A 56,975-nucleotide genomic window follows, 5' to 3' on the forward strand; every position below is an offset into this window, starting at 1 on the left:
TTGACGCGGTCCGCGAGGGCGCCGCTTATCAGGGCCGGCGTGATGATCGCGAACATCAGCTGGAACACCATGAAGACGAAGATCGGGATGGTGTAGCCGTCCCACAGCTCCGTCAGCCCGATGTTGCTGAGGCCGAACCAGTCGGAGTTCCAGCCGATGAGGCTGTTGTGCGTGCCGAATGCGAGGGAGAAGCCGTAGAGCACCCACAGAATGGTGACGATGCCCATGCTGATGAAGCTCATCATCAGCATGTTGAGGGTGCTCTTGACCCGGACCATGCCTCCGTAGAAGAAGGCCAGGCCCGGGGTCATGAGCAGCACCAGGGCGGAACAGATGAGCATGAAGCCTGTGTTCGCGGAGGACAGCTTGGGTGCCTCCGCGGCAAGCGTGATGGCTGGTGCCATCGGCGTCTCCTCGTCGGTTGGTACGGCCCCGTGCGGGCGAAGCCTGAGAGCGGTCCGGTTCAGTGAGGGGTGGGCCGGTTATGCGCCATGAGATTGGCGCAGCGCGGTTTCGGTGGAAGCCCCTCGTTGTTTCGCCGGGGTGACGAAGGCGCATGGCGTGTTACGCGTTTATGAACTGCCGGATGTCCGGCGCGCTGATCGTTATCGTGACGCAACCATCTTGAATGGCACCGCAACCATGCATTGAGGGACCACGACGGCGAGCAACCACGTCCGCGAGAGCGGCGCCGGTTTAGGCGCAAAAAAGGGTCCGGCCGCGGCGGGCCTCTCGATGACCTGGCGTGGGGGAGCCGAGTCGGGCAGTTCGGGAGGACCGGCCGCGGCCGGGGCATGCGTGTCCTGCGGGGTCAGACGGCCTCGGCGGTCTCCGGGAGGTCGACGGCGAGCTGGTCGGTGAGGTCGACGACGGCGCTGAGATCGCCGAAATCGCGCACGGCCGTGTCGACCGTCTTTCGGATACGAGTGTTCACACGCTCGGAGCGGACCTTCTTGGCGATGTCCATGGCCTGCGAGGCGTACTCCGTGCTGCGCTCGGGCTCGCGCTGGAGCAGGTGCACGGTGGCCATGCCGATCAGGTTCAGCGCATACGACCGCTGGTGCTCGCTGTCCTTGGCGAACAGCTCCACGGCCTGCTCCATCAGCGGCTCGGCCAGCGAGGCGTAGGTGGGGCTGCGTCCGGCGACGTAGGCCAGGTCGCGGAAGGAGTGGGAGTTCTCCCCGTACAGCTCGGCCTCGGAGAAGAAGCGGATCCAGTCGGGGTCCGGCTCGTCCCACTCGTCGGCCTCGCCGAAGGTGTCCTCGGCCATCCGGACCGCCCGCTTGCACTTGCCGGGCTGGCCCATGTTGGCGTACGCGCGGGCCTCCATCGCATACAGCATGGACTGGGTACGCGGGCTCGCGCAGTCGCGGCTGCCGTACTGGGCGAGGTGGATCAGCTCCAGGGCGTCGTCGGGCCGGCCGAGATGGATCATCTGGCGGCTCATGCTGGAGAGGATGTAGGAGCCCAGCGGCCTGTCGCCGGCCTCCTTGGCGGCGTGCAGGGCGAGGACGAAGTACTTCTGCGCGGTGGGCTGGAGCCCGACGTCGTACGACATCCAGCCGGCCAGCTCGGCCAGCTCGGCGGCGACCTTGAAGAGCTTGCGGGCGGTGGCCTCGGGCTGGGGTTCCTGGAGGAGGTCGGTGACCTCGTGCAGCTGGCCGACGACCGCCTTGCGGCGCAGGCCGCCGCCGCACTGGGCGTCCCACTGGCGGAACATCCGGGTGGTGGACTCCAGCAGGTCCAGCTCGGGCTTGGACAGCCGGCCGGGCCTGCGGGACTCGAAGACGGGCTCGGGCTCGAACTCGGGCGGGACCGGCGAGGAGGGTGCCGGCACGAGCCAGCGCTGCATGGGCTCGATGAGGGACGGGCCCGCGGACAGGGCCAGCGAGGTCCCGAGGAAGCCGCGCCGCGCCAGCATCAGGTCGCTGCGCGAGAACTCGCTGAGCAGGGCCACCGTCTGCGGACCCGTCCAGGGCAGGTCGACGCCGGACGCGGAGGGTGACTGGCGGGCGGCGCGCAGACCGAGGTCCTCGATGGAGACGACACAGCCGAAGCGCTCCGAGAACAGCTCGGAGAGGATCCGCGGGATCGGCTCGCGCGGGTTCTCCCCGTCCAGCCAGCGGCGCACCCGTGAGGTGTCCGTGGAGATGTGGTTGGCACCCAACTGGCGTGCCCTTCGGTTCACCTGGCGGGCCAGTTCGCCCTTGGACCAGCCGCTGCGCACGAACCACGAACCGAGCAGCTCGTTGGGGCGCTTGTCAGCGTTCGTACCGCTACCGCCGTTGCCGCCCACTGGAACGCCCCCATCCCTGAGACCACTTGTCGCCGAATGCGCCAAGCCCTATCAGAATGCCGGTAAATACGGCCTCCGTCCGCCGGTTCTCACCCTTCGAACGAGCTGACGACTTGCCTCCGGCATACCCACGGGTGCATGTGCCCCCAGGCCTCGCACACTCACAGTAATCCTACGATCACCGACCCAGCCATGGCGATCCCTGAAACGCCACCATTCGCCACCCCTTCGAATGAACTCACGATCGCCTCCACGCGATTCACTTGACATAGGACGGCCGGAAGTGGGCGGAGTGATGCGCGCAGGGGCGCGCGAAGTCCGATGCACCACCCGTGGCGCTGCAAAGCGCCGCCTTGGCCTCGCGGGAGCGGGGGAAGGCGGAGCCGTAGGGTCACGTTCCGCTTCCGTCTCGCTCCGTGTCGTAACCACCGGCGCGCTGGACCCGTTGGAGGGGGCATGGGCTTCACGATCGGCGGCATTCGCGAGATCCGCTCCGGCACGCGTCGGCGCGGTCGCTCGTCGGAGTGCACCGCCGTCGCCGAGTTCACCGGGCTGTGGGGCTGGGACGTGGTGCCGGGCGCACGGGCCGCGGCGGGCGCCTGCTCCTGCGGGCACCCGGACTGTCCGGCGCCGGGCGCACACCCGCTCGACTTCGCGCCGCAGGTGTCGGCCGGGGCCACGCTCGACGAGGTGTCCAAGGCCTGGGCCGAGTTCCCGGGTGCGTCCGTGATGCTGCCCGTCGGCCGCGCGTTCGACGTCGTCGAGGTCGCCGAGCCCGCCGGTCGCCGCGCCCTGGTCCGCCTGGAGCGCATGGGCCTCCCGCTCGGCCCGGTCACCGCGACCCCGGACGGCCGCGCCCACTTCTTCGTCGCCCCCGGCGCCGCCGCCGAACTCGCCCAGCTGCTCTACCGCATGGGCTGGGACGACCCCTCCGCCCTGGACCTGCGCGGCCTCGGCCCGGGCACGTACGTCACCGCCCCGCCCTCCGACCGGGGCGGCCTGGGTCCGGTGCGCTGGCTGCGCCCGCCGGCCCTGGACTCGGCGACCCGGCCACCGGCGGCCCGGCTGCTGCTGGGCACGCTGGCGTATGTGGCGCACCGGTCGCGGGCGCGGGCGTGACGGCCGTATCCGCGGCGCACATGGCGAAGCGCCCGTCCCCAACTGCACCTTGGGAGCGGGCGCTTCTTTCGCGACTCAGAAGATTCGCTACCTGAGTCAGTCACCGATCAGGGCGTCCACGAACGCCTCCGGCTCGAACGGCGCCAGGTCGTCCGCGCCCTCGCCGAGGCCGACCAGCTTGACCGGCACGCCCAGCTCGCGCTGGACCGCGACCACGATGCCGCCCTTGGCGGTGCCGTCCAGCTTGGTCAGCACGATGCCGGTGATGTCCACCACCTCGGCGAACACCCGGGCCTGCACCAGACCGTTCTGGCCGGTGGTGGCGTCGAGGACGAGCAGCACCTCGTCCAGCGGCGCGTGCTTCTCGACCACACGCTTGACCTTGCCCAGCTCGTCCATGAGGCCGGTCTTGGTGTGCAGACGCCCGGCGGTGTCGATGAGGACGACGTCGACCCCCATCTCCTTGCCTTCCTTGACCGCGTCGAAAGCGACGGAGGCGGGGTCGCCGGCCTCGGGCCCGCGCACGGTGTAGGCGCCGACCCGCTCGCCCCAGGTCTGCAGCTGGTCGGCGGCGGCGGCACGGAAGGTGTCGGCGGCGCCGAGGACGACCGTACGGCCGTCGGCGACCAGGACGCGGGCGAGCTTGCCGGTGGTGGTGGTCTTGCCGGTGCCGTTGACGCCGACGACCATCACGATGCCGGGCTTGCGGTCCTCGGGCTCGGTCTTCACCGTGCGGTCGAATTCGGTGCCGACCAGCTTGAGCAGCTCGTCGCGCAGCAGGCCGCGCAGCTCCTGCGGGGTGCGGGTGCCGAGCACCTTCACACGCTCGCGCAGCCGCTCGACCAGCTCCTGCGTGGGCTGCACACCGACGTCGGCGGTGAGCAGCGTGTCCTCGATCTCCTCCCAGGTCTCGTCGTCGAGGTGCTCGCGGGACAGCAGCGTGAGCAGGCCCTTGCCGAGGGCGTTCTGCGAGCGGGACAGGCGGGCGCGCAGGCGGACCAGCCGCCCGGCGGTGGGCTCCGGGATCTCGATCTCGGGAGCCTCGATGACGGGAGGCTCCTCCACGGCGACCGGTGCCGAGCCGCCGGGGAGATCCACCTCCTCGATCGTCCGGCGCGGTTCGTCGCGCGGCGTCTCGGCCTCGTCGCCGACGTGCGGCTCGGCCGGGGGCGCGGTGATGTCGGGCGCGGCGGGTGGCGGCGGGGGCAGCGGCTTCCTGCGCCGGCTGCCGACGATGAGCCCGCCGATCGCGCCGAGCACGACCACGGCGATGACTACAGCAAGGATGACGGTTTCCATAACCCGTCCAGTATCAGCCATGGGTTGCGGCGGAGCCCTGCTTGTACCTTCCTCCGAGAGACAAACGACCCGTAAGGCGAGGAGTCGGACCAAAGTACGATGGCAGCGACTCTATCAACGCGCGTAGAGTCCCCACGTCCCCTGTCCCCCCACCCCTAGGGCATCGTCTTTCATGAGCAAGACAGCCGAGACCGAAGGCGCTCTCGAGACCCGTGGCATCGAGCAGGTACCCGACCACGAGCGCACCGCGAGAACCCGGGAGCTGTTCCCGACCTGGGTCGGCGCCAACATCAGCGTGCTGCTGCTCACCATGGGCGCGAGCCTGGTGGTGGCGTACCACCTGAACATCTGGCAGGCGCTCGTCGTCGCGGTCGCCGCGCCGATCGTGTCGTACGGCCTGGTCGGGCTGATCGGCATCGCGGGCAAGCGCGGCGGGGCGCCCGGCATGGCGCTGTCGCGCGCGGTGTTCGGGCAGCGCGGCAATCTGCTGCCCGGTTCGGTGATCTGGGTCGCCCGCTGGGGCTGGGAGACGATCAACGCGGTGACCGGCGCCTACGCGATGCTCACCATCCTGGACATCGTGTTCGGCATCAAGGCCAACAGCGTGCTGGACCTGGTGACACTGCTGGTGTTCGTGGTCGCGACCTTCGCGATCTCGGGGCTGGGCATCAACGCCGTCCAGAAGTGCAACAAGTACGCGACCTACTTCTTCGGCGTCTTCTCGGTCCTGGTCCTGGTGTACCTGGCCGTGAACACCGACTGGTCGAAGGTGACGGCTCACAGCGCCGGTTCCACGGCCGCGGTGATCACCGGCATCGGCATGATCGCGGCGGGTGGCGTCAGCTGGATCCCGTCGGCACCCGACTTCACCCGGTATCTGCCGCGCACGGCGTCGTCGAAGGCGATCGTGGGCACGGCGGTGGGCGGTGCCGGCATCGTCGTGCTGCCGATGGTGCTGATGGGCGCGGTGATGGCGGTCGCCACCCCCGACCTGGCCTCGGCCTCCGACCCGGTCTCCTTCCTCGGCGAGATCCTGCCGACCTGGATCGCGGTGCCGTACCTGCTGATCGCGCTGATCGGCATGCTGCTGATCAACTCCATGTCGATGTACTCGGCCGGCTTCACCGCGCAGACCCTCGGCTTCAAGGTGCCGCGGCACTGGGCGGTCTCGGTCAACGCCGTGATCTCGCTGGTCTTCGGCGGGGTGCTGATGCTCGTGGCGACCAGCTTCATGGGCTCCTTCATCGCCTTCCTCTCCCTGCTCGCGGTGGCCTTCTCCGCCTGGGTCGGCGTGTTCGGCGCGGACATGCTGCGCCGCACGGAGTACGACGGCCGGGCCATGACCGACACCACCCGCACCAGCGCCTACTGGTACCGGGGCGGCTTCTCCCCCGCCGCGGTGGCCGCCTGGGCGATCGGCCTGGTGGCGGGCCTGATGTTCACCACCTCGGACTGGTTCACCGGCCCGCTGGCGAAGAACAACGTCATCGGCGAGTACGGCCTGGGCTGGGTCGCCACGATCGTGATCTCCGGCCTGCTGTACCTGGCGCTTCCGAAGCCGGCGGTGGTCACACCGCAGGCGGCGGAGGAGGCCGAGGAGGCCGAGGAGGCCGAGCCTCTGGCCGTCTGACGCTCCGTCAGCTACCGTCCCCCTCCACCGAGCCGCACCGGAGGGGGACTTCCCATGCCCGTCACGGTCGTACGTTTCAACCTCGTCGCACCCGGCGCCACCCCCGCCGCTCTCGCCGCCCGCTACCGGGCCGCCCTGGAGATGGCCGCGTACGCGGACCAGCACGGGATCACCACCGTGCAGACCGAGGAGCACCACGGCGCGGACAACAACTGGCTGCCCTCGCCGTTCGCCTTCGCGGGCGCGGTGTTCGGGGCGACCCGGAACATCGCGGTGACGGTGTCGGCGGTGATCGGCCCACTGCACGATCCGCTGCGGCTGGCCGAGGAGATCGCGGTGCTGGATCTGCTCAGCGGCGGCCGGCTGGTGACGGTGGCCGGGATCGGTTACCGGCCCGAGGAGTACGCCCTGTTCGACGTGGACTGGAAGCGGCGCGGCCGGCTCCAGGACGAGCTGCTGGAGACCCTGCTGAAGGCATGGACCGGCGAGGAGTTCACCTACCGGGGCCGTACGGTACGGCTCACCCCGCGCCCGTACACCGATCCGCACCCCCTGCTGCTGGTCGGCGGCTCCTCGAAGGCCGCCGCCCGCCGGGCCGCCCGGCTCGGCCTGCCGTTCTTCCCCAGCGCGCATCTGCCGGAGCTGGAGGCGTACTACAAGGAGCAGCTCACGGAGTACGGCACCGAGGGCTGGACGATGATGCCCGCCGCCGAGACTCCGCTGCTGCACGTCGCCGAGGATCCGGACCGGGCGTGGTCCACGTACGGCGAGCACTTCCTGCACGAGGCCCGGACCTACGCCTCCTGGCAGTCCCGCGACATCCGCTCGGCCGTGAAGTCGGCGGCCACGACGGTCGAGGAACTGCGCGCGGAGGGCGTGTACCGGATCCTCACGCCGGAGGAGTGCGTGGCGCAGGGCCTGGACAGCCTCGTACTGCATCCGCTGGCGGGTGGGATGCCGGTGGCGGAGGGGTGGCGGAGCCTGCGGTTGTTCGCGGAGCGGGTGCTTCCGGCGCTGGCGGGCTGAGCTGCGGCGATAACCGGTGGTCCGGCCGGCAGCGGCGGTGCTGCACTGGGGTCATGAGTCTGAGCGTGGATGTGGTCGTCCGGGGACCGGACGGGGAGTTCGACGTGCTCGACGTGCCCGAGGGCTGCAACGACGCGGCCGGATTCGAGTCCTGGCGCTGGAAGGTATGGGGATCGGACGCGGTGCGCTCACTGGGGGCCCGCTGGTTTCCGCTGCTGGACGGCGAGTGGCTCGAGGTCGCGAACGGGGAGCTGCCGGAGTTCCTGGCGGAGATCGCCCTGCTGCGTGCCCACCTGGACCTGATCGGAGGGGCGACCGGGGTGGATCCGTGGGGGATCGGCCGCCGCCTGGACAACATCGAGGCGGCGGCGTTGCGCGCCCGGAGACTCGGGGCCGGCGTCCTCATCTGGTGAGACAGCAGAATCTGGTGAGACAGCACACCGCCGCCCCCGCTCGGGCAGTGACCGAGCGGGGGCGGCGGACGGTACGAGGAGGCGGGCAGCGGGGACTTGGCCCGTCTCCTCGGGACGGTGGGGCCTAGCCCATCTCCTCCAGCGCCTTGCCCTTCGTCTCCTTGACGAACTTCAGGACGAACGGGATGGAGAGCGCGGCGAAGACCGTGTAGATGATGTACGTGCCGGAGAGGCTCCAGTCGGCCAGCGACGGGAAGCTCGCGGTGATGGCCCAGTTGGCGATCCACTGCGCGGCGGCGGCCACGCCCAGGGCGGCGGCGCGGATCTTGTTCGGGAACATCTCGCCGAGCATGACCCAGACGACCACACCCCAGGACAGGGCGAAGAAGAGGACGAACACGTGGGCGGCGATCAGGGCGATCCAGCCCTGGGTCGCGGGCAGCTTGCCGTCGACCAGGTGGTACGAGAACGCCCAGGCCTCCAGGGCGAGACCGACGGCCATGCCGACCGAGCCGATCAGCGCGAGCGGCCTGCGGCCGACGCGGTCCACGAAGATCATCGCGATCACGGTGCCGACGATGTTGATGATCGACGTCGTGAAGGAGTAGAAGAACGAGTCCGTCGGGTCGACACCGACCGACTGCCACAGCGTCGAGGAGTAGTAGAACGCGACGTTGATGCCGACGAACTGCTGGAAGACCGAGAGGCCGATACCGATCCAGACGATCGGCTTGAAGAAGGAGCCGCCACCGAGCAGGTCCTTGAAGGTGGACTTGTGCTCGCTGTTCATCGCGTGCTCGATCTCGGCGACGCGGGCGTCCAGGTCACGGTCCTGGCCCTCGACCTCGGCGAGGATCTCCTTGGCGCGCTCACGCTTGCCGACGGAGATCAGGAAGCGCGGGGACTCGGGGATCGCGAAGGAGAGCAGGCCGTACAGCACGGCCGGGACGACCATCACGCCGAGCATGACCTGCCAGGCCTCCAGGCCCATCAGCTTGCCGCGCTGGTCACCGCCGGCGGCGTTGAGCAGACCCCAGTTGACCAGCTGCGAGATGGCGATGCCGATGACGATCGCGGCCTGCTGGAAGGAGCCGAGGCGGCCGCGGTACGCCGGCGGGGCGACCTCGGCGATGTAGGCGGGGCCGATGACCGAGGCCATGCCGATGGCGAAGCCGCCGACGACGCGCCAGAGGGCGAAGTCCCACAGCGCGAAGGGCAGCGCCGAACCGACGGCGCTGACCGTGAACAGCACGGCGGCGATCTGCATGACCCGGATGCGGCCGATGCGGTCGGCTATCCGTCCGGCGTAGGCGGCACCGATGGCACAGCCGATCAGGGCGATGGCGATGACCTGCGCAAGGGCCGCGGAGCCGATGTCGTAGCGGCCTCGGATGGCCTCGACCGCGCCGTTGATCACGGAGCTGTCGTAGCCGAAGAGGAAACCGCCCATGGCGGCCGCCGCCGCGATGAAGATGACGTGCCCCAGATGTTCGGGGTGAGCCGTCCTGGCTCCTTGCTGAGGTGCCTGCGCTGTGCTGGTCACGAAAAATCTCCTCGGGCCACGGCAACGCTGCCGGGGTGGGGGTGAGCCCTCTCAGGTGGTGACACCTGAAGGTAAAAGCAACGTTGCAGAGACTATGCCTTCAAGTTTCGAAGTCAATAGTTCAACTGCTGTGAGTTTTGAGATATGACCCGAGGGGTCTGTGTTCAAGAAGTGAACACAGAGTCAGTTGATCTTCAGGGTTGACTAGCGGAGGCGCTGAGAGATGACCTTCGACACGCCGTCACCCTGCATGGAGACGCCGTAGAGCGCGTCGGCGACCTCCATCGTGCGCTTCTGGTGCGTGATCACGATCAGCTGCGAGGCCTCCTGCAGCTCCTGCATGATCCGGATCAGCCGCTGGAGGTTGGTGTCGTCCAGGGCGGCCTCGACCTCGTCCATGACATAGAACGGGCTCGGCCGGGCCTTGAAGATCGACACCAGCAGCGCCACCGCGGTCAGCGACCGCTCGCCGCCCGACAGCAGGGAGAGCCGCTTGACCTTCTTGCCCGGCGGCCGGGCCTCGACGTCCACACCCGTGGTGAGCATGTTGTCGGGATCGGTCAGGATCAGACGTCCCTCGCCGCCCGGGAAGAGGCGGCTGAAGACGCCCTCGAACTCCCGGGCCGTGTCCCGGTAGGCCTCGGTGAAGACCTGCTCGACGCGCTCGTCCACCTCCTTCACCACCTGGAGAAGGTCGGCGCGGGTCTTCTTCAGGTCCTCCAGCTGCTCGCTGAGGAACTTGTGCCGCTCCTCCAGGGCCGCGAACTCCTCCAGCGCCAGCGGGTTGACCTTGCCCAGCTGCTGGTACGCCCGCTCGGCGGCCTTGAGCCGCTTCTCCTGCTCGGCGCGCACGAAGGGCCTGGGCTGGTTGCGCGGGTGCTCGGGGTCCTCCGGCAACTCCTCGCCCTCGGCGGGCGGGGACGGCGGTACGAGCTGATGGGGGCCGTACTCGGACACGAGCCCCGCCGGCTCCACGCCCAGCTCCTCCAGCGCCCTGGTCTCCAGCTGCTCGATCCGCAGCCGCTTCTCGGCGCCGAGCACCTCGCCGCGGTGGACGGAGTCGGTGAGCTTGTCCAGCTCTGCCTTGAGGTCGCGGCCGGCGGTGCGCGCGGCGGTCAGCTCCTGCTCCCGCGCGGCCTTGGCGGCCTCGGCCGCGGCCCGCTCCCGCGCGGCGCGGGCCAGGGACACCTCGACATGCGCGAGCAGCTGGCGCGCACCGGAGGCGACGGCTTCCGCCACGGCCGCCTCGTGCCGCAGCCGCGCCCGCCGCTGCTCGGCACGCGCGCGTGCCTCGCGTTCGGCGCGGGCGGCACGGTCCAGCGAATCGGCCCGCCCGGCGAGCCCCTTGACCCGCTCCTCGTGTGTACGGACCTGGAGCCGGGCCTCCATCTCGGTCTGCCGGGCGTTGGCGCCGTCGGCCGCGAGCCGGTCCCGTACCGAGGTGTCCGGCTCCTCCTCGACCGGCATCTCCTCGGCGACGGCCAGCCGTTCAGCCAGCTCCTCGGCATCCTGTACGGCCTTGTCGAGCGCTTCCTGCGCACGCGCCGCCGCTGCCGTGGACCGCTCGGCCTCCCCGGCGGCACCGCGAGCCTGCCCGGCGAGCCGCCCCAGCTGCTGGGCCACGGCCGACTTCTCCCGGTCGGCGGCCCGGCGCCGCTCCCCCAGCTCCTCCACGAACGCGGCGGCCTCGGTACGCCGCCCGGCCGCCGCCTGCTGCGCCTCGGTGAGTTGCTCGCACCGCACCGCCAGCTCTTCCAGCTCCGCCGCGGCCTCGTCCACGGAGGCCTGCACTTCCAGCAGACTGGGCGCCCCGGCCGACCCGCCGTGCGCGAAGTGCGCACCGAGCAGGTCGCCTTCGGCGGTGACGGCGGTCAGCTCGGGGTGGGCGTAGACAAGATCCTCGGCGTCCTCGAGCGTGCCCACGACGACGATCCCGCGCAGCAGGCGGCGCACGGCGGGCATGAGTTCCACGGGGCCACTGACCAGGTCGGCGGCGAAGGGGTGCCCATCGGGGCGGGGGCGGCGCGGGGCACCGGCAGCCGGGGCGTGCTGCCACGAACCGGCGGCCTCTGACACCGGGGCAGTGGCCGCTGCCGGCATGGGTGCGCCCGGCGCGTCATGGCCGGCGCCGGTACTGCCTGCCGGGCCGTGTCCGCCCGTGCCACCACTCGGACCGCCCGCACTCGCCCAGCGCTCGGCCGCCTGCCCGCTCGCGTCATCAGCAGGGGTGGCCGCCTCCGACGCGGCATGCCCGGTGCCGGCACCGCCTGCCGGGCCGTGTCCGCCCGCACTCGCCCAGCGCTCGGCCGTCTCCCCGCTCGCGTCATCAGCAGGGGTGGCCGCCTCCGACGCGCCATGCCCCGCACCGGCACCGCCTGCCAAGCCACGTCCACCTGCGCCACCACTCGCACTCACCCAGCGCGTGGCCGCCTGCCCGCTCGGGACTTCGGCCGGGGCGGCCTCCTCAGGTGCTGCCGCCAGCAGTAGTGCCGCGCGGCCCCCGTCCTGTTTGCGCAGCAGTCTGATCGCCTCGGCCGCCGATGCCGGTGTCGTCACGGCGATCGCGTCGGCCGCCGTGCCGAAGGCGGCGGCCAGTGCGACCTCGTGGCCCGGGGCCACGGTCAGCAGTTCCGCGGCCGGGCCCAGGAGTCCGGTGAGGCGGTCCCGGGCGCCCAGCAGTATGCCGGTGCCGTCCTTGCGCCTGAGGCCCAGCGCCAGCGCCTCGTGGCGGGCCTGGGTCGCGGCGCGCCTGCGTTCGGCCGCGGTGGCCGCCTCGCGGGCCGCGCTCAACGCGGACTCTGCCTCGGCGAGCTGCCGTTTCGCCGCCTCGTGCTGCTCGGCGAGGTCCGCGTCGCCGGCGTCGAGGCCGTCGACCTCGGCCTTGAGCGCCTCGTACTCCTCCTGGGCGGCGACGGCACGTTCCTGCGCCTCGTCGCGGGCGGCGGCCAACCGGTCGATCTCGGACTGGGCGGAGGCGGCGCGCGAACGGGCCGCGTTGACCTGGCCGTTGAGCCGGGCCAGACCCTCGCGGCGGTCGGCGATCGCGCGGGCCACGTCCTTCAGGCGCCGCTCCTCAAGGGCCAGTTCGCGCTCCAGCTCGGCGCGGTGCGCGACCGTGTCCTCCAGGGCCCGCTCGGCCGCCTCCAGGGCCGCCTCCAGCTCGGCCTCCTGCTCGCGGATACGAGCGGCCTCGCGCTCCATGTCCTCGGGGTCGCGGCCGCGCCGCTCCTCGGGAGGTGCGGAGGTGGCGCTCTTCACCCGTGCGTCGGCCAGCGAGATCGTGCCCCGCACCCGCTCGGCGAGCTGGGACAGCTCGTACCAGGTCTGCTGGGCACGCTGGAGGCGCGGGGTGAGCTGCCGTACCTCGTCCTCCAGCAGGGCCTCGCGCTGCAGCGCCTTCTTCAGTTCCTGCTCGGCGCCTTCCTTGCGCTCCTTCAGGGCCGCTTCGTCGGCGATCTCGGTCTTCAGGGCGTCGCGCAGGCGTACGAGGTCGTCGGCGAGCAGGCGCAGGCGCGCGTCGCGGAGGTCGGCCTGGATGACGGCGGCCCGGCGGGCGACCGCGGCCTGGCGGCCCAGCGGCTTCAGCTGGCGGCGCAGCTCGTCGGTGAGGTCCTGCACGCGCGCGAGGTTGGCCTGCATCGCGTCCAGTTTCCGCAGCGCCTTCTCCTTGCGCTTGCGGTGCTTCAGCACACCGGCGGCCTCTTCGATGAAGGCGCGGCGGCCCATCGGATCCGCGTGCAGGACGGAGTCGAGCTGTCCCTGGCCGACGATGACGTGCATCTCGCGGCCGATACCGGAGTCGGAGAGGAGTTCCTGGATGTCCAGGAGGCGGCAGGTGTCGCCGTTGATCTGGTACTCGCTGCCGCCGTTGCGGAACATGATCCGCGTGATGGTGACCTCGGCGTACTCGATGGGCAGCGCCCCGTCGGAGTTGTCGATGGTCAGGGACACCTCGGCGCGGCCCAGCGGCGGACGCCCCGTGGTGCCGGCGAAGATGACGTCCTCCATCTTGCCGCCGCGCAGCGACTTGGCACCCTGCTCACCCATGACCCAGCTGAGCGCGTCCACGACGTTGGACTTGCCCGAGCCGTTCGGGCCGACGACACACGTGATCCCCGGTTCGAACCGGAGCGTGGTCGCCGAGGCGAACGACTTGAACCCGCGGAGGGTCAGGGCCTTGAGGTGCACGCCGCTGGACTCTACCTTCCGCCGCTATCTCACTCCACGAACACTCGCAACAGGTGCTGAACACCCTGGTCACCCGCTTTCTCTCCGCATTCGGCGAAACGGATCATGTCCGCAATCCGGGAATGCAGGGGCGGGGTCCCTCACGCCCTTGAGCCCCCGACGGTGACGCCCAGCTCGGCCGCCATCGGCAAAGGTCACGCATTCGATGCAAGAACTCCCGTTCGCTTCCGGGAGTGCGTGTCCCACGGTTTCGCCGTTGAACATGCAGGGCACATCAGACGTTAAAGAAGGTGAAAGGATGCGCGGGGGAAAGAAAGAAGGGACGCCGAAGCGTCCCTTGCAAATCTGACGGCTGGGTTTCAGTCGTCTGGCAACTGTGCGGTTGATACGGGCAGCCCAACCGCTGCGACTGCTGTTGTGGAGCTGATGCAGCGATCAGGTGAGCGCAGGCTCCGCCTGGTGTGCGTCGATGCTCTCCATGATCCTGTCCTGAGAGGCGGCAGCCGTCAGCGCGTCGTTCTCCGCCTGGATCCGTCCGAGCTCGGACTCCAGGTCCTGGACACGCTGCTGCAGCCGTCGCATCTCGGCGAGGAGTCGAGGGTCGGAGCCGCCGACGTAACCGAGAAGCGCCTTTGCCATGATGGATGGTCCTCCACACTGAGTGACCGACCGATGCGGTGTGGGTCGTGAGGGATTCGCACCCGCGGTGCTTGACACACTCGAGTGTTGCTCTGCCGTTCTTACATGCCAAACAGCTAAGGTGCGCGGGGCTTTCAGCGTCTCACCAAAAAGTTTGACGGTCAACACGATCACGCCCTGTATTGGCGGGCAGACCCGGGGCGCGCGGCCTTCGAACGGCGGCGCTGCTGCTCCTGCGGGGCCCTCAGGGCGTGACGATCAGCTGTATCGCTGGAGCCTGCCATGCCGCGCTCTTCTTGGCAACCACCAGCCCATTTCTGCTTCGGGCATGTGCCCGGGGCAGATCGCCGCGGGCCGGCCTGCGGCTCTTTACAGAATCGGTTCAGCGGATGGCGAAGCCGTCGTAGCCGCCACGGGGTGTGTCCCAGATCTCGGTGACACCGTCCACGCGCCCGGGCGTGTCGCCGCCCCCCAGCCAGTCCAGCAGTCCCTCGCAACCCGGGCGCGGCCCCTCCGCGACCACTTGCACGCGGCCGTCGCCCAAATTGAGAGCAAAACCACTCAGACCGCCGATCTCCAGCGCCTTGGCCCGCGTGAACCAGCGAAAACCCACACCTTGGACGCGTCCTCGGACCCAGGCAACCAGTCGAACATCCTCGCTCATGGGTGCAACCTAACGGGCCAAAGTCGCTCGGAACACTTCCCCCCTCACCCGTATGGGGTACCGTCCCGACCCAATACATCTCATATGAAACTCACTCGATCGAGTGAGTCGGGTTGACCAGAGGTCAATCGCCACCGCGGCGCCGGGCGCCGGGTCGACCCCGCGAGACGAGGAAGAGGGCAAGGACATGGGACGCCACCGACGCTCCGCCGCCGGCCGCGCCGCCACGGGCCGCGCCACGGGGGTCACCCACACGAACCGCTCCGTCACGGGCGGCGAAGACCCACAGAACTCGTACGCGGGTGACCGCGCCCCCATGGGCATCGCGCCGTACCTGAACCCGGAGGCGTACGCCGAGACCACCGCCAGGAGCACGGCCTACCTGTACGCGACGGGCGGCGAGTCGTCGTCGGCCGCCTCCGGCGGGGACGGCTTCACTCCGGCCGGCGGTCCGTCCCGCGGCCACCGGCACAAGAAGAGGGTCGCGAAGCCGGTGCGCACGGGCCTGCTCGGGGTCTCGGCCGCCGTCGCCCTCGGCACGGTCGCGGTGGCCACGGGTGTGGTGCCCGGGCTGCAGAACTACCAGCTGGGCGGCAGTACGCACACCACCGGCGGCGACCGAATACCGGCCGCGGACTCCCCCAGCAACACGGCCACCGAGCAGGGCGGCACCTCGGGCAGCGCGGACAGCCCGACCGGCAGCTCGTCCCCCGAGACCCGGCCCGCGACATCGCCGACCCCGTCCGCCTCACCCTCCGCCTCCGCCTCCGCCGCCCCGACGAAGCAGCCGTCGAAGAAGCCGTCGCAGAAGCCGTCGCAGAAGCCATCACAGAAGCCGAAGCCGGCCGCCACGGCCACCAAGCCGAAGACCACCCCGTCGCGCAAGGCGACCAAGGCGCCGACGGCGTCCTCCGCGCCGGTGACGGTGTCGGCGCAGGCCGCCGCCGAGGCCGAGGTGCTGAAGCTCGTCAACGACGAGCGGGCGAAGGTCGGGTGCAGCGCACTCGCGGCGAACTCCTCGCTGACCAAGCTGGCCGAGGCGTTCAGCGACGACATGGCCGCCCGGAACTTCTTCGACCACACCGACCCGGACGGGGCCACCCCGTGGGACCGGGCGGCGAAGGCGGGCATCACCGACCTCGGCGGCGAGAACATAGCCCGCGGCCAGGCGGACGCGGCCGCCGTGATGGAGGCCTGGATGGCCAGCCCCGGCCACCGCGCCAACATCCTGAACTGCGACTTCAAGACCCTCGGAGTCGGCGTGCACTTCGGGCCGAGCGGCCCCTGGTGGACGCAGGACTTCGGTTACTGAGAGAGTCGCAGTTCAGAGCCCTAAGCATCTCCCTGGGCCGTCTCAGGGCCGTCATCCGAAGGGGCATCGCACCCGAAGACGCGTCAACGGCGGCCCGGGTACGGGTCTCACTCGAGCCAGTACTCGCCGAGTGCCTCGATGCCGTTGTCCCGTCCGGTCGGGACATCCACAGCCCGGAGATATTCAGACGGCTCGCACCCCATCGTGGTGTCGCCGACTCCGGAATCACTACGACGCCCTGCTACCGATCGACCGGATCGCCGCGCCCCGCATCGGATCCCCCGAACAGAGGCTCCCCGTCGTTACGGAAGCCATTGGGCCGTTCGAAGGAGTTGAGGCAGCGAGACATCCAAGCATGCCTTGCGCCTGAGCCCCTCTGCAGCATCGATGGCCCACACAAGGGAGAGTTACGGATATATCTGCACTTTGTAACGCGAATCCTTTCCTCGTTCTGGTGTCGCCGTGGAGGGCCACAGTGTGGGGCCTCGGCACCTAGCCGGGATTTCGGACAGCACGCCCGGCCCCTACCAGGGTCGGTGTGCACGAACGTGAGGTGACAGATTCATGTCTGTTTCTCGTACGACGGTCCGCCTGATCGCCACCTGTGTGGCTTCGGGCGCACTCGTCGGCGCGGCTGCCATGCCTGCCCTGGCCGCCGGGGCCGGCCATGACCGCGACAACGGGAGGGGCTACTCGCACAGCCACAGGAGCGACCACGACGGCCACTTCGGCGACCGGGACCGGAGCTGGCACCACGGCTGGGACAGCAATCGGGGCTGGCACCACGGCTGGGACAACGACCGGCGCTGGCACCACGGCTGGGACAACGACCGGGGCTGGCACCACGGCTGGGACCGGGACCGGGATTACGACCGCCCCTTCGGCCACCGCTAGCCCGCCCTGGAAGCTGTGCTGTGACGCGGGGGCCCAGACCCTCTGCCACCCGTCGTCATAGCCGGCACGGGCACTGAACCCAGCCGGAGGGCCGAAGACCGCTCCTTGCATCTTCGGCCCTCCGGCCACGTGTCGTACCGTGCGGTCGTCACCCTGATCACCCTCTGGTCGTCGGAGGGTGCTCAACGACGACCGACGCAGACCACCACCGACAGCTAAGTCGCAGGTAGCAGCGTTGGCGCGAAGCCGGTTACGCGGCGGCGCGGCCCAGTGCGAACACCTTCGCCGTTTCCGTCACCCGGCGGCCCAGGTGCTCGGCCGTGGCCACGTCGGCCTTGTGCACGGCGTCCGGGCCCTCGTCCACGTTGGTCTGGGCGGCCGCGCCGGCGAAGACGCCGAGGCGGTTGAGGTCGTGCTCGGAGCCCTCGCTGTTGTTCCAGCCGGGGTGCAGGCCGAGGTTGACCCAGTGCATGCCGTGCTGGGCGGCGAGGATCTGGAAGAACTGCAGGGTGTGCAGCTTGTCGCCGCTCTTGGAGCCGGAGTTGGTGAAGCCGGCCGCCAGCTTGTCCTTCCAGTCCTGCCCGAACCAGCGCTTGGAGGACGCCTCGGCGAAGACGTGGAAGGCGCCGGAGGCGGTGCCCATGTAGGTGGGCGAGCCGAAGACGATCGCGTCGGAGCGGTCCAGGGTCTCCCACTGCGCGTCGGTGATCTCGTCCACCTTGATCAGGTGCACCTCGGCACCGGCCTCGGCGGCACCGGCGCGGACAGCCTCAGCGAGCACGGCGGTGTGGCCGTAACCGGAGTGGTAGGCGATGGAAACGACAGGGGTGGTCATAGGTATCTCCTCGAAGGGCAGCCCAGAAGCAGTGACCTCAGGAAAGCACTAACTTGTGGTTAGTGCAACCTAGTGGTTAGCGCTGCCCTGGAGTACGCTTGTGATATGGACAGCACTCAGCAGCTCACCCCAGAGGACGACCTCGCGTACAACGTGTTCGCCAAGGCCTGCCCGTCTCGCGGCACGCTGGAGCACGTCACGGGCCGCTGGGGCGGACTGACGCTCGGCGCGCTGTACGAGGGCTCGCTGCGCTTCAACGAACTGCGCCGTCGCGTCGACGGCGTGAGCGAGAAGATGCTGTCCCAGACCCTGCACGCACTGGAGCGCGACGGCCTGGTGCACCGCGAGGCCCAGCCGACCAACCCGCCCCGCGTGGACTACGACCTGACTCCCCTGGGCCACCAGGTCGCCGAGCGGCTGCTCGCCCTCATCCACTGCGTGGAGGGCTCGATGGACGACGTCCTCGCGTCCCGTGCGCGTTACGACGAGACGCGCGGCGCCCTCTGACACTTCGGGCAGAAGTAGCTGGACCGGTTCATCCAGGGGCGGCGGCGCATGGGTGTGCCGCAGCGCTTGCAGGGCAGGCCCTCACGGCCGTACGCGTCCAGAGACCGGTCGAAGTAGCCCGACTCGCCGTTGACGTTGACGTACAGGCTGTCGAAGCTGGTGCCGCCCACGGCGAGGGCCGCGTTCATCACGTCCCGGACGTGGCCGAGGAGTTCGGCCGTGACCGGGCGGGTGAAGTTGGCCGTGGGGCGCTCGTAGTGGATGCGGGCGCGCCACAGGGCCTCGTCCGCGTAGATGTTGCCGACCCCGCTGATCAGCGACTGGTCCAGCAGGGCCCGCTTGATGGTGGTCCGCTTGCGGCGCAGGGCCAGATGGAAGGCCTCGTCGTCGAACAGCGGGTCGAGGGGGTCGCGGGCGATGTGCGCGATGACGTCGGGCAGGCCCTCGGGGGTGTTGTCGTGCAGCGACAGACCGCCGAAGGTGCGCTGGTCCACGAAGCGCAGTTCGGTGTCCAGGGAGTCGGCGAAGCGGACGCGGATGCGCAGATGCTTCTCGTCCGGCGCCTCGTGCGGCTGCACCAGCAGCTGGCCGCTCATCCCGAGGTGGGCGAGGACGGACTGGTTCGTCTCCTCCAGCGGCAGCCACAGGTACTTGCCGCGCCGGCTGGGCGTACCGATGTGGTGGCCCTTGAGCCGGTGCGCGAAGTCGTCGGCGCCCGCTATGTGCCGGCGCACGGCCCGCGGGTGCAGCACCTCGACATCGGCGACGGTGCGATGGGCGACCCACCGCGCAAGACCCCGCCGGACGACCTCGACCTCGGGCAACTCGGGCATCTGGACCCCCGTACGGACCGGTGGATGAACCGAGCGCCCGCCCGGAGACAGGCTTCGGACGGGCGCTCGGGTGGTGCTCTTGTGGTCAGGCGGTGGCGGACGACGTGTCGTCCTCGGCGGGCTCCTTGGCCGCCTTGGCTCGCTCGTCCGCCGCGGCCCGGATGGACCTCCAGGCGGACTCGGCGGCCTGCTGCTCCGCCTCCTTCTTGCTGCGGCCGGTGCCGGTGCCGTACGAGACGCCTCCGACGCGGGCGGCAGCAGTGAAGGTCTTCTCGTGGTCGGGGCCGGTCTCCGTGACCAGGTACTCGGGCACGCCGAGCCCCTCGATCGCGGTCAGCTCCTGGAGACTGGTCTTCCAGTCCAGGCCGGCTCCGAGGTTCGAGGACTTCTCGATGAGCGGGTCGAAGAGCCGGTGCACCAGCTCGGACGCCGCGTCGAGGCCCTGATCGAGATAGACCGCACCGATCACCGCTTCAAGGGTGTCGGCAAGGATGGACGCCTTGTCCCGGCCGCCCGTGCCCTCTTCACCCCGGCCGAGCCGGATGAAGGAGCCCAGGTCGAGGCCGCGACCCACTTCCGCCAGCGCACGCGAGTTGACCACCGCGGCCCGCAACTTGGCCAGCTGGCCTTCGGGCAGGTCGGGGTGGGTGCGGTACAGCGTGTCCGTGACGACGAGGCCGAGCACGGAGTCCCCGAGGAACTCCAGCCGCTCGTTCGTCGGCAGACCGCCGTTCTCGTACGCGTAGGAACGGTGGGTCAGCGCACGCACCAGAAGGGCGGACTCGAGCTGGTAGCCGAGCCGCCCTTCCAGAAGCGTGTGGGACGAGGCCGTGTTGTCCGCCTTCTTCTTGGCGGGTGCGTCCGCCTTGGCGTCTTCCGCCTTCTTGGGACTGGACACAGTGCCTCTCACCAGCCCGCTCAGACTTCGAGGACCTGGCGCTTGTTGTAGGTGCCGCAAGACGGGCACGCAATGTGCTGCAGCTTGGGCTCGTGGCAGCGCTCGCACGCAACCAGGGTGGGGACCGCAGCCTTCCACTGCGACCGGCGGTGGCGCGTGTTGCTGCGCGACATCTTCCGCTTCGGAACAGCCACGGCTACTTCTCCTGCTTCTCGTCGGCGGGCGCTGATCGAGGCACGCCGCCGCTCATCTCGTCCTTCTCGCCTGGTTCGAGCGAACCGGCGAGTCCCTGCAAAGCCGCCCAACGGATGTCGACGGCGTCGTGGTGGTGGTCCGGGTCGTCCAAGAGCCGCGCTCCGCACTCGGAGCACAGGCCGGGACAGTCGTCCTGGCACACCGGCTGCATCGGCAGTGCGAGCACCACCGCATCGCGCAGCAGAGGTTCGAGGTCGAAGAGTCCGTCCTCGAGGAAGAACCTGTCCTCGTCGTCCTCGGCGTCGTCGCCCGGTTCCGCGATCACACGGCCCCGGTCGTCGGCGTCAGGGTACGAGAACAGCTCCTGGAAGTCCGCTTCGAGCTCCAGCTCGACCGGCTCCAGACACCTTACGCACTCCCCCTCGGCCTGTGCACGGGCGGTGCCTGTGACGAGCACCCCTTCCATGACCGACTCGAGCCGGAGTTCGAGCTCGACCGGGGCGCCTTCCGGCACTCCGACGACTCCCTGGATACCGAGATCCACGGGGGCGTCGATCTCGCGGGTCAGGCGCTGCAGCGCGCCAGGACGCCGACCCAGCTCGTGCGTGTCGAACACGAGGGGGTTGCGGTGGTCGAGGCGGGCGTTGGGAGCCATTCCTGCTTTCGATCTTCAAACTCGGAGGGACGCCGCCCGTCGGTGTTCCCGGGCAGCGTTGATCGCGGACGTACGCGCGACCGAAGAGCCAGGATACTGGACCTTTCGCTCAGGGCCCAATCCGGTACCCGGCTACAGCCCCCGGCCCTGTTCGTACGCCCGCAGCTGCTCCGCGCTGATCATGCCCGTGTCGAAGAGGCTGGTCTCGTCGAGGGCGTAGCCCTGCTGGGGCTGGGGCTGCTGCTGGGGCTGCTGAGGCTCGTAGGCGGCCTGCTGGGCGTCGTAGCCCTGATAGGCGTAGGGATCGGCCTGCTGGTAGCCGTACGGGTCCTGCTGGGCGTAGTCGGGCTGCTGCGGGAAGCCCGCGTACGCGTCCGGCTGCTGCTGGTAGCCGTAGGCCGGCTGCGGCTCGTACGACGGCTGCGGCGGCTGCTGCTGGGGCTGTGCCGGGCGCTCGGCCGGGGTGTCGGCGATGGCCGCGAGGTCGGCGAGGTAGTCGGCGTCGCTGGAGTGCTGGAAGGTCGTGGTGTCGTCGGCGAGCGCGCCGAGGTCGTCCGAGGCGATCCGGCCGTGCAGCTTCTGCCGGCCGCGGCCCACGGCCTCCAGGGTCTTGGCGAGGACCGCCTCGAAGGCGCCCAGCTTGGTGTCGACGTAGGCGTCCGCGTTGTGGCGCAGGGTCTCCGGGTCCTGGCTGCGCTCGGGGGCGTCCTCGTCCTCGTAGCCGTTCTCGTCCAGGCCGGGCCCGGTGCCGAGGAGCTTCTCGCGGCCGCGGCCGACCGAGCCGAGGGTCTTGGTGAGGACGACCTCGAAGTTGGCGAGCTTGGAGTCGACGTAGTCGTCGGCCTCGGCGCGGACCTCCTCGGCCTCCGTGCGGGCCTCGGCGAGGATCCGGTCGGCCTCGGCCTGGGAGCGGCGGGCGATCTCGGTGTCGGAGATCAGCGAGCCGCGTTCGGCGTGCGCGTTCCCGATGATCCGCTCGGCCTCCTGACGGGCCTGCTCGACCATCTGCTCACGGTCGCCGATCAGCTCCTGCGCCTGCGCGAGGGAGCCGGGCAGGGCCTGGCGCACCTCTTCGAGCATCGCGAGCAGCTCGGCACGGTTGATCACGCACGAGGCCGACATGGGCATGGACCGGGCGCCGGAGACCGTGGAGACGATCTCGTCGAGCTTCTTCTGGACGTCCACCTGTGCTCGCCACTCTCTACAGCTGTGTTGGAGACGGACGGGACGACTCTAGTCCCCTCAGGCCTTGGCCCCATCAGGCCTTGCGGAGACGCTCGTTCAGGGCCCCGAGAACCTGGGGCGGCACCAGGTGGGAGACGTCTCCGCCCCAGGCCGCGACCTCCTTGACGAGCGAGGAGGACAGGAAGCTGTAGGTCGGGTTGGTCGGCACGAACAGCGTCTCGACGCCCGTGAGCCCCATGTTCATCTGGGCCATCTGGAGTTCGTAGTCGAAGTCGCTGACCGCGCGCAGGCCCTTGACGATGGCCGGGATGTCGCGCTGCTTGCAGTAGTCGACGAGGAGGCCGTGGAAGGCCTCGACGATCACGTTGCCGTATTCGGCGGTGACCTCGCGGATCAGCTCGATCCGCTCGTCGATCTCGAACAGGCCCTTCTTGGACTTGTTGATCATCACCGCGACGTAGACCTCGTCATACAGACGGGAAGCGCGGGCGATGATGTCGAGATGTCCGTTGGTGATCGGGTCGAACGACCCGGGACAGACGGCGCGGCGCACTTGTGATCCCTCGCTCTCCGGTCCGGTCATCGTGCGTCTTCGCACGTAGAGGCGGCGCGACCGTACCAAAACGTTCCCTCGCCGTAACGACGGGACCGGAGGGCCTCGAAACCGTCCGGCCAGCGGAATTCGCCGCCTCTGGTGCTGCGCTCCACGGTGACGAGGGCTTCGTCCGTGAGCCAGCCCTCCGAGCGGAGTGTGAGCAGGATCTCCCGAAGATCGTCGTCCGTGACGGCGTACGGGGGGTCCAGGAAGACGAGGTCGTACGGCTCCGCGGGAGGTGCCGTTCTGATGACCTGTTCCGCTTTGCCCGCTCTTACCTCGGCGCCGGGTAGGCCCAGGTTTTTCACGTTCTCGCGGACGATCTTCGCTGCGCGGGCGTCCGCTTCGACCAGGAGGGTGTGGCCGGCGCCTCGGGACAGGGCCTCAAGGCCTACGGCGCCTGAGCCGGCGTAGAGGTCCAGGACCCGTTCGCCGTCCAGGGGGCCGCCGAGGAGGGATTGCCAGGTGGAGAAGAGGCCCTCGCGTGCGCGGTCGGATGTCGGCCGGGTGCCTGTCCCTGGCGGGACGGCCAAACGGCGTCCGCCGGCTGCGCCGGCGATCACGCGGGTCATTTCGGGGTCCTTCTTCGTGGGCGGCTTTACGTGTCAGTTTGGCAGGCCGTACGGGGTGGGTGCCCGGGCGCCTTCGGCGGGTGCGGGTTCGTGGGCCTGGTCGCGCCCACGCGGCGGAGCCGCATATCGATACAGCCCCGCGCCCCTTGAGTACTCACCTCTAGCCCTTTTCCAAGTACTGCTCTCTCTCCTCGTCCACAAGGGCGTCCAGGGCCGTTCGTAGACCGGGGAGGTTGGTCAGCTCCGGGTCGGCCGCTACGACCTCCACCGCCTCCTCCCTCGCCTCCGCGATGACCTCCTCGTCCTCGATGACCGCCAGGACGCGGAGGCTGGTGCGGGCGCCGGACTGGGCCTGGCCCAGGACGTCGCCCTCGCGGCGTTGTTCGAGGTCGATGCGGGAGAGTTCGAAGCCGTCGAGGGTGGAGGCCACGGCGTTGAGGCGCTGGCGGGCCGCGCTGGCCTCGGGCATCTCGCTGACCAGGAGGCACAGGCCGGGGGCCGAGCCCCGGCCCACGCGGCCGCGGAGCTGGTGGAGCTGGGAGACGCCGAAGCGGTCGGCGTCCATGATCACCATGGCGGTGGCGTTGGGGACGTTGACGCCGACCTCGATGACCGTGGTGGCCACCAGGACGTCGGTCTCGCCGGCGGCGAAGCGGCGCATGACGGCGTCCTTGTCGTCGGGGTGCATACGGCCGTGGAGGACCTCGACCCCGAGGCCCTGGAGGGGGCCCTTGGCGAGCTGGTCGGCCACGTCGAGGACGGCGAGGGGCGGGCGCTTCTCGGCCTCGTCCTCGGGGGACTTCTTCGCCTTCTTGGGGTCGGCCGCCTCGTCGATGTCGTCTCCGATCCGCGGGCAGACGACGTACGCCTGATGGCCGTTGCCCACCTCCTCGCGCACCCGCTCCCAGGCGCGGGCCAGGAAGTGCGGTTTGTCGGCGGCGGGGACGACGTGGGTGGCGATCGGGGAGCGGCCGGCCGGGAGCTGGTCCAGGACGGAGGTCTCCAGGTCGCCGAAGACGGTCATCGCGACCGTGCGCGGGATGGGGGTGGCCGTCATGACGAGCAGGTGTGGGGGCTGCTTGCCCTTGCCGCGCAGGGCGTCGCGCTGCTCGACGCCGAAGCGGTGCTGTTCGTCGACGACCACCAGGCCGAGGTCGTGGAACTGGACCTTGTCCTCGATCAGGGCATGCGTGCCGATCACGATCCCCGCCTCACCGGTGACGAGGTCCAGCAGGGCCTGACGGCGGGCGGCCGCGCCCATGGAACCGGTCAGCAGCACGATCTTGGTGGAGTGCTCGGCGCCGCCCAGCATGCCGCCCTCGGCCAGCTCGCCCATCATCTCGACGACCGACCGGTGGTGCTGCTGGGCGAGCACCTCGGTGGGCGCGAGCATCGCGGCCTGGCCGCCCGTGTCGACGACGGCGAGCATGGCACGGAGGGCCACCATGGTCTTCCCACTGCCCACCTCCCCCTGGAGCAGCCGGTGCATCGGATGCTCGGTCGCCAGGTCGTCGAAGATCTCCTTGGAGACCTTCTGCTGGCCCTCGGTGAGGGTGAAGGGCAGGCGGTCGTCGAAGGCCGTGAGGATGCCGTCGGGCTTCGGGCTGCGCGGCACGGCCGGGAGTTGGGAGTCGGCGTAGCGGCGGCGGGCCAGGGCGACCTGGAGGACGAAGGCCTCGTCCCACTTCAGGCGGGAGCGGGCGTCGGCGATGTCGGCCTTGGTGTGCGGGCGGTGGATCTTGAGGAGGGCCTCGGGGAGGGTGACCAGGCCCCGCCCCTCCCGGAGGCCCGGCGGCAGCGGGTCGAGGGCCTCCTGGGCGCTGGGCAGCACCGTCTGGACGGCCTTGCCGATCTTCCAGGACTCCAGCTTGGCGGTGGCCGGGTAGATGGGGATCAGGGCGCCGGCCCAGGTCTCGACGGTCTCGTCTCTGTCGCCGCGCAGCAACTCGTAGGCGGGGTGGGCAAGTTGGAGGCGGCGGTTGAAGACGGAGACCTTGCCCGCGAACATCGCGCGCGTGCCCGGCAGCAGCTCCTTGTGGGGCTTGTGAACGCCGTTGCCGAAGAAGACCAGTTGGAGCCGGCCGCTGCCGTCCGTGATCGTCACTTCGAGGCGCTGGCCCTTGCCGCGCGGGGCCTTGGCAGAGGCGAAGGTGTGCAGGCGGGCGTCGGCGACCTGGGCGACCACCGTGACGTGCTCGTCCATGGGGAGGTCGGCGAGGTGGGTGAGCTGGCCGCGCTCCTCGTATCTGCGCGGGTAGTGGTGCAGGAGGTCGCCGACGGTGTGCAGGCCGAGGTGCTCGGCCATCACCTTCGCGGTGGCGGGGCCGAGCACCTTCTTCAGTGGTTCTTCCAGTGCGGGCACGAGATCCATTGCACACCACGGCACTGACAATGCCGAAGACGTCCCCTCGGGTCCCCGCCCTCGTGCCGTATGCGCAGGTGCCGTATACGTACCCGGAAGCCCTGGTCAGGGGTGCTGTTCCGGGCCTAGGATGGCCCGCTCCGGCCATCCCCCGCGGTCACCGCCCCACCCGGGACCGCCCGACCCCGCGCCGAACGCAGGCTCCCCCCACCGGCGCTGCGACGATGGACTCCCAGACCTCACAGTCATCCCAGGCATCCCAGTCACCTCATACGTTCCAGGTCGACCTGCGTGGTCTGGTGGACCTGCTCTCCCATCACCTCTACTCCAGTCCCAAGGTCTACCTGCGCGAGCTGCTGCAGAACGCCGTGGACGCCATCACCGCCCGCCGGGCCGAGTACCCGGACGCCCCGGCCCGGGTGCGTCTGCATGCCGCGGACGGCGCCCTGCGGGTGGAGGACAGCGGCATCGGGCTCACCGAGTCGGACGTGCACAGCCTGCTGGCGACGATCGGCCGCAGTTCCAAGCGGGCGGACGGCCTGCAGGAGGCCCGGTCCGACTTCCTCGGCCAGTTCGGCATCGGTCTGCTGGCCTGTTTCGTGGTGGCCGAGCGGATCCGGGTGGTCAGCCGCAGCGCCCGTACCCCCGAGGCCCCGCCCGTGGAGTGGACGGCCCGCGACGACGGCTCGTACACCGTACGGACGCTGCCCGACGCCGAGCGGCCCGAGCCCGGTACGACCGTGCACCTGGTGGCGCGGGCCGGCGCGGCCGAGTGGCTGTCGCCCGAGCGGGTCCGCACCCTGGCCCGGGACTTCGGCTCGCTGCTGCCGTACGACGTCCGGGTGGGCGAGGATTCGGTCACGGACCTCCCGGCGCCCTGGGACCGCGCCTACCCGAGTCCCGCCACGCGCAGGGTGGCGCTGGCCCGGCACTGCCACGAGCTGTTCGGTTTCACCCCGCTGGACTCGATCGACCTGGACGTGCCGGTGGCCGGTATCCGCGGGGTGGCGTACGTGCTGCCGTCGGCGGTCAGCCCGGCCCAGCGGGCCACGCACCGCGTGCACCTGAAGGGCATGCTGCTGACCGAGCGGGCCGAACAGCTGCTGCCCGACTGGGCGTTCTTCGTGCGCTGCGTCCTGGACACCGACAGCCTGCGGCCCACGGCCTCGCGGGAGTCGCTGTACGAGGACGAGACCCTGGCGGCCGTTCGGGAGGCGCTCGGGGAGCGGATCCGGTCCTGGCTCACGGGGCTCGCGGCCGGCGATCCGGAGCGGCTGGCCGCGTTTCTCGCCGTGCACCACCTGGGCGTGAAGTCGCTGGCCCGGCACGACGGCGACATGCTGCGCACGATGCTGCCGTGGCTGCCCTTCGAGACGACCGACGGGCAGCTGTCCCTGGAGGAGTTCGCGCAGCGGCACCCGGTGGTGCACTTCACCCGGACGGTCGAGGAGTACCGGCAGGTGGCGCCGATCGCCTCCGCGCAGGGCGTCGGAGTGGTCAACGGCGGTTACACGTACGACAGCGAGCTGGTCGAGGCGCTGCCGTCGGTGCGGCCGGGCACGGTGGTCGCCGAGCTGGACGCGGACACCGTGACCGCGCACCTGGACGCGGTGGACCCGGCCGAGGAGCTGGCGCTGTCCGGATTCCTGGCGGCCGCGCGCGCGAAGCTCGACCCGCTGGGCTGTGACGTCGTGCTGCGCGCCTTCCACCCGCTGTCCGTGCCCGCGCTGCACCTGGACGACCGGGCCGCCCGGCACGAGCAGGCGCGGGCCGAGGCCGAGGAGCAGGCCGACGACCTGTGGGCGGGCATCCTGGGCTCGCTGCGCGGCAGCGCCCCCCGCGCGCGTCTGGTGCTCAACCATCTCAACCCGCTGATCCGGCGGATCAGTTCGCTGAGGGATCCGGAACTGATCGGCACCGCCACCGAGTCGCTGTACGGGCAGGCGCTGCTGATGGCTCAGCGCCCTCTCAGGCCTGCGGACTCCGCGCTGCTGAACCGCGCGTTCATCGGCCTCCTGGAATGGGCCACACACGGGGAGGACGGTCACCGATGAGTGAGATCACGGACTTCGACGCGCTGCGCCGGGCGATGGCGGAGAACTCCGAGCAGCCGGAGGGTCCCGCACGCAACGCGCGCGCGGAGCAGCTGCTCGCCGAGGCCGAGAAGCTGAACATCCCGCTCGCCGTGATCGAGGCGCTCGGGCACCAGCTGAAGGTCTACAACTACAGCTCCGAGAAGGACCGGATGTTCGTCCCGTTCGCGCGGCTGCTGCGCCTGTGGGACGAACGGCCGGAGGACTTCGACGAGTACGAGGCGCACGGGCTGCACTGGGTCTTCAAGTGGGTGTCGGCGGGCATGCTGGACCAGCCGCACATCCCGCTCGCCTCGATCGAGAAGTGGCTCGGCGAGATGGAGCACCGCTACCGGCTCGCGGGGCACTCCGAACGGGCCGTGCGCAGCGCCGAGTTCAGTGTCGCCGCGCACGTCGGCGACCTGGAGCGCGCGGAGCGGGCGTACGGCGCCTGGCTGGCCGCGGACCGGGACCGGATGGCCGACTGCCACGCCTGCGAGCTGCACGGCCAGGGCGCCTGGCAGGTGAAGTGCGACCGGGACGCGGAGGCGCTGGAGTTGTGGCGGCCGGTGCTGGAGGGCGAGTACAGCTGCGCCCACGAGCCGCACACGGTCCTCGCTTCCTCGCTGACTCCCCTGCTGCGCCTGGGCCGCCTGGACGAGGCCCGGGCCCACCATCTGCGGGGTTTCCGCCTCGTACGCCCCATGGAGAGCATGCGGGGCGCCTACGCGGACCACGTGGAGTTCTGCGCGCTCACCGGCAACGAGGCGCGGGGTCTGGAGCTGCTCGCCGAGCGGCCGGCGTACTTCACGGACACCGGGCATCCGCGCAGCCGGCTGGACTTCATGGCCGTGGTGACGCTGCTGACGGACCGGCTGACCGGGCTGGGGCTCGGCGAGCGGCAGGTGCCGGGGCCTGCCGGACTCTCCTGGACGGCACGGGAACTGGCCGCCCACGCGCGCGCGGAGGCGCTGGAGCTGGCCGAGCGGTTCGACCGGCGCAACGGCACGTCGTACGTCGGCGACCGCGTCCGCGCGCGCATGGCCCAGCGCCCGCTGGTGGACCGGCTGCCGCTGGGCGTCCGTACGGTGCGCTCCGCGCCGCAGCCCGTGATCACGTCCCCGGCATCCGAGGCTCCCGAGGTTCCTGGGCAACCGGATCTGTCCGACCTGCTCACCGAGGCACGCCGGCTGTCCCGTACCCTGCAGCCGCACGCCCTGGAGGCGTGGGCGGCGGTCGCGCGGGCCGCCGAGGGGACCGAACTGGACCCCCGCGACCGCGCGGAGATCGCCGATCACGAGGCGATGTCCCAGGGGCCCGAGGGCATCGCCCTGTTCGATGAGGCTGCCGTGCTGTACGCGGAGGCGGGCGACCCCGGGGAGGCCCTGGCGGCACGCGCGCGTGGGGCGTACGTACGGGCGCTGACGGGTGAGGTGGACGCGGCCCTGACAACGGTCGCCGCACTGTACGACGAGGCACTCGCGCTGTACGCCGAGAACGCCACCGGAGTACGGCAGACGGCGTCGGTGGTGATGAGCCGGGCGCGGATCCTGATGCGGCGGGTGCACGAGGACGCCGAAGGCAGCTGGGACTCCGAGGGCACGGAGAGCCCGGACGTGCGGGCGGCGGCCGAGCGGGCCGTGCTGGAGGTGTTGGCGCTCGTCGACGGGCGGGCGGGCGGCGACGTCCGGTTGGCCGCGCGGGCCGCCGAGGCGCGGGCGATGCTCGCCGAGCTGGCCGCGGGGTCCGGGGACGTCGAGCGGACCGCTGAGCTGTTCCGGCAGGCCGCCGCGGAGTACGTGGGCGCCGGGCTGCCGTGGTTCGCGGTGGAGTACGAGGTGCAGGTCGCGGCGCTGGCGCACCAGCTCGGCGAGCCGGCCGAGGCCGAGCGGGCGCTGCGGGCCGCCCTGGAGCACGGCGCGCCGTACGTGGAACCCACGGGGCGGGCCCAGCTGCATCTCCAGCTCGCCGAGGTGCTCGGCGTCCGGGACGAGGCCGTGGAGGCGGCGGAGCACGCCCTGGAAGCCGCGCACTGGGCCGACGAGGCGGGCGAGAGCGCCGCGCTGGGCGCCTGGGCGCGGCACCAGCTGGGCGGCTTCCTGCTGCGCCAGGGGCGGTGCGCGGAGGCCGCCGAGGTGCTGGAGTCCGCGCTGCCCGACCTGTCCGCCGAGACGCACGGCGACGGAGCCGTCGTACAGGCGCAGTGGTGGCTCGGGGACTGTCTGAGCGAACTGGGCGAGCACCGGGCGGCCGCCGAACGCCGGCTGCAGGCGGCCGAGATCGCCCGGCACTGGCCCGAGCAGCAGGACCACGCCACGCTCGCCCACCTGGCGGCCGAGTCCCTGAGCAACGCGGGGCTGCTGGACGAGGCCGATCAGGCCTACGCGCGCGCGGGCGAGCTGTGGCGCTCGCTCGGCAACCCGCACTTCCTCGTCCGCTCGCTGCGCGCCCGCGCCTGGCTGGCGCTGCGCGGGGAGGCCGGAGCGGAGGGCGCGCGGGAGCTGATGACGGAGGCGGTGCGCGGGTGCGAGCGTGCGCTGGAGGACGCCGCGGATCCGGTGGCCCGGGAACAGCTCACCGCCGAACTCGGCAACACCCACCGCCAGTTCGGCGACCTGCTGGCCCGCTCGACGGCCGAGGGCGACGAGGACCGGGACGAGGTGATCCAGGGCGCGTTCGAGGCGGCGCTGACCCAGATGGACCGCGCGGCCGCGGTGTTCGGCGCGCTCGGCGCGGAGGGGCTGCACGGCCGTACCGGTGCGGAACTCGCCGCGGGCTGGCTGGAGGCCGACCTCGGCCGCCCCGCCGAGGCGGCGGCACGCGCGCGTGGCGTGCTCGCGGTCTACGAAGGCGCCGACGACGCGGACGAGACCGTCCAGGCACGGCGGGCGGAGGCGACGCAGATGCTCCAGCTGGAGCGGTGAGGCCGCGCCCGCTCACTCCACGCCGATGAGCAGCAGCGCCCCCTGTCGGCCGCCCCGGTACACCACGGTGTCCACCGCGAGGTAGGACTCGCGCACGCGTGCCTCCAGGCGGTCGGCGACGCTCTCGGGCGCCTCGTCGCCGACGACGAGGGTGACCAGCTCGCCGCCGGCCTGGAGCATGCGGTCCAGGACGGTCTCGGCGGTGGCGGTGACGTCCGCGCCGATCACTGCCACATCGCCGTCGATCAGGCCCAGGACGTCCCCGGCCTGGCAGATGCCGGCCATGGTCCAGGACTGGCGTTCGGCGACGACGACCTCGGCGTACCGGGTGGCGCCCGCCGCCGAGGTCATCTGGACGACGTCCTCGTCGAAGCGGCGCTGCGGCTCGTGCACGGCGAGCGCGGCGATGCCCTGGACCGCCGAACGGGTCGGGATCAGGGCCACCCGGATGCCCTCGGTGCGGGCCTGCTCGGCGGCCGCGGCGGCCGTGTGGCGCAGCTCGGCGTCGTTGGGCAGCAGCACGACCTCGCGCGCGTGGGCACGCCGTACGGCCTGCACCAGCTCCCCGCTCGCGGGCGGCTCCCCGGGGCGCGCGAGCACGGCGGTCGCGCCGGCCTCGGTGTACAGCCCGGCCAGGCCCTCGCCGGGCACGACGGCGACGACGGCCCGCTGGGCGCGCTCGCGCGGCGGCCGCGCGCCGCCGGTGTGCACGTCGCCGAGCCCGAAGTGCGTGATCCGGATCCGGTACGGCCGCCCGGCCTCGACGCCCGCCTCCACGGCGGCGCCCGCGTCGTCGACGTGCACGTGGACGTTCCACAGCCCGTCGCCGCCGACCACGACGAGGGAGTCCCCGAGGCCGTCGAGCCGCTCCCGCAGCCGGGCCACGGCCTCGTCGCCGGCCTCCAGGAGATAGATCACCTCGTAGGCGGGTCCGCCGGTCTCGGCGCCCTCGGCGCACAGGTCCGCATCCGAAACGGGCTCCACGCGCGCGTGGGCGTCGCTCTCGGAAACTGCCTCCACGCGTGCGTGGGCATCGAAATCGAGGACGGCCTCCACACGCGCGTGCACGTCGGAAACGGCCGCGGCCCCCGGGACGGCTTCCGGCGCCTTCGCGGCCTCCCGTACCGCCTCCCCGGTGAACGCCTCCACCAGCGCCCCCAGCACGGCCACGAGCCCTCTGCCGCCCGCGTCGACCACCCCGGCCCGCTCCAGCACGGCCAGCTGTCCCGGAGTCGCCGCCAGGGCCGTCCTGGCGCCCTCGTAGGCGGCCCGCGCGATCGTCCCGCAGTCGCCCTCGGCTCCCTCTGCGGCGTCCGCGGCGGCCGAGGCGACCGTCAGCACCGTCCCCTCGACCGGGTGGGCCACGGCCTGGCGGGCGGAGTCGGCGGCCTGCCGCAGGGCCAGCCGCAGTCCCGCGCCGTCGGCGAGAGACGCGTCGTCCGCGAGCACCTGGGCCATGCCCCGCAGCAGCTGGGCGAGGATCGTCCCGGAGTTGCCCCGGGCGCCTATGAGCGCCCCGTGGGCCATCGCGCGCACGGCGTCCGCGAGAGAGGGCTCCTGTGCGCCCGTCCCGTACCCGGCGAACACGGCCTCCACGGCGGTCGCCGCCGACTCCAGGGTCAGGTACAGATTCGTCCCGGTGTCCCCGTCGGCCACCGGATAGACGTTGATCGCGTCGATCTCCTCGCGCGCTCTCCCGAGCGCCCCCAGCGCCAGACCGCACCAGGTGCGCACCGCGAGAGCATCGAAGAATGTCTGCGGCACCTGCGCCACCTGCGCCTCCCTGACTGGCTGGACGTGGACGCAGCGTAGACCCCGGAGTGGTGTGCTCCGGAAGAGGGCCGGGAGCGGGCCCCTGAGCAGCCATGGTAGTTTCGTTGTACTGGCGCAGTCGTTGTATGCTGCTCCGGTTGCTCGATCCAGATCGAGCCGTTCCCCTGGCAAAGCCACTCAGATCTCTGATCCTGCGATCTCGATCCCGGCCTGCCGGGATTATCCGTAAGTGCATCTGAAGTCTTTGGAGTGACCCGTGGCTGCCAACTGCGACGTCTGCGGCAAGGGGCCGGGCTTCGGCAACAACATCTCGTTTTCGCACCGCCGTACGTCCCGTCGCTGGAACCCGAACATCCAGCGTGTGCGTACCGTGGTCGGCGGGACGCCGAAGCGCGTGAACGCCTGCACCTCGTGCATCAAGGCCGGCAAGGTCTCGCGCTGACGCACAGCTAAGCGCGCGGCCACTGCTGGTTCGCTGCACTGAGCCGGTCCACCTCAGGGTGGGCCGGCTTTTTGCCGTACCCCCGCGCTCTTTTGCCGTACGCCCGCCGTGCGCGCGCGTCAGCTCACGTCCGGAACCACCACCCGTGATCCACCGGCCCGATCCCCGCCCCCAGCGCGAACCCGGCGGCGATGGCCCCGGTGACGTACGCCTTGGCCGCCGTGACCGCATCCGGCACGGAGAGCCCCTTCGCCAGGCCCGAGGCGACCGCCGAGGCGAGCGTGCAGCCCGTGCCGTGGGTGTGCCGGTTGTCATGGCGGGGCGCCCGCAGCCAGTGCTCCGCGGAGCCGTCCGTGAGCAGGTCCACGGCGTCCCCGGACAGATGTCCGCCCTTGATCAGTACCCAGCGCGGCCCGTACTCCAGCACGGCCTCGGCGGCCCGTCGTAGATCATCCTCCGAATCGACCCGCACCCCCGTGAGTTGGGCCACCTCGTCGAGGTTCGGGGTCGCCACGGTCGCCACCGGCAGCAGCTTCGTGCGCACCGACTCCAGCGCGGACGTGGCCAGCAGCGAGTCACCGTGCTTGGAGACGCCCACCGGGTCCACGACCGAGGGCGCGTCCGTGCCGGAGATCAATTCGGCGACCGCCTCGACCAGTTCGGCCGAGGCCAGCATCCCGGTCTTCACGGCCTGTACGCCGATGTCGTCCACGACGCTGCGGTACTGCGCCCGCACCGCCTCCACGGGCAGCTCCCAGGCCCCCTGCACGCCCAGGGAGTTCTGCGCGGTCACGGCCGTGATCACGCTCATCCCGTGCACGCCGAGCGCCAGCATCGTCTTCAGGTCGGCCTGGATGCCCGCCCCGCCGCCGGAGTCGGAGCCCGCCACCGTGAGGACCCGGGGAATCATGACTCGATGTCCCCGAAGTGGTCCCAGCCGCCCTTGCTGGTCCAGGGCGCCCCGTCGACCGTCACCTGGGGCAGCGCCGAGGGGTTGAGGACCTCGCCGATGACCTTCCAGCGGGCCGGCAGCTTGGTGTCCGACGGGAAGGTCGCCACGATCGCGTGGTCCTCTCCCCCGGTCAGCACCCACTGCAGCGGGTCCACGCCGACGGCCTGCCCGATGTCGTTCATCTGCGTGGGGATGTCGATCGCGCCGGAGCGGATGTCGATGCGGACCTTGCTGGCCTCGGCGATGTGCCCGAGGTCGGCGATCAGTCCGTCGCTCACGTCGCACATCGCGGTCGCGCCGAGCGCGGCGGCGGCCGGGCCCGCGTGGTACGGCGGCTCGGGGCGCCGGTGGGCCTCGACGAACGCGCGCGGGGAGCGGAAGCCGCGTGAGAGCACCGCGTAGCCGGCCGCGGACCAGCCCAGCCAGCCCGTGACGGCCACCAGGTCGCCGGGCTGGGCGCCGGCGCGGGTCACCGGCTCCTGGTTGCGCAGATCGCCGAGCGCGGTGATCGACACCATGATCGTGTCCCCGCGTACGACGTCCCCGCCGACCACGGAGGCGCCCGCGACCTGGCACTCGTCGCGCAGGCCGTCCATCATCTCGCTGGGCCAGGTGACCGGGAGTTCGGCCGGTACGACCAGGCCGAGCAGCAGCGCGGTCGGTACGGCGCCCATCGCGGCGATGTCCGCGAGGTTCTGCGCCGCCGCCTTGCGGCCGACGTCGTAGGCCGTGGACCAGTCGCGGCGGAAGTGCCGCCCCTCCAGCAGGATGTCGGTGCTCGCCACCACCCGCCGGTCGGGCGCGGCGACCACCGCGGCATCGTCACCGGGGCCGATCCGGACCGCCGGGGTGGTGGTGAGACGGGAGGTGAGCTCCCTGATGAGCCCGAACTCCCCCAGCTCACCAACAGTGCCCTTCATGACCCTTGCTCCCCTTCTGTCCCTTGTCGTGCCCGGTCGCGCCCCACCAGTGTCCCCGATACGGTCGAGGTGACCGTCAACTTCTGTCGTGCCTGCACCCTGGCGCGCAAGCCCGGTTCCCGCAGGTCTCCCCGCGGGGAGCGGCGACGCGATACCGTGGCGTTCCTTTTCCCCACATGATCCTCGTGGCCGCCCTGGAGGTTCCGTGGTACAGGCGTACATCCTGATCCAGACGGAGGTCGGCAAGGCGTCGACCGTCGCCGAGACGATCAGCAAGATCCCTGGAGTGCTCCAGGCCGAGGACGTGACGGGTCCGTACGACGTCATCGTGCGCGCCCAGGCCGACACCGTCGACGACCTCGGTCGCATGGTGGTCGCGAAGGTCCAGCAAGTGGACGGCATCACCCGCACCCTGACCTGTCCGGTGGTGCATCTGTAGCCCCCGTCTACGCTTGGCCGGTGAACATCTTCCGTCACCGGCCCTTCGGCCTGCTCGCGCCCGTGCTGCTGATCGCGGTCGCGGGCTGCTCAACAGCAGACGACAGCGCCACGGTGGCGGTTCCCAGCCCCGACGCGAGGACGGCGAAGGTGTGCCGGGATCTGCACCGGGTGCTCCCCGAGAAGCTGGACGGACGGGGACATCACGACCCCGAGCCCCGGTCCGCCTACACGGCGGGCTGGGGAAGCCCGGCGATCATACTGCGCTGCGGTGTCGTACGGCCGCCGAAGATGGTCGACCCGAAGGTGGCCGAGGGCGGGGACCGGGACGCCGTGGCGGGCGGGGTCGACGGGGTCGACTGGCTGATGGAGAAGCAAGGCGACGGCACCTGGCGGTTCACCACCGCCAACCGCGAGGCCTATGTGCAGGTGAACCTGCCCGACGGGATGCCCGGCGAGGACGCCACGCCCGTGCTCACCGGACTCGCGCCCGCCGTGAAGAAGGCGATCCCCAAGGGGATCGCCTCCATGAGATGACGGTGCCGGTGCGGGTCAGCGCAGCCCCGTCGAGCGGCGCAGTGCGGCCTGCACCAGGCGGTCCACCAGCTCCGGGTAGCTGATGCCGGTGGCCTGCCACATCTGCGGGTACATCGAGATGGGCGTGAAGCCGGGCATGGTGTTGATCTCGTTGATGACGAACTCGCCGTCCTCGGTGAGGAAGAAGTCCGCGCGGACCAGGCCCTCGCAGGAGGCCGCGTCGAACGCCTCGACCGCGAGCCGCCGCACCTCGGCGGTCTCCTCGTCGGTGAGCGGCGCCGGGACGATGCCGGGCGTGGAGTCGATGTACTTGGCCTCGAAGTCGTAGTACGCGTGGGCGTCCGGCGGCGGGATCTCGGCCGGGACGGAGGCGCGCGGCCCGTCCTCGAACTCCAGGACCCCGCACTCGATCTCGCGGCCGCGCACCGCGGCCTCCACCAGGATCTTCGGGTCGTGCCGCTGTGCCTCGGCGATCGCCTCGTCCAGGCCGGACAGGCCGTCGACCTTGGTGATACCGATCGACGAACCCGCGCGCGCGGGCTTCACGAACAGCGGCCAGCCGTGCTCGCCCGCGAGGTCGATGATCTTCTTGCGGGCGGCGGACTCGTCCTGCTCCCACTCGCGGGGCCGGATCACCACGTACGGGCCGACCTTGAGCCCGAAGGAGGTGAACACCCGCTTCATGTACTCCTTGTCCTGGCCGACGGCCGAGGCGAGCACGCCCGAGCCCACGTACGGCACCCCGGACAGCTCCAGCATGCCCTGCAGGGTGCCGTCCTCGCCGTACGGGCCGTGCAGCACCGGGAAGACCACGTCGATCTCTCCGAGGGCCTTGGGCACGGAACCGGGCTCGCTGTAGACCACCTCGCGGCTGGCGGGGTCGACGGGAAGCACCACGCCGCCCTCGCTCGACTCCGCCAGCTCCTCGACGGCGGGCACGCGGCGGTCGGTGATCGCCATCCGCTCCGGTTCGTCGGCCGTCAGCACCCAGCGGCCCTCCCGGGTGATGCCGATCGGCAGGACGTCGTACTTGGTCCGGTCGATGGCCTTGAGGACGGCGCCGGCGGTGACGGCGGAGATGCCGTGTTCGGAGCTGCGTCCGCCGAACACGACGGCCACGCGCGGCTTGCGGGACGGCTGCTCAGGGCTCTGGGGGAGGTTCTCGGTGCTCATATCGCGTTGAGAGTACCCGTTGGTAGAGCCCGGATACAGCGTCGACGGGCCGCCGGAAAGGGGGCGTCGCTCAGCGTCGCTCGGGCTTCGCGCTGCGCGACATCAGCTCCTTGAGGGCGACCACCGGCGGCTTGCCCTCGTGCACGATGTCCACGACCGTCTCGGTGATCGGCATCTCCACGCCGTGCCGGCGGGCCAGATCCGCCACGGACTCGCAGGACTTGACGCCCTCGGCGGTCTGCCTGGTGACGGCGATGGTCTCCTCGAGGGTCATGCCCTTGCCGAGGTTGGTGCCGAAGGTGTGGTTGCGGGACAGCGGCGAGGAGCAGGTGGCCACCAGGTCGCCGAGGCCCGCGAGTCCGGAGAAGGTCATCGGGTCGGCGCCGAGTGCCACACCGAGCCGCGCGGTCTCGGCGAGGCCGCGGGTGATGAGCGAGCCCTTGGCGTTGTCGCCGAGCCCCATGCCGTCCGCGATGCCGACGGCGAGGCCGATGACATTCTTCACGGCACCGCCCAGCTCGCAACCGACCACGTCCGTCTCCGTGTACGGCCGGAAGTACGGCGTGTGGCAGGCGGCCTGGAGCCGCCGGGCGACCGTCTCGTCGGTGCAGGCCACCACGGCGGCGGCCGGCATGCGGGCGGCGATCTCCCGGGCCAGGTTGGGTCCGGTGACCACGGCGATGCGGTCGGCACCGACCTTGGCGACGTCGTCGACGACCTCGCTCATCCGCATGGTGGAGCCGAGTTCGACGCCCTTCATCAGGGAGACGAGCACGGTGCCGGGCGCGAGCAGCGGGGTCCACTCGGCGAGGTTGGCGCGCAGGGTCTGGGAGGGGACGGCGAGGACGGTGAAGTCCGCGTCCCGCAGCGCCTCGGCCGGGTCCGCGGTGGCGCGCAGGTTCTCCGGGAGTTCGACGCCGGGCAGGTAGTCGGGGTTGGTCCGCGTGGAGTTGACCGCCTCGGCCAGCTCGGGGCGGCGGGCCCACAGGGTGACCTCGCAGCCCGCGTCGGCGAGGACCATGCCGAAGGCGGTGCCCCACGAGCCGGTGCCCATGACGGCCGCCCGGACAGGCTTGCTCACTTGCCGCTCTCCTCTTCCGTGCCGCTCCGCGCGACCTCCGTGCCGGCCGGGGCCGCTTCCGTCGCGCTCAGCGAGGACTCCTCGCCGCTCTGCGCACGGGTCTTGCGCCGCTGCTCGATCCGCTCGCGGCGCGGGTCGTACGGCGTCTCGGGCGCCTTCTCGCCGCGGATCTCCTCCAGCTGGCGGGTGACGGCCGCCATGATGACCTCGGTGGCCTCCTTGAGGACGTCCGCGGTCATCTCCTGGTCGTAGAAGCGGGAGAGGTCCACCGGCGGGCCCGCGAGGACGTGGTGGGTCTTGCGCGGGAAGAGGTGGGGCTTCTTGGCGTAGGGCGGCAGCAGTTCGTTGCAGCCCCACTGGGCGACCGGGATCACCGGGCACTTGGTCTGCAGGGCCACCCGGGCGGCACCGGTCTTGGCGGTCATCGGCCAGCCGTCCGGGTCGCGGGTGAGGGTGCCCTCGGGGTAGAACGCGACGCACTCGCCGCGCTCCACGGCGTCGATCGCGGCCCGGAAGGCGCTGAGCGCGTCCGTGCTCTCGCGGTAGACCGGGATCTGCCCGGTGCCGCGCATCGCGGCACCGACGAATCCCTTCTTGAAAAGTCCGCTCTTCGCCAGGAATCGCGGAACCCGTCCGGTGTTGTACTGATAGTGCGCGTACGCGAAGGGGTCCACGTGGGAATTGTGGTTGACCGCGGTGATAAATCCGCCGTCGGCCGGAATGTGCTCCATTCCACGCCAGTCCCGCTTGATCAGAACCACCAGTGGCGGTTTGCAGAGGACCGCTGCGAAGCGGTACCAGAACCCGATTCTGCGGCGGGACACGCGGACACCTTCCTCTAGGACTTGCTCGGGGCCCGGGGGCCGCACAAGTGTCGCCCCAGGCCGCCGGTCTGTCGAGAACACCGTACGCCCGCCCGTCACCCGCCACCGCCCTTGCAAGGAGCTTCGCGCCCCTCCCCGATCCCGGCGTGCCGGATGCCCCAGGTGACAATGAGCGCGACAAGAGAGGGGCGGTACGCCGGTGCAGTGGACCTTGGTCATCCCCCTGAAGCCTCTGGCGCGGGCCAAGAGCAGGCTCTCCGACACCGCCGACGACGGGGTGCGCCCAGGGCTGGCACTCGCGTTCGCACAGGACACGGTGGCCGCGGCGCTGGCCTGTCCGGCGGTCGCGGATGTGGCGGTCGTCACGGACGACGCGCTGGCCGGCCGGGAGCTGGCGGCGCTGGGCGCCCGGATCGTCCCGGACGCTCCGGCGAGCGGCCTGAACGCCGCTCTGGCGCACGGAGCGGCCGTCGTACGGGAAATGCGACCCCGTGCCGCGGTGGCGGCGCTGAACGCCGATCTCCCCGCTCTGCGCCCGCTGGAATTGTCCCGGGTACTGGACGCGGCGGCCGAATTCCCGCGCGCCTTTCTCGCGGACGCGGCCGCGCTCGGAACGACGCTGCTGGCCGCGGCCCCTGCCGAAGAATTGCGGCCGGCTTTCGGTACGGATTCCCGGGCCCGCCACCGCATCTCGGGCGCGACGGAACTCGCCCTCACCGAGGTCGATTCGGTACGCCAGGACGTGGACACCGGCCATGACCTGCGCTCGGCACTGGTACTCGGGGTGGGGCGGTACACGGCGTCGGCGTCGGCGGGCTTGCTGATCCCGGGGTCCTGAGGCGCCGGCGCGGTGGCTGGGCGGGGGTTGGGCCGCTTACCGGCGCTGACAGGGTGCCGCTGCGCCCACCCGTGCCGCCCCTAGCGGCACGACTGCCCGCAGCTACGGACGGCAACTATGCGGCCGACGGGACTGCAACTCCCCAGGGGCGCGGGGAACTGCGCGACCAGCCCCCACCGGCCCGCACCCGGCAACGTGCCGTAACCCCACAACGCGCCCCCGAACCCCGGCGAGCATTAGGCTGGCCATCATGCAGGCAACCGCATACACGTACGACCCAGACACCCGCAGCGGCCAAGTGCTGCTGGACGACGGCACCCCCGTGCCCTTCGACGCGGCCGCGTTCGACGCGGGCGGACTGCGGCTGCTGCGGCCCGGGCAGCGGGTGCGGATCGAGACGGAGGGTGCCGGGGACAGCCTGCGGATCACACTGGTGACCCTGCAGACGCTCTGAGGCTCCCCGGAAAACGCCGCGGGCCGGGCTCCCCAGGGGAGTCCGGCCCGGCGCGTGAGTGCCCTGGCGACTTACGACGCCTTGCGGGCAGTGGCCTTCTTCGCGGTGGTCTTGCGGGCCGTCGACTTCTTGGCCGGGGCCTTCTTGGCGGTGACCTTCTTCGCCGGGGCCTTCTTGGCCGTCGTCTTCTTCGCGGCGGCCTTCGCCGTGGTCTTCTTCGCGGCGGCCGTCGTCTTCTTGGCGGTGGTCTTCTTGGCGGTGACCTTCTTCGCCGTGACCTTCTTCGCCGGTGCGGCCTTCTTCGCGGTGACCTTCTTCGCGGCGGCCTTGGTGACCTTCTTCGCCGCGGCCTTCTTGACCGTCGCGGCAGCCCCGCCGGTCAGGCTGCCCTTGGGCGCCTTCTTGACGGCGACCTCGCCGCCGCGCGGGAGCTTCTTAGAGCCGCTGACCAGGTCCTTGAAGCCCTGGCCCGCACGGAAGCGCGGCACGGAGGTCTTCTTGACCCGAACCCGCTCGCCCGTCTGGGGGTTACGGGCGTAGCGGGCGGGGCGGTCCACCTTCTCAAAGGACCCGAAGCCGGTGACCGAGACCCGCTCGCCCGCGACGACCGCGCGGACGATGGCGTCCAGGACATGATCGACAGCGTCGGCGGCCTGCTGGCGGCCGCCCATCTTGTCGGCAATCGCTTCTACGAGCTGCGCCTTGTTCACGTCTTCCCCTTCGGAGACATCGCCAGAACGAATGTGTTCAAGCTTTTTCGCACGTTAGGCAGATATATACCGCAAATCAAACACGAAACGGGCTTATCACCCTTGTGCCGCAACGGACTCGGTTGTCTCGGGCTGTTCAGCGGTCCTCGTCGGGGATCCGACCCTCGTCGAGGTCCTTGTTGAACCGCTCGAGCCGCCTTGCCGCATCGGCGAGATCGTGCTTGGCCGCGGCCGTAATGACCAGCAGCTTCCGGGTCAGCGCCATCCGTACGCCCTCCGGGACTTGCAGTGCGCGCACTCTTGTGTGCGCTTCCTTCAGTTGGTCCGCGACCGCCGCATAGAGCTCGAGTTGGCCGTCGTGTTCCATGCACAGATTGTGCCATCTGGGGCGAGTTGTCGCCTGCGCAGGGTGTAACTGCCGCCTCAAACGGCCTTCCGGGCACTTGCGGAAGCCGCGTTCACCACACTCGCGTACCCCGGCAACGGCCTTCCTAACGTGGGGAGTTGAGCGGACCTGGGAGAACGCCGAGGGCCGTTCGGGCGCAGACATGGCTGTACCCCCGATCGTGGCGATCGGGGGTACAGACGGGGTGTTGGGGTGGCCGAATCTCGACCCGCTCGGGTGATCCGGATCAGGTTTGGATCAGACCTGGATCAGAGCCGGATCAGACCGGGAGCGTGCGCGGCTTGTAGCCGGGCCGTTTGGCCTCGTAGGCGGCGATGTCGCCCTCGTTCTGGAGGGTGATGGAGATGTCGTCCAGGCCGTTCAGCAGCCGCCAGCGGGAGTTCTCGTCCAGCTCGAAGGAGGCGGTCACGCCCTCGGCACGCACCTCACGCGCCTCAAGGTCCACAGTGACCTCAGCAGTGGGGTCCTGCTCGATCAGCTCCCACAGCGCGTCCACGACCTTCTGGTCGAGAACCACGGTGAGCAGGCCGTTCTTCAGCGAGTTGCCCCGGAAGATGTCCGCGAAGCGCGAGGAGATCACGGCCTTGAAGCCGTAGTTCTGCAGCGCCCAGACGGCGTGCTCACGGGAGGAGCCGGTGCCGAAGTCGGGGCCGGCGACCAGCACGGTCGCGCCCTGCCGCTCGGGCCGGTTGAGGACGAAGTTCTCGTCCTTGCGCCAGGCCTCGAACAGGCCGTCCTCGAAGCCGTCCCGGGTCACCTTCTTGAGCCAGTGAGCAGGGATGATCTGGTCGGTGTCGACGTTGCTGCGGCGCAGCGGGACGCCCCGGCCGGTGTGGGTGGTGAAGGCTTCCATGATTCTCAGACTCCAGCGGGCGCAGGGGCGTCGGACAGGTCGGCGGGCGAGGCCAGGTGGCCCAGGACGGCGGTCGCGGCCGCGACCTGCGGCGACACCAGGTGGGTACGGCCGCCCTTGCCCTGCCGGCCCTCGAAGTTGCGGTTGGAGGTGGACGCGGAGCGCTCACCCGGGGCCAGCTGGTCGGGGTTCATTCCGAGGCACATCGAGCAACCCGCGTGCCGCCATTCGGCGCCGGACTCCTTGAAGACCACGTCCAGGCCCTCGGAGACGGCCTGCAGACCGACCCGCGCCGAGCCCGGGACGACCAGCATCCGTACGCCGTCGGCGACTTTGCGGCCCCGCAGCAGGTCCGCGGCGGCGCGCAGGTCCTCGATCCGGCCGTTGGTGCAGGAGCCTACGAAGACGGTGTCCACGTTGATGGAGCGCAGCGGCTGACCGGCCTCCAACCCCATGTACTCCAGGGCCTTTTCGGCGGCCAGGCGCTCCGAAGCGTCTTCGTACGAAGCCGGGTCGGGGACGGACGCCGAAAGCGGCGCGCCCTGGCCGGGGTTGGTGCCCCAGGTGACGAACGGCGACAGCTCGGCGGCGTTGATGACGACCTCGGCGTCGAAGACGGCGTCCTCGTCCGACTTCAGGGTCTTCCAGTACTCGACCGCGGCGTCCCAGTCGGCGCCCTCGGGGGCGTGCGCACGGCCCTTCAGGTACGCGAAGGTGGTCTCGTCGGGGGCGATCATGCCCGCGCGGGCACCGGCCTCGATCGACATGTTGCAGATGGTCATCCGGGCCTCCATCGAGAGCTTCTCGATGGCGGAGCCGCGGTACTCCAGGATGTAGCCCTGGCCGCCGCCCGTACCGATCCTGGCGATGATCGCCAGGATCAGGTCCTTGGCGGTGACGCCCTCGGGCAGCTCGCCCTCGACGGTGATGGCCATGGTCTTGGGGCGGGCCAGCGGCAGCGTCTGGGTGGCCAGCACGTGCTCCACCTGGGAGGTGCCGATACCGAACGCCAGCGCACCGAAGGCACCGTGCGTGGAGGTGTGCGAGTCACCGCAGACGACGGTGGTGCCCGGCTGGGTCAGACCCAGCTGCGGCCCCACGACGTGCACGACACCCTGCTCGACGTCGCCCAGCGAGTGCAGGCGCACGCCGAACTCGGCGGCGTTCTTGCGCAGCGTCTCCAGCTGGACGCGGGAGACCGGGTCGGCGATGGGCTTGTCGATGTCGAGGGTGGGGGTGTTGTGGTCCTCGGTCGCGATGGTGAGGTCGAGACGGCGCACCTGGCGACCGCTCTTGCGCAGACCGTCGAAGGCCTGCGGGCTGGTCACCTCGTGCAGCAGGTGCAGATCGATGAAGAGGAGGTCGGGCTCGCCCTCGGCGCGCCGGACGACGTGGTCGTCCCAGACCTTCTCCGCGAGTGTCCTACCCATCGCTTTCCCTCCGACCGGCAAACGTCCACCGGCCCAACTAGAGATCTTGAGGAAGCGGCGACTGCCTTTTTAGGGGCCCCTGAAGTCGTGATTCCGGGCGTCCACCGCCAGGCCCGTTGGTCTGCGGGCCGCTGTGTGATTCCAGGGTGGCGCGTTCCACGGAAAATTGAACTTGCGTTTCACAGAGTGAGACGTGAGTATCGTTGCATGGACAACAGTAGCGGCGTCGGCGTTCTGGACAAGGCGGCCCTCGTCCTGAGCGCTCTGGAGTCCGGTCCGGCCACCCTCGCGGGTCTGGTCGGGGCCACCGGACTGGCACGACCCACGGCCCACCGCCTGGCCGTGGCCCTGGAACACCACCGCATGGTGGCACGCGACATGCAGGGCCGGTTCATCCTCGGCCCGCGCCTCGCGGAACTGGCGGCGGCGGCCGGCGAGGACCGCCTGCTGGCCACGGCGGGCCCCGTGCTCACCCACCTCCGCGATGTCACCGGCGAGAGTGCACAGCTCTACCGACGCCAGGGTGACATGCGGATCTGTGTGGCCGCGGCGGAGCGCCTCTCCGGCCTGCGGGACACGGTCCCGGTCGGCTCCACGCTGACCATGAAGGCGGGCTCCTCGGCGCAGATCCTGATGGCCTGGGAGGAGCCGGAGCGCCTGCACCGCGGCCTGCAGGGTGCCCGTTTCACGGCGACGGCCCTGTCGGGCGTACGGCGCCGCGGCTGGGCCCAGTCCATCGGCGAGCGCGAGCCGGGCGTGGCGTCCGTCTCGGCGCCCGTGCGCGGCCCCTCCAACCGCGTGGTGGCCGCCGTGTCGGTCTCCGGCCCCATCGAGCGCCTCACCCGCCACCCGGGCCGTATGCACGCCCAGGCGGTCATCGACGCGGCAGCCCGCCTCTCGGAGGCCCTGCGCCGCACGGGCTGAGCCGGGCTTTCCGGAGCACCGAGGAGGGCCTGCCCCAACGCCGCGGCAGGCCCTCCTCGCTCCCCCGCTCCCCCTCGCGTCAGCCGGCCTTCTCCGCCGCCGGCGCCTTCTGCGACCGGTACGCGAACCGGTCCTTCGCATACCGGCCCCGCTTCTCCAGCGGCACCTGCCCGTGCGCCGCGGCCAGCCCGAACGCCGGCATGTCCCCGTAGATCGCCTCGTACGACCCCTCCGGCACGACGTACGACTCGTGCCAGATGCCCACCTGCCCGCGCAGCTTGCCGGTCCGCTCCTTGCGGTTGAGCAGCGCCCACGCCTTGTGGTGGAGGGCGTCGGGCGCGGTCGCGTAGGCGTACAGCTTCTCTTTGGACTCCCAGTACTGCACGACGTAGTACGTCCGGGGCGACGCGGTGAGCAGCACCCGGCTCCGCAGCCCCCGCTCGGGAGCCCGCTCCAGTTCCCGCAGCATGCGGATCATCGCGACCATCACCGGCAGCCACAGATGCACCGCCCAGAAGCGGTTGATCCGCATGCCGATCAGCAGGACGACGACCTCGCCCTTGGCGTCGGCGGTCGTACGGGACACCATGATTTCCCCCTCGTTGGTGAGCGGCGCTATCCAAGTACGAATGCTTGGATAGTGCCCTTATCCAAGAAGGAGCGCAAGACATGCGGCTCGCCGAACTGAGCAGACGCAGCGGTGTGTCCACCGCGACGATCAAGTACTACCTGCGCGAAGGCCTGTTGCCGCCGGGCCGCCAGATCAACACGACGACGGCGGAGTACGACGACGAGCACCTGCGCCGGCTGCGGCTGGTGCGCGCGATGATCCAGGTCGGCAGGCTCCCGGTGGCCACGGTCCGGGAGGTGCTGCGGAACGTCGACGACGAGTCCCTGGGGCGCGCGATCCGGCTGGGCGCGGCCCTGTGGGCGCTGCCGCAGGTGCCGGAGCCGGACGAGGAGGACGAGTACGTCCAGTCCGCGCACCGGGAGGCGGACAAGCTGCTGGAGACACTGGGCTGGTCCAACGCCCGGCTGCTGACGACCATCTCGCCCGCGTACCGCTCCCTGGTGGTGGCGGTGGCCGCGTTCCGCCGGCTGGGCTACGACTGGGGCGCCGAACTGCTGGTGGAGTACGGGAAGTTGATGCACGAGGTCGCGAAACTCGACGTGGACTTCGTGGAGACGCATCCGTCGGAGGCGGAGAAGATGGAGACGGCGGTGCTCGGCGCCGTACTGACCGAGCCGATGCTGCAGGCGCTGCGCCGACTGGCCCAGGAGGAGGAGTCGGGCCGGCGGTACGGCTTCGAGTAGGGCCGGGTACGACGAAGGCCCCCCACCGAAGTGGAGGGCCTTCCCTGTGCGTACCCCCGACCGGATTCGAACCGGCGCTACCGCCTTGAGAGGGCGGCGTGCTAGGCCGCTACACAACGGGGGCGTGGACTCTGCGTTTCCGCAGGTCCGAGCTGGTCTACCTGGACTCGAACCAAGACTAACTGAACCAGAATCAGTCGTGCTGCCAATTACACCATAGACCAATGATGGTTTAGACCAGTCGTACCCCCGACCGGATTCGAACCGGCGCTACCGCCTTGAGAGGGCGGCGTGCTAGGCCGCTACACAACGGGGGCCCTAGCGATCCCGACAGGATCAGGATCAGTACCCCCGACCGGATTCGAACCGGCGCTACTGCCTTGAGAGGGCAGCGTGCTAGGCCGCTACACAACGGGGGCTTTGCAGATGAGCTCTGCGAGCTGGCCTACCTGGACTCGAACCAAGACTAACTGAACCAGAATCAGTCGTGCTGCCAATTACACCATAGGCCACTGGAACTCAAGCCCCTGAAGGGATCTCGTTCTAGTTCGCTCCTCCGGTTCCCGGCCTTTCGGCCCGCTCCCCGGCGGCGCAGGAAGAACATTACCCGAAGGTGGACGGGGCTCCAAAACGGGTATCCGTCCGGACTAGCGCGGGGAGTTCGGCGAGGGTCGAGATCCGGTGCGCCACCACGCCGTCCGTGCCCTGCGCGTACACCCCGCCGCGGTCGATCCAGACGGACAGCAGCCCGGCCTCGGCCGCGCCCCGCCCGTCGATCTCCGGGTGATCGCCGACGTACGCCACCTGGTGCGGGGGCAGGCCGAGCGCCTCGCAGGCCGCGAGGAACGCCCCGGCCTCCGGCTTGGAGACACCCAGCTCGGCGGCGCACAGCACGCTCTCGAAGCGGTCGCGGACGCCGAGGGTGCGCAGCTTGTGTTCCTGGACCGTAAGGCTGGAGTTGGACAGCACCGAGTGCCGGTGGCTGGCGGCGAGGGCGTCCAGGGCGGGCAGCACGTCCGGGAACAGGCTCCAGGCGGCCTCGTAGTGGGCGATGTACCGCCGGAACCAGGCGTCGGCCTCGGCGTCGGGCAGTTCCTGCTCCAGGAAGACGCGTACGCGGTCGCGCCGCTGTCCCTCGAAGGAGACCTCCCCGGCCGAGAAGCGCGCCCACTGCCGGTCGGTGACCTCCCGCCACCGCACCAGGGCCTGCTCCGGGCTGTCGTACCCGCCGAGCAGCCCCTCCACGGCCAGATGAGCCCGCATGCCCTCGCGGTCCGCGGTCGTGTAGTCGAAAAGGGTGTCGTCCACGTCCCAGACCACGGCTCGGATGCTCATGACCCGACGGTAACCGGGTGGATGGCCGGATGTCCGGTGGTTGCCCGGGAACGTGTACGCCGAAGGGGCGGCGCCCGGTGTCCCGGGTGCCGCCCCTTCGTGTGTGGCGTTCGTTACGCCGCGAGCTTGGTCAGCGCCGCGTCGATGCGGGCCAGCGTCGCGTCCTTGCCCAGGACCTCGAGGGACTCGAACAGGGGCAGGCCGACCGTGCGGCCGGTGACGGCCACGCGGACCGGGGCCTGGGCCTTGCCGAGCTTGAGGCCGTGGGCCTCACCGGCGGCCAGGACGGCCTCCTTGAGGGCCTCGGCCGAGGTCCAGTCCGCCGACTCCAGCTTCTCGCGGGCCGTGCGCAGCAGGGCGTCCGAGCCCTCCTTCATCGCCTTCGTCCAGCTCGCCTCGTCGAAGGCCGGCTCGGGGAGGAAGAGGAAGTCGACGTTGTCGGTGATCTCGGAGAGGACCTTCAGCCGGGTCTGGGCGTGCGGGGCGATCGCCTCCCACTTGGCCTCGTCGAAGGCCTCCGGCGCCCAGGGGGCGAACGGCGCCTTCAGCCACGGGCGGCAGCGCTCCGTGAACTCCTTCACATCCAGCATGCGGATGTGGTCGCCGTTGATCGCCTCGCACTTCTTCAGGTCGAAGCGCGCCGGGTTGGGGTTCACGTCGGAGATGTCGAAGGCCGCGACCATCTCACCGATGGTGAAGATGTCCTGGTCGGCGGAGAGCGACCAGCCGAGCAGCGAGAGGTAGTTGAGCAGGCCCTCGGGCAGGAAGCCCTGCTCGCGGTAGAGGTTGAGGGACGCCTGCGGGTCGCGCTTGGAGAGCTTCTTGTTGCCCTCGCCCATGACGTACGGCAGGTGGCCGAAGGCCGGGGTCCGCTTGGCGATGCCCAGCTCGGTCAGCGCCTTGTACAGGGCGACCTGGCGCGGGGTGGAGGAGAGCAGGTCCTCGCCGCGCAGGACGTGGGTGATCTCCATCAGGGCGTCGTCGACCGGGTTCACCAGCGTGTACAGCGGGGCGCCGTTCGCGCGGACGATGCCGTAGTCCGGCACGTTCTCCGGGGTGAAGGTCAGCTCGCCGCGGACCAGGTCGTCGAAGGTGATCGCCTCGTCGGGCATCCGGAAGCGGACGATCGGGGTGCGGCCCTGGGCCTTGTACTCCTCGACCTGCTCGGCGGACAGGTCGCGGCAGTGGCCGTCGTAGCCGGAGGGCTTGCCGGCGGCGCGGGCGGCCTCGCGGCGGGTGTCCAGCTCCTCCTGGGAGCAGTAGCAGTGGTAGGCGTAGCCGCCGTCCAGGAGCTTCTGCGCGACGTCCTGGTAGATGTCCATGCGCTGCGACTGGCGGTACGGCGCGTGCGGGCCGCCGACCTCGGGGCCCTCGTCCCAGTCGAAGCCCAGCCAGCGCATCGCGTCGAGCAGCTGGTTGTACGACTCCTCCGAGTCGCGGGCCGCGTCGGTGTCCTCGATACGGAAGACCAGGGTGCCCTGGTGGTGCCGGGCGAACGCCCAGTTGAACAGGGCGGTGCGGACCAGGCCCACGTGGGGGTTACCGGTGGGCGAGGGACAGAAACGGACGCGTACGGGGGAGCCGGATGCGCTAGCCACGCTTGACAACCTTGTTGGTGAGAGTGCCGATGCCTTCGATGGTGACGGCGACCTCGTCGCCGACGTTCAGGGGGCCGACCCCCGCGGGGGTGCCGGTGAGGATGACGTCGCCGGGGAGCAGGGTCATGGCCTCGGAGATGTTGACGATCAGGTCCTCGATGGGGTGGATCATCTCGCTCGTGCGGCCCAGCTGGCGCTGTTCGCCGTTGACCGTGAGCTGGATGGTCAGGTCGTTCGCGCGGTCGAGGTCCAGGTCCGTCTCCACCCAGGGGCCGAGCGGGCAGGAGGTGTCGAAGCCCTTGGCCCGGGCCCACTGCTTCTCGCGCTTCTGCACGTCGCGCGCGGTGACGTCGTTGGCGCAGGTGTAGCCGAAGATCACGTCCTTGACGCGCTCGCGCGGCACCTCGCGGCACATGCGGCCGATGACGACGGCCAGCTCGGCCTCGTGGTGCAGCTCCTGCGAGAAGGAGGGGTACTGGATCTCGTCACCGGGGCCGATCACCGAGGTGGACGGCTTGAAGAAGGCGAACGGGGCGTCGGGCACCTCGTTGCCCAGCTCCTTGGCGTGGTCGGCGTAGTTGCGGCCGAACGCCACGACCTTGTTGGGGAGGACCGGCGGGAGCAGTCTGACCTTGCTCACCGGCACCTTCGTCCCGGACAGCTCATAGTCCGCGAACGGGATGCCCTTGATGATGTCGAGGACGAGTTCGTCCTGCTTGTCGCCCTCGACCGCGCCGAAGGCTACGTTCCCGTCGATGGAGAACCTGGCGATGCGCACGGGATCCTTGCGCCCCTCACTGAGTACCGGCGTACTGACGCCCCAGGTTAACCGGTCGGGCCTGCCGCGTTCGGGAAGGCGACGGACGCAGCAGAGGAGCGCGGCCCGGAAGATCNNGATCTTCCGGGCCGCGCTCCACGTGCGTGTGCGGTGCCCGCTCGGCTACTCGCCGGCCATGGCCGCCGCCGCCACCGGGACCTCCATGAGAACCGTGCGCCTGGGGTTCGCCGTCTGGGCGGGGAGGTCGACGGGGTGCTCCGGCAGCTCGGGCGTCTGCAGTTCGTCGGCGTCCTCGAGGTGCGCCAGAGTCGTGCGCCGCGGGTTGGCTATGTTGCGGAACATCATCGTCGTCTTCACCGTTGTACGTCCTGTGGCTCGGGTCGAGTTGGCAGAGCTGCCCATCCTGTAAAGCGTCAGGCTAAACATCCGATTCCCTGCCACCGTCATGAACTCCCCATGATCTGCATGTGAGTTTGCTCACGAATCCATGGGCAAACCGGTCAATTCCGGCCGACAACTCTCCCCTGCGAAACGGACATTGACCCCCTGAAGCAATCATTCCGCTCCTGATCATGGCGACTGGGACACGTGACACCAGGGGGCTACTCGCACGGATACGCCCACTTTGGCCGGGATCGCGTTCCACAGCTGGTGACTCGGGCCTCACAGCCCGTCACGTAGGTCACAGCTCGGGACACGGCCCTTGTTGGAGATCCGGCACTGTGCTGGAATTCCACGGACCGCCGCGGGATCGAGCCGGCGCGCAAGGGGCGCAACAGCAGCGCCGGGTGGCGGCGAGATAGGGGGGAACCTGCGCCGGTCACTCCAGACCACTCGGAGGGTGCATTCAGGGCGCTCTCCGATACGCCGACACCGTGTCCCTCCGTTCACGCGGAGGGGTGCCTGGTCCAGAGGTTGCGACGCTAGTGCAGGGACGTTTCAAGAGGGATGGCAGCGCTTCGGCGGAGCCGGAGGCGCACGGCGGGACCGACCGCGGCTCATCGCCCCAGCACGCCCAGATCCCGGGCCCGGCCCCGTCCGGAGACGGCGGTGAGCGCCCCGGGCGCCTCGGCGCGTCCTCCTCACCGGGCGCCGCGAAGACCGGGAACCCCACCCCGGCCGTGAAGCCCCCCAAGGGACCCACCGGCCCCGGTTCGCGCATGGCCCTGCGCAACTGGCGCATCTCCACGCGTCTGGTGTCGCTGCTCGCGCTCCCCGTGGTGGCGGCCACCTCGCTGGGCGCGCTGCGTATCGACCAGAACATCACCGACATCCAGCAGCTCGACAACATGAAGCTGCTGACGGAGATGACCAAGCAGGCCACCGAGCTGGCCCAGGCGCTCCAGGACGAGCGTGACCTGTCCGCCGGTCCCCTGTCGCACGGTCTGAAGGCGACCGACTACCAGATCAAGGGCGACCAGGAAAAGACCGACCGGGCCCGCGAGAACTTCCTCAACGCCTCCGAGCAGATCGACGAGGCGAGCAAGAACGGCAACCTCCAGGGCGTCCGCGACACCCTGGTGAGCCTCGCCAACCAGCTCGACGACCTGGCCAAGATCCGCAAGAGCGCGTACCAGTCGAAGAACAACTCGACGCAGACCGTCGAGTCGTACCACCGGCTGATCACCCAGCTGATCGACCTCTCCCAGGCCATGGCCGAGGCGTCCAGCAACCCCGAGATGATCACGCGCACCCGCGCCCTGGCGGCCTTCTCCTCCGCCAAGGAGTACGCGTCCGTGCAGCGTGCCGTCATCGCCGCGGCGCTGACCTCCAGCGGCGACACCAAGGGCAAGCTCTCCGCGAACGACCGCCTGTACGGCGAGTCGGCGTACGCGAGCGAGAACTCCGAGATCGCGATCTTCCGGAAGATCTACAGCAGCCAGAACCCGGACGAACTCCTCAAGCCGATCGAGGAGAACAACCCGATCATTCAGGCCGCCGACCTGTACGCCAAGCGGACCCTCGAGTCCCCCACCGGCCTCGACGGTCTGCCGCCGCGCTCGTACCGCGACTGGGTGGACGACAGCTCCACCAAGATCGACCAGATGAAGAAGATCGAGCACACGCTGCTCGAGGACATGGAGCAGAAGGCCCGCGAGCTGCGCAGCGCCTCCGAGCGCGACGCGATCATCTCCGGTGCGCTGATCCTGATCGTCCTCGGCATCTCGCTCGTGGGCGCGTTCGTCGTGGCCCGGTCCATGATCCGCTCGCTGCGCCGCCTCCAGGAGACCGCCACCAAGGTCGCCCAGGACCGCCTGCCCGAGCTGGTCAAGCAGCTGTCCGAGGCCGACCCGCAGGACGTCGACACGTCCGTGGAGTCGGTCGGTGTGCACTCCCGGGACGAGATCGGCCAGGTGGCCGCGGCCTTCGACGACGTGCACCGCGAGGCGGTCCGCCTCGCCGCCGAGCAGGCCCTTCTCCGGGGCAACGTCAACGCGATGTTCACCAACCTCTCGCGCCGCTCCCAGGGTCTGATCCAGCGCCAGCTGTCGCTGATCTCCGAGCTGGAGTCCCGCGAGGCCGACCCGGACCAGCTGTCCTCGCTGTTCAAGCTCGACCACCTCGCGACGCGTATGCGCCGTAACGGTGAAAACCTCCTCGTCCTCGCCGGTGAAGAGCCCGGCCGGCGCTGGACCCGCCCGGTCCCGCTGGTCGACGTGCTCCGCGCCGCCGCGTCCGAGGTGGAGCAGTACGAGCGCATCGAGCTGGCCGCGGTCCCGACCACCGAGGTCGCCGGCCGCGTGGTCAACGACCTCGTGCACCTCCTCGCCGAGCTGCTCGAGAACGCCACCTCCTTCTCCTCGCCGCAGACCAAGGTGAAGGTCACCGGTCACGCGCTGCCCGACGGCCGTGTGCTGATCGAGATCCACGACACCGGTATCGGCCTCTCCCCCGAGGACCTCGCGGCGATCAACGAGCGGCTCGCCTCGCCGCCCACCGTGGACGTCTCGGTGTCCCGCCGCATGGGTCTGTTCGTGGTCGGTCGTCTGTCCCAGCGCCACGGCATCCGCATCCAGCTGCGCCCCTCCGACTCCGGTGGTACGACCGCGCTGGTCATGCTCCCCGTCGACGTCGCCCAGGGTGGCAAGAAGCCCGCTCCGGGCAAGCCCGGCGCCCCCGCGCCGACCGGTGGTCCGGCCGCCGCGCAGGCCGCGGCCGGTGCTGCCGCCGCCCGCCGCAACAACGGCGGCAACGGCCAGGGCGGCGCCCTCGGCGGTGCCCCGTCCGGCGGCGGACTCCTCGGCGCCGGTCCCGCCCCGCGCGGCCAGGTCGGCTCCGCCCAGGGTCCCCGGGCCGCGCTGCCTGGCACCGGCCAGGGCGGCCGTCCCGGTGCGCCGGGTGGAGCGCCGCGTGGTCCGCAGGGTCCGGGTGCGCCGCAGCAGGGCCGGCCGGCCCCGGCCGGTGCGGGTGCGGGCGGCTTCGGCGGTCCGGGTGCCGCGCAGGGCTCGCAGTCCGCGGGCTTCGGCGGCTCGCAGCAGGACGCCTTCGGTGGCCGTGGTCCGGCGCAGCCGCGCGGTGGCGCGGGCGCTTCCGACCAGGGCCGTCAGCCGCAGCTGCCGCCGCGCGGCGGTCCGCGGGCCGAGCTGCCCGGCACCAACCCGCCCTCGCGCACCCCGGACTGGAGCGACAACGCCCAGGCTCCGCTGTCGCGCGCCTCGCTGGACGCCCCGCGCGGCCATGACGAGCAGGACCCGTCGCAGACCGCGCGCATGCCGCGCGTCGACGACCGGCAGGGCCCGGGCTCGACCTCGGAGATACCCCGTATCGACGCGCAGGGCCCGGCCGCCACGGGCGAGTTCCCCCGTCCGGAGTTCGGCGCGAACGGCTCCACGGGCCAGTTCCCGCGTGCGGACCTGAACGGCGCGAGCAGCTCGACCGGACAGTTCCAGCGTCCCGGTACCCAGCAGGGCACCGGCCAGTACGGCCAGCAGGACACCAGCGGCGGGTTCGTCCGCTCCGACGTGTTCGGCACGTCGGCGCCCGGACAGCAGGACCCGCAGAGCACCGGCCAGTTCGCGGCCCCGCAGGCCTACAACACCGGCTTCGACGCCGGTTCCACCGGCCAGCACGCGCTGCCCGGCCGCCCGGGCCAGGGGCCGGCGAACACCGGCCAGTTCGAGCGGCCGCAGCAGGGCAACCGCGGCGACTTCGGTGCCGCGCGCCCGCCGGCCGCGCCGCGTCCGCCCCGCCGGGAGCCGGAGGCGCTGCCGCCGGCCAGCGGTCCGGTCGACGGTCGTACCCCGCTGTACGACACGCTGGAGACCAACTGGTTCCACGGCAACCAGCAGGGGCAGCAGGACAACCCCCCGGCGCCGGCTCCCGCACCGCAGCAGCAGGCGCCCGCGCCCGCTCCGCAGCGTGCTCCCTCCGCCTCCGCCACCGGCTCCTGGCGCACCTCGCCCAACGACGAACTCGTCCGTCAGGCGGAGCGCGTACGGCAGCCCGCGGCGGGCGGCATCACCACCTCCGGCCTGCCGCGCCGGGTGCCCCGGGCGAACCTCGTCCCGGGCACGGCTCAGCAGCAACAGCACCAAGCCGGTCCGCAGGTCTCGCGTGCGCCTGACGACGTACGCGGCCGGCTGACCAATCTCCGTCGGGGCATCGCACAGGGTCGCCAGGCCGGCAACGGCCAGACCGGCAGCTACCCGAGCCCCACTCACCAGCAGGAGCGTTAGTTGAGTCCGATGAGCCAGGCGGCACAGAACCTGAACTGGTTGATCACCAACTTCGTGGACAACACCCCCGGGGTGTCGCACACGGTGGTGGTCTCCGCCGACGGCCTTCTGCTGGCGATGTCCGAAGGCTTCCCGCGCGACCGCGCCGACCAGCTCGCGGCCGTCGCCTCCGGGTTGACCTCCCTCACGGCCGGGGCGTCCCGGATCTTCGAGGGCGGCAACGTGGCACAGACGGTCGTCGAGATGGAGCGCGGTTTCCTTTTCCTGATGTCCGTCTCGGACGGGTCGTCCCTCGCGGTTCTGGCCCACCCTGAGTGCGACATCGGCCTCGTCGGCTACGAGATGGCACTGCTCGTCGACCGCGCGGGTGCGGTACTCACCCCGGACCTGCGCGCCGAACTCCAGGGCAGTCTGCTCCACTGACCCGCCCCGGCACCACCCACCTCACGAAAACACCGTCCGGCCGACACAATCCCCCCACCGGCCCCATTCAGACGGCTTGACTGACCGACTTGCTGTCCCGCCCGGAGGATTCATGACCCCGCCCACCGCCTCTCATGATCCGTACGCGGAGCCGTACGGGGACGAGGGCGACCAGCCGCTGGTACGTCCGTACGCGATGACCGGTGGCCGGACCCGGCCGCGCTATCAGCTCGCCATCGAGGCGCTGATCAGCACCACGGCCGACCCGGCAGCGCTCATGGGACTGCTCCCGGAGCACCAGCGCATCTGCCACCTGTGCCGCGAGGTCAAGTCGGTCGCGGAGGTGTCGGCGCTGCTGGCCATGCCGCTCGGCGTGGCCCGGATCCTGGTGGCCGACCTCGCCGAGGCCGGCCTGGTCGCCATCCACCAGCCGGGTGGCGACGAGAACAACGGTGGCGCTCCTGACGTGACGCTGCTCGAAAGGGTGCTCAGTGGACTTCGCAAGCTCTGACGCGGGCCGGGCCACCACCTCGGCGAAGATCGTGGTGGCGGGCGGCTTCGGCGTGGGCAAGACCACGTTCGTCGGTGCCGTCTCGGAGATCAACCCGCTGCGCACGGAGGCCGTCATGACGTCCGCCTCGGCGGGCATCGACGACCTGACCCACACCGGGGACAAGACCACCACCACGGTGGCGATGGACTTCGGCCGTATCACCCTGGACCAGGACCTGATCCTGTACCTGTTCGGTACGCCCGGTCAGGACCGCTTCTGGTTCATGTGGGACGACCTGGTGCGCGGCGCGATCGGCGCGGTGGTGCTCGTGGACACCCGGCGCCTCGCGGACTGCTTCCCGGCCGTGGACTACTTCGAGAACAGCGGCCTGCCGTTCGTCATCGCCCTCAACGGCTTCGACGGCCAGCAGCCGTACACCCCCGACGAAGTGCGCGAAGCCCTGCAGATCGGGCCGGACGCACCGATCATCACGACGGACGCCCGCCACCGCGCGGACGCCAAGTCGGCGCTGATCACGCTGGTGGAGCACGCCCTGATGGCCCGCCTGCGGTAGCACCCAAATACGACGTGCCGTACGGCAGTTGTCGTAAACCCCTCGGAGCCGACTGTGGCCTTTGACACGGTCGGCTCCGGTGTTCATAACAGTTCGGCAGAGGAATCCCCCGGGATCACCACGCGACGCGGTCGAGCGGTACCGCTGCGCTCACGAAGGCCCCGCCTTTTGGCGGGGCTCGCTCTTTATGACCGTTTTATCTGGGGCTTACAACCGCCCCACTTGGGGGTTTCCGCTGTTTGGAAGAGCACTGGTTCACATGCTCAAATGCCTGAACTGCCCAATAGTCAAAGACGTACCTAGTGGTCGATGACGAACGGGGCTCTGAGAGACTGCGGCACGACGAAGGTGCCGACCGCCGAGAGGTTGTTGGTCGAGTGAGGCGAAGCAAGAACGGTCCCGAGCCGTCGGCGCGGGGCAACTTCACCCCGCCGCCGCGCGCTGCGGCGCCCACCCCTGTGCCCGGTTCGGAGCCGGCGGCCACTCCCGCGAAGAGCGGCGGCCGTTTCTCCCCGCGCAACTGGCGCGTGCCGACCCGGCTGAACGCGATTCTGCTCATACCCGTGGCGGTGGGTCTCGTCATGGGCGGCTTCCAGGTGAAGAGCTCGATCAACACCTGGCAGGAGGCCCAGGACGCGGAGAACACCGCCCGTCTGGTGCGTGCCGCCCTCACCTATGCCGACGCCCTCGAGAACGAGCGTGACGTCACCGCGGCCCCGCTGCTGCTGAACAAGAAGGACGCCACGAGCAAGGCGATCGTCGACGGCGCCCGCAAGGCGACCGACCAGGCCGCCGACTCCTTCGACGCGGCCGCGCAGAACATGCCGGACAAGTCCGGTCTGCAGCGCCGTCTGCTGCAGTTCCGCAAGGCGGAGACCAAGCTGGCGAAGCTGCGCCAGGTCGCGTACAAGACCCCCGGCGTGCAGACCGAAGAGGGCTACATCGGGGTCAGCCACCCCCTGATGGAGTTCGCCAACGAACTCGGTCTGGGCACCGGCAACATCACCTCCTACGGCCGTACCGTCTACGCCATCTCGCTGACCAAGGCGGCGCTGTCGCTGGAGCGGTCGATCGGCACGCATCTGCTGGTCAACCCCGGCCCGGACGCCCCGAACCTGGCGACCCAGCGGGTTTCCCTGTCCTCGTACGCCTACCTGGAGCGCATCGCTCTGGAGGAGTACATCGGCGGTGGCACCGACGCCGACGCGCAGAAGCTGGCCGACGCGCAGGCGAAGATGAAGACGGACGGGGCCGCCATGGCCGCGGCGGCCAAGGCGAAGAACCCGAAGTACGTCGCCCCGCCGTCCGACCCGTCCAAGATGGTCGGGGCGCTCGTCACCATGAAGGACACCAGCGCGCTCACCCGTGACCAG

Annotated in this window: 51 protein-coding genes, 5 tRNA genes and 1 pseudogene (2 of these 57 running past the window's edge); 21 read left to right on the forward strand and 36 right to left on the reverse strand. The window is 70.6% G+C overall.

Features of this window, described 5'->3' with window-relative positions; genetic code table 11:
- Positions 1–404, reverse strand: partial view of an ammonium transporter gene (locus tag BEK98_RS33580; RefSeq protein WP_094220514.1) — the beginning only. Its footprint begins 940 nt before the window's first position; the window shows 404 of its 1,344 coding nt (coding positions 1–404); it begins with the start codon at positions 402–404; the stop codon falls past the left edge of the window.
- Positions 405–811: 407 nt separating this feature from the next.
- Positions 812–2,296, reverse strand: a complete 1,485-nt coding sequence (gene nsdA, locus BEK98_RS33585; RefSeq protein WP_094220515.1) for a transcriptional repressor NsdA — start codon at positions 2,294–2,296, stop codon at positions 812–814.
- A gap of 456 nt (positions 2,297–2,752) precedes the next feature.
- Here nsdA and BEK98_RS33590 point away from each other — a divergent pair, with 456 nt between their 5' ends.
- Positions 2,753–3,415 (forward strand): bifunctional DNA primase/polymerase, encoded by a 663-nt coding sequence (locus BEK98_RS33590; protein ID WP_094220516.1) that lies wholly within the window; start codon positions 2,753–2,755, stop codon positions 3,413–3,415.
- Between the two features lie 96 nt (positions 3,416–3,511).
- Here the strand turns inward: BEK98_RS33590 and ftsY are convergent, their stop codons facing one another.
- Positions 3,512–4,714, reverse strand: coding sequence for a signal recognition particle-docking protein FtsY (ftsY, locus tag BEK98_RS33595; protein WP_094220517.1), 1,203 nt, complete (start codon positions 4,712–4,714; stop codon positions 3,512–3,514).
- Positions 4,715–4,886: 172 nt separating this feature from the next.
- Between ftsY and BEK98_RS33600 the strand changes: the two genes are divergently transcribed.
- The 3 genes from BEK98_RS33600 to BEK98_RS33610 are packed head-to-tail and all read left to right on the forward strand — an operon-like array spanning position 4,887 to position 7,783.
- Positions 4,887–6,344: a cytosine permease gene (locus tag BEK98_RS33600; protein ID WP_094220518.1), complete on the forward strand. Its 1,458-nt coding sequence runs from the start codon at positions 4,887–4,889 to the stop codon at positions 6,342–6,344.
- Positions 6,345–6,398: 54 nt separating this feature from the next.
- Entirely contained in the window at positions 6,399–7,370 is a 972-nt protein-coding gene (locus tag BEK98_RS33605) for an LLM class flavin-dependent oxidoreductase (RefSeq protein WP_094220519.1), read from the forward strand.
- A gap of 53 nt (positions 7,371–7,423) precedes the next feature.
- Positions 7,424–7,783, forward strand: a complete 360-nt coding sequence (locus BEK98_RS33610; RefSeq protein WP_094220520.1) for a hypothetical protein — start codon at positions 7,424–7,426, stop codon at positions 7,781–7,783.
- Positions 7,784–7,907: 124 nt separating this feature from the next.
- Here BEK98_RS33610 and BEK98_RS33615 read toward each other — a convergent pair whose 3' ends face one another.
- The 4 genes from BEK98_RS33615 to BEK98_RS33635 form a co-directional block, all read right to left on the reverse strand.
- On the reverse strand, positions 7,908–9,326 hold the full coding sequence (locus BEK98_RS33615; protein WP_094220521.1) for a sugar porter family MFS transporter: 1,419 nt from the start codon (positions 9,324–9,326) through the stop codon (positions 7,908–7,910).
- A 204-nt stretch (positions 9,327–9,530) separates the two neighbouring features.
- Entirely contained in the window at positions 9,531–13,514 is a 3,984-nt protein-coding gene (locus BEK98_RS33620) for an AAA family ATPase (RefSeq protein WP_094220522.1), read from the reverse strand.
- Between the two features lie 435 nt (positions 13,515–13,949).
- A complete protein-coding gene (locus BEK98_RS33625; protein WP_067004905.1) occupies positions 13,950–14,153 on the reverse strand; it encodes a hypothetical protein in 204 nt (67 codons plus the stop codon).
- Between the two features lie 382 nt (positions 14,154–14,535).
- Complete coding sequence (locus tag BEK98_RS33635; RefSeq protein WP_094220523.1) at positions 14,536–14,817, reverse strand: acylphosphatase; 282 nt, start codon at positions 14,815–14,817, stop codon at positions 14,536–14,538.
- Between the two features lie 187 nt (positions 14,818–15,004).
- Here BEK98_RS33635 and BEK98_RS33640 point away from each other — a divergent pair, with 187 nt between their 5' ends.
- Together BEK98_RS33640 and BEK98_RS33645 are read left to right on the forward strand one after the other, a co-directional pair.
- Complete coding sequence (locus BEK98_RS33640; protein WP_094220524.1) at positions 15,005–16,129, forward strand: CAP domain-containing protein; 1,125 nt, start codon at positions 15,005–15,007, stop codon at positions 16,127–16,129.
- A 564-nt stretch (positions 16,130–16,693) separates the two neighbouring features.
- Positions 16,694–17,023: a hypothetical protein gene (locus BEK98_RS33645; protein WP_167444318.1), complete on the forward strand. Its 330-nt coding sequence runs from the start codon at positions 16,694–16,696 to the stop codon at positions 17,021–17,023.
- 250 nt (positions 17,024–17,273) lie between these two features.
- On the opposite strand, the gene BEK98_RS33650 is transcribed toward BEK98_RS33645, so the two are convergent.
- Positions 17,274–17,858: a flavodoxin family protein gene (locus tag BEK98_RS33650; RefSeq protein WP_094220526.1), complete on the reverse strand. Its 585-nt coding sequence runs from the start codon at positions 17,856–17,858 to the stop codon at positions 17,274–17,276.
- A gap of 105 nt (positions 17,859–17,963) precedes the next feature.
- Here BEK98_RS33650 and BEK98_RS33655 point away from each other — a divergent pair, with 105 nt between their 5' ends.
- Entirely contained in the window at positions 17,964–18,365 is a 402-nt protein-coding gene (locus tag BEK98_RS33655) for a winged helix-turn-helix transcriptional regulator (protein ID WP_094220527.1), read from the forward strand.
- Here BEK98_RS33655 and mutM read toward each other — a convergent pair.
- The 8 genes and pseudogenes from mutM to recG form a co-directional block, all read right to left on the reverse strand.
- Positions 18,338–19,198, reverse strand: coding sequence for a bifunctional DNA-formamidopyrimidine glycosylase/DNA-(apurinic or apyrimidinic site) lyase (mutM, locus tag BEK98_RS33660; protein WP_094220528.1), 861 nt, complete (start codon positions 19,196–19,198; stop codon positions 18,338–18,340). The two genes, BEK98_RS33655 and mutM, sit on opposite strands and share 28 nt — an antisense overlap.
- 85 nt (positions 19,199–19,283) lie before the next feature.
- Positions 19,284–20,108, reverse strand: coding sequence for a ribonuclease III (rnc, locus tag BEK98_RS33665; protein WP_179851491.1), 825 nt, complete (start codon positions 20,106–20,108; stop codon positions 19,284–19,286).
- 8 nt (positions 20,109–20,116) lie between these two features.
- Entirely contained in the window at positions 20,117–20,290 is a 174-nt protein-coding gene (gene rpmF, locus BEK98_RS33670; RefSeq protein WP_007493396.1) for a 50S ribosomal protein L32, read from the reverse strand.
- A gap of 2 nt (positions 20,291–20,292) precedes the next feature.
- Complete coding sequence (locus tag BEK98_RS33675; protein WP_094220530.1) at positions 20,293–20,946, reverse strand: YceD family protein; 654 nt, start codon at positions 20,944–20,946, stop codon at positions 20,293–20,295.
- A 132-nt stretch (positions 20,947–21,078) separates the two neighbouring features.
- Positions 21,079–22,131: a cell division initiation protein gene (locus tag BEK98_RS33680; protein WP_094220531.1), complete on the reverse strand. Its 1,053-nt coding sequence runs from the start codon at positions 22,129–22,131 to the stop codon at positions 21,079–21,081.
- A gap of 73 nt (positions 22,132–22,204) precedes the next feature.
- Positions 22,205–22,714 carry a pantetheine-phosphate adenylyltransferase gene (gene coaD, locus BEK98_RS33685; RefSeq protein WP_094220532.1) on the reverse strand — a complete coding sequence of 170 codons (510 nt, stop codon included), beginning with the start codon at positions 22,712–22,714 and terminating at the stop codon, positions 22,205–22,207.
- Positions 22,711–23,301 (reverse strand): annotated as a pseudogene (gene rsmD, locus BEK98_RS33690) (16S rRNA (guanine(966)-N(2))-methyltransferase RsmD); the annotation flags it as partial. The gene coaD and the pseudogene rsmD, both read right to left, overlap by 4 nt.
- A gap of 157 nt (positions 23,302–23,458) precedes the next feature.
- Positions 23,459–25,669, reverse strand: a complete 2,211-nt coding sequence (gene recG, locus BEK98_RS33695; protein WP_094220534.1) for an ATP-dependent DNA helicase RecG — start codon at positions 25,667–25,669, stop codon at positions 23,459–23,461.
- Positions 25,670–25,884: 215 nt separating this feature from the next.
- Between recG and BEK98_RS33700 the strand changes: the two genes are divergently transcribed.
- Positions 25,885–27,714 (forward strand): HSP90 family protein, encoded by a 1,830-nt coding sequence (locus BEK98_RS33700; protein WP_094220535.1) that lies wholly within the window; start codon positions 25,885–25,887, stop codon positions 27,712–27,714.
- Positions 27,711–30,656, forward strand: a complete 2,946-nt coding sequence (locus BEK98_RS33705) for a hypothetical protein (protein ID WP_094220536.1) — start codon at positions 27,711–27,713, stop codon at positions 30,654–30,656. Before BEK98_RS33700 ends, BEK98_RS33705 begins: the two co-directional genes overlap by 4 nt.
- A 12-nt stretch (positions 30,657–30,668) precedes the next feature.
- Here the strand turns inward: BEK98_RS33705 and BEK98_RS33710 are convergent, their stop codons facing one another.
- Positions 30,669–32,429 (reverse strand): DAK2 domain-containing protein, encoded by a 1,761-nt coding sequence (locus BEK98_RS33710; RefSeq protein WP_094220537.1) that lies wholly within the window; start codon positions 32,427–32,429, stop codon positions 30,669–30,671.
- Positions 32,430–32,685: 256 nt separating this feature from the next.
- On the opposite strand from BEK98_RS33710, the gene rpmB reads away from it, so the two are divergent.
- Positions 32,686–32,871, forward strand: coding sequence for a 50S ribosomal protein L28 (rpmB, locus tag BEK98_RS33715; RefSeq protein ID WP_009190838.1), 186 nt, complete (start codon positions 32,686–32,688; stop codon positions 32,869–32,871).
- Between the two features lie 124 nt (positions 32,872–32,995).
- On the opposite strand, the gene thiD is transcribed toward rpmB, so the two are convergent.
- Positions 32,996–33,781 (reverse strand): bifunctional hydroxymethylpyrimidine kinase/phosphomethylpyrimidine kinase, encoded by a 786-nt coding sequence (gene thiD, locus BEK98_RS33720; RefSeq protein WP_094220538.1) that lies wholly within the window; start codon positions 33,779–33,781, stop codon positions 32,996–32,998.
- Complete coding sequence (locus tag BEK98_RS33725) at positions 33,778–34,743, reverse strand: thiamine-phosphate kinase (RefSeq protein ID WP_094220539.1); 966 nt, start codon at positions 34,741–34,743, stop codon at positions 33,778–33,780. The genes thiD and BEK98_RS33725 overlap by 4 nt, the downstream gene beginning before the upstream one ends.
- 205 nt (positions 34,744–34,948) lie before the next feature.
- Between BEK98_RS33725 and BEK98_RS33730 the strand changes: the two genes are divergently transcribed.
- Positions 34,949–35,182 carry an Lrp/AsnC family transcriptional regulator gene (locus tag BEK98_RS33730; RefSeq protein WP_003993216.1) on the forward strand — a complete coding sequence of 78 codons (234 nt, stop codon included), beginning with the start codon at positions 34,949–34,951 and terminating at the stop codon, positions 35,180–35,182.
- A 20-nt stretch (positions 35,183–35,202) separates the two neighbouring features.
- On the forward strand, positions 35,203–35,718 hold the full coding sequence (locus BEK98_RS33735) for a DUF3515 domain-containing protein (protein WP_094220540.1): 516 nt from the start codon (positions 35,203–35,205) through the stop codon (positions 35,716–35,718).
- Positions 35,719–35,733: 15 nt separating this feature from the next.
- On the opposite strand, the gene BEK98_RS33740 is transcribed toward BEK98_RS33735, so the two are convergent.
- From BEK98_RS33740 to BEK98_RS33750, 3 genes are all read right to left on the reverse strand, one after another.
- Complete coding sequence (locus BEK98_RS33740; protein ID WP_094220541.1) at positions 35,734–36,891, reverse strand: D-alanine--D-alanine ligase family protein; 1,158 nt, start codon at positions 36,889–36,891, stop codon at positions 35,734–35,736.
- 70 nt (positions 36,892–36,961) lie between these two features.
- Entirely contained in the window at positions 36,962–37,972 is a 1,011-nt protein-coding gene (locus tag BEK98_RS33745) for an NAD(P)H-dependent glycerol-3-phosphate dehydrogenase (protein ID WP_094220542.1), read from the reverse strand.
- Positions 37,969–38,796 (reverse strand): lysophospholipid acyltransferase family protein, encoded by an 828-nt coding sequence (locus BEK98_RS33750; protein WP_244202099.1) that lies wholly within the window; start codon positions 38,794–38,796, stop codon positions 37,969–37,971. Before BEK98_RS33750 ends, BEK98_RS33745 begins: the two co-directional genes overlap by 4 nt.
- 199 nt (positions 38,797–38,995) lie before the next feature.
- Here BEK98_RS33750 and cofC point away from each other — a divergent pair, with 199 nt between their 5' ends.
- Positions 38,996–39,634, forward strand: a complete 639-nt coding sequence (gene cofC, locus BEK98_RS33755) for a 2-phospho-L-lactate guanylyltransferase (protein ID WP_094220543.1) — start codon at positions 38,996–38,998, stop codon at positions 39,632–39,634.
- A gap of 250 nt (positions 39,635–39,884) precedes the next feature.
- A complete protein-coding gene (locus tag BEK98_RS33760; RefSeq protein WP_094220544.1) occupies positions 39,885–40,088 on the forward strand; it encodes a hypothetical protein in 204 nt (67 codons plus the stop codon).
- Between the two features lie 71 nt (positions 40,089–40,159).
- Here BEK98_RS33760 and BEK98_RS33765 read toward each other — a convergent pair whose 3' ends face one another.
- From BEK98_RS33765 to leuC, 4 genes are all read right to left on the reverse strand, one after another.
- Positions 40,160–40,798 (reverse strand): HU family DNA-binding protein, encoded by a 639-nt coding sequence (locus BEK98_RS33765; RefSeq protein ID WP_094220545.1) that lies wholly within the window; start codon positions 40,796–40,798, stop codon positions 40,160–40,162.
- A 136-nt stretch (positions 40,799–40,934) separates the two neighbouring features.
- Positions 40,935–41,165, reverse strand: coding sequence for an SCO5555 family protein (locus BEK98_RS33770; RefSeq protein WP_094220546.1), 231 nt, complete (start codon positions 41,163–41,165; stop codon positions 40,935–40,937).
- Between the two features lie 298 nt (positions 41,166–41,463).
- A complete protein-coding gene (gene leuD / locus BEK98_RS33775; protein ID WP_094220547.1) occupies positions 41,464–42,057 on the reverse strand; it encodes a 3-isopropylmalate dehydratase small subunit in 594 nt (197 codons plus the stop codon).
- Between the two features lie 5 nt (positions 42,058–42,062).
- Positions 42,063–43,487, reverse strand: coding sequence for a 3-isopropylmalate dehydratase large subunit (leuC, locus tag BEK98_RS33780; protein ID WP_094220548.1), 1,425 nt, complete (start codon positions 43,485–43,487; stop codon positions 42,063–42,065).
- 207 nt (positions 43,488–43,694) lie between these two features.
- Between leuC and ndgR the strand changes: the two genes are divergently transcribed.
- Complete coding sequence (gene ndgR / locus BEK98_RS33785; RefSeq protein WP_030577649.1) at positions 43,695–44,411, forward strand: IclR family transcriptional regulator NdgR; 717 nt, start codon at positions 43,695–43,697, stop codon at positions 44,409–44,411.
- 79 nt (positions 44,412–44,490) lie between these two features.
- On the opposite strand, the gene BEK98_RS33790 is transcribed toward ndgR, so the two are convergent.
- On the reverse strand, positions 44,491–45,000 hold the full coding sequence (locus BEK98_RS33790; RefSeq protein ID WP_094220549.1) for a DUF4188 domain-containing protein: 510 nt from the start codon (positions 44,998–45,000) through the stop codon (positions 44,491–44,493).
- An 80-nt stretch (positions 45,001–45,080) separates the two neighbouring features.
- Between BEK98_RS33790 and BEK98_RS33795 the strand changes: the two genes are divergently transcribed.
- On the forward strand, positions 45,081–45,725 hold the full coding sequence (locus tag BEK98_RS33795; protein ID WP_094220550.1) for a MerR family transcriptional regulator: 645 nt from the start codon (positions 45,081–45,083) through the stop codon (positions 45,723–45,725).
- Between the two features lie 51 nt (positions 45,726–45,776).
- Here BEK98_RS33795 and BEK98_RS33800 read toward each other — a convergent pair.
- The 9 genes from BEK98_RS33800 to BEK98_RS33840 all read right to left on the reverse strand — a co-directional run bounded on the left by BEK98_RS33800 (position 45,777) and on the right by BEK98_RS33840 (position 49,793).
- Positions 45,777–45,849: transfer RNA gene (locus BEK98_RS33800), tRNA-Glu, on the reverse strand.
- A gap of 28 nt (positions 45,850–45,877) precedes the next feature.
- Positions 45,878–45,949, reverse strand: a tRNA-Gln gene (locus tag BEK98_RS33805).
- A 20-nt stretch (positions 45,950–45,969) separates the two neighbouring features.
- Positions 45,970–46,042 (reverse strand) — tRNA-Glu (locus BEK98_RS33810).
- Positions 46,043–46,071: 29 nt separating this feature from the next.
- Positions 46,072–46,144, reverse strand: a tRNA-Glu gene (locus tag BEK98_RS33815).
- A 21-nt stretch (positions 46,145–46,165) separates the two neighbouring features.
- Positions 46,166–46,237 (reverse strand) — tRNA-Gln (locus tag BEK98_RS33820).
- 91 nt (positions 46,238–46,328) lie between these two features.
- Positions 46,329–47,060 carry an HAD family hydrolase gene (locus BEK98_RS33825; RefSeq protein WP_208643306.1) on the reverse strand — a complete coding sequence of 244 codons (732 nt, stop codon included), beginning with the start codon at positions 47,058–47,060 and terminating at the stop codon, positions 46,329–46,331.
- 113 nt (positions 47,061–47,173) lie between these two features.
- A complete protein-coding gene (gene gltX / locus BEK98_RS33830; protein ID WP_094220552.1) occupies positions 47,174–48,658 on the reverse strand; it encodes a glutamate--tRNA ligase in 1,485 nt (494 codons plus the stop codon).
- Positions 48,651–49,436, reverse strand: a complete 786-nt coding sequence (locus BEK98_RS33835) for a fumarylacetoacetate hydrolase family protein (protein WP_094220553.1) — start codon at positions 49,434–49,436, stop codon at positions 48,651–48,653. The genes gltX and BEK98_RS33835 overlap by 8 nt, the downstream gene beginning before the upstream one ends.
- A gap of 162 nt (positions 49,437–49,598) precedes the next feature.
- The gene (locus tag BEK98_RS33840) at positions 49,599–49,793 is read right to left on the reverse strand and encodes a hypothetical protein (RefSeq protein ID WP_094220554.1); all 195 of its coding nucleotides are present in this window, start codon (positions 49,791–49,793) and stop codon (positions 49,599–49,601) included.
- Positions 49,794–50,362: 569 nt separating this feature from the next.
- Between BEK98_RS33840 and BEK98_RS33845 the strand changes: the two genes are divergently transcribed.
- The 5 genes from BEK98_RS33845 to BEK98_RS33865 all read left to right on the forward strand — a co-directional run.
- A complete protein-coding gene (locus BEK98_RS33845) occupies positions 50,363–54,112 on the forward strand; it encodes a sensor histidine kinase (protein WP_094220555.1) in 3,750 nt (1,249 codons plus the stop codon).
- A 9-nt stretch (positions 54,113–54,121) separates the two neighbouring features.
- Positions 54,122–54,535: a roadblock/LC7 domain-containing protein gene (locus BEK98_RS33850; RefSeq protein ID WP_003973453.1), complete on the forward strand. Its 414-nt coding sequence runs from the start codon at positions 54,122–54,124 to the stop codon at positions 54,533–54,535.
- 112 nt (positions 54,536–54,647) lie between these two features.
- Positions 54,648–55,046, forward strand: coding sequence for a DUF742 domain-containing protein (locus tag BEK98_RS33855; RefSeq protein WP_019058642.1), 399 nt, complete (start codon positions 54,648–54,650; stop codon positions 55,044–55,046).
- A complete protein-coding gene (locus BEK98_RS33860; RefSeq protein WP_067301226.1) occupies positions 55,027–55,602 on the forward strand; it encodes a GTP-binding protein in 576 nt (191 codons plus the stop codon). Before BEK98_RS33855 ends, BEK98_RS33860 begins: the two co-directional genes overlap by 20 nt.
- Before the next feature lie 377 nt (positions 55,603–55,979).
- Positions 55,980–56,975 carry the 5' portion of a sensor histidine kinase gene (locus BEK98_RS33865; protein WP_208643307.1) on the forward strand. Its footprint extends 2,271 nt past the window's final position, so 996 of the gene's 3,267 nt are visible here — the first part of the coding sequence; its start codon is at positions 55,980–55,982; its stop codon lies off the right edge, out of view.

Source organism: Streptomyces diastatochromogenes (assembly GCF_002242805.1).
Classification (GTDB): Bacteria; Actinomycetota; Actinomycetes; order Streptomycetales; family Streptomycetaceae; genus Streptomyces; species Streptomyces diastatochromogenes.

What these genes read in the sequence shown, in the direction of transcription:
- BEK98_RS33790 (WP_094220549.1), bottom strand. Translation starts at nt 45,000, where the DNA reads ATGGTGTCCCGTACGACCGCCGACGCCAAGGGCGAGGTCGTCGTCCTG.
- BEK98_RS33850 (WP_003973453.1), top strand. Translation starts at nt 54,122, where the DNA reads ATGAGCCAGGCGGCACAGAACCTGAACTGGTTGATCACCAACTTCGTG.
- BEK98_RS33625 (WP_067004905.1), bottom strand. Translation starts at nt 14,153, where the DNA reads ATGGCAAAGGCGCTTCTCGGTTACGTCGGCGGCTCCGACCCTCGACTC.
- BEK98_RS33645 (WP_167444318.1), top strand. Translation starts at nt 16,694, where the DNA reads ATGTCTGTTTCTCGTACGACGGTCCGCCTGATCGCCACCTGTGTGGCT.
- ftsY (WP_094220517.1), bottom strand. Translation starts at nt 4,714, where the DNA reads ATGGAAACCGTCATCCTTGCTGTAGTCATCGCCGTGGTCGTGCTCGGC.
- BEK98_RS33760 (WP_094220544.1), top strand. Translation starts at nt 39,885, where the DNA reads ATGCAGGCAACCGCATACACGTACGACCCAGACACCCGCAGCGGCCAA.
- BEK98_RS33705 (WP_094220536.1), top strand. Translation starts at nt 27,711, where the DNA reads ATGAGTGAGATCACGGACTTCGACGCGCTGCGCCGGGCGATGGCGGAG.
- BEK98_RS33635 (WP_094220523.1), bottom strand. Translation starts at nt 14,817, where the DNA reads ATGAGCGAGGATGTTCGACTGGTTGCCTGGGTCCGAGGACGCGTCCAA.
- BEK98_RS33740 (WP_094220541.1), bottom strand. Translation starts at nt 36,891, where the DNA reads ATGAGCACCGAGAACCTCCCCCAGAGCCCTGAGCAGCCGTCCCGCAAG.
- thiD (WP_094220538.1), bottom strand. Translation starts at nt 33,781, where the DNA reads ATGATTCCCCGGGTCCTCACGGTGGCGGGCTCCGACTCCGGCGGCGGG.
- BEK98_RS33605 (WP_094220519.1), top strand. Translation starts at nt 6,399, where the DNA reads ATGCCCGTCACGGTCGTACGTTTCAACCTCGTCGCACCCGGCGCCACC.
- BEK98_RS33725 (WP_094220539.1), bottom strand. Translation starts at nt 34,743, where the DNA reads ATGAAGGGCACTGTTGGTGAGCTGGGGGAGTTCGGGCTCATCAGGGAG.
- BEK98_RS33700 (WP_094220535.1), top strand. Translation starts at nt 25,885, where the DNA reads ATGGACTCCCAGACCTCACAGTCATCCCAGGCATCCCAGTCACCTCAT.
- coaD (WP_094220532.1), bottom strand. Translation starts at nt 22,714, where the DNA reads ATGACCGGACCGGAGAGCGAGGGATCACAAGTGCGCCGCGCCGTCTGT.
- BEK98_RS33590 (WP_094220516.1), top strand. Translation starts at nt 2,753, where the DNA reads ATGGGCTTCACGATCGGCGGCATTCGCGAGATCCGCTCCGGCACGCGT.
- BEK98_RS33675 (WP_094220530.1), bottom strand. Translation starts at nt 20,946, where the DNA reads ATGGCTCCCAACGCCCGCCTCGACCACCGCAACCCCCTCGTGTTCGAC.
- BEK98_RS33600 (WP_094220518.1), top strand. Translation starts at nt 4,887, where the DNA reads ATGAGCAAGACAGCCGAGACCGAAGGCGCTCTCGAGACCCGTGGCATC.
- recG (WP_094220534.1), bottom strand. Translation starts at nt 25,669, where the DNA reads ATGGATCTCGTGCCCGCACTGGAAGAACCACTGAAGAAGGTGCTCGGC.
- BEK98_RS33650 (WP_094220526.1), bottom strand. Translation starts at nt 17,858, where the DNA reads ATGACCACCCCTGTCGTTTCCATCGCCTACCACTCCGGTTACGGCCAC.
- BEK98_RS33795 (WP_094220550.1), top strand. Translation starts at nt 45,081, where the DNA reads ATGCGGCTCGCCGAACTGAGCAGACGCAGCGGTGTGTCCACCGCGACG.
- BEK98_RS33655 (WP_094220527.1), top strand. Translation starts at nt 17,964, where the DNA reads ATGGACAGCACTCAGCAGCTCACCCCAGAGGACGACCTCGCGTACAAC.
- BEK98_RS33825 (WP_208643306.1), bottom strand. Translation starts at nt 47,060, where the DNA reads ATGAGCATCCGAGCCGTGGTCTGGGACGTGGACGACACCCTTTTCGAC.
- mutM (WP_094220528.1), bottom strand. Translation starts at nt 19,198, where the DNA reads ATGCCCGAGTTGCCCGAGGTCGAGGTCGTCCGGCGGGGTCTTGCGCGG.
- BEK98_RS33855 (WP_019058642.1), top strand. Translation starts at nt 54,648, where the DNA reads ATGACCCCGCCCACCGCCTCTCATGATCCGTACGCGGAGCCGTACGGG.
- BEK98_RS33640 (WP_094220524.1), top strand. Translation starts at nt 15,005, where the DNA reads ATGGGACGCCACCGACGCTCCGCCGCCGGCCGCGCCGCCACGGGCCGC.
- BEK98_RS33610 (WP_094220520.1), top strand. Translation starts at nt 7,424, where the DNA reads ATGAGTCTGAGCGTGGATGTGGTCGTCCGGGGACCGGACGGGGAGTTC.
- ndgR (WP_030577649.1), top strand. Translation starts at nt 43,695, where the DNA reads ATGGACAACAGTAGCGGCGTCGGCGTTCTGGACAAGGCGGCCCTCGTC.
- leuD (WP_094220547.1), bottom strand. Translation starts at nt 42,057, where the DNA reads ATGGAAGCCTTCACCACCCACACCGGCCGGGGCGTCCCGCTGCGCCGC.
- BEK98_RS33770 (WP_094220546.1), bottom strand. Translation starts at nt 41,165, where the DNA reads ATGGAACACGACGGCCAACTCGAGCTCTATGCGGCGGTCGCGGACCAA.
- leuC (WP_094220548.1), bottom strand. Translation starts at nt 43,487, where the DNA reads ATGGGTAGGACACTCGCGGAGAAGGTCTGGGACGACCACGTCGTCCGG.